The 52385-nt window shown below is 72.7% G+C and carries 42 protein-coding genes, 2 pseudogenes and 1 riboswitch (1 of these 45 cut by a window edge); of the genes and pseudogenes, 20 read left to right on the top strand and 24 right to left on the bottom strand.

All coding sequences use genetic code 11. From position 1 onward, the window contains the following. Positions 1–123 precede the first annotated feature (123 nt). The 3 genes from G9H71_RS12345 to G9H71_RS12335 form a co-directional block, all read right to left on the bottom strand. On the bottom strand, positions 124–291 hold the full coding sequence (locus G9H71_RS12345; RefSeq protein WP_166282220.1) for a hypothetical protein: 168 nt from the start codon (positions 289–291) through the stop codon (positions 124–126). 569 nt (positions 292–860) lie between these two features. Further along, entirely contained in the window at positions 861–1793 is a 933-nt protein-coding gene (locus G9H71_RS25530) for a cold-shock protein (protein ID WP_166282217.1), read from the bottom strand. A 78-nt stretch (positions 1794–1871) separates the two neighbouring features. Continuing rightward, on the bottom strand, positions 1872–2864 hold the full coding sequence (locus tag G9H71_RS12335) for an aldo/keto reductase (protein ID WP_166282236.1): 993 nt from the start codon (positions 2862–2864) through the stop codon (positions 1872–1874). A 145-nt stretch (positions 2865–3009) separates the two neighbouring features. On the opposite strand from G9H71_RS12335, the gene G9H71_RS12330 reads away from it, so the two are divergent. Beyond that, entirely contained in the window at positions 3010–4785 is a 1776-nt protein-coding gene (locus G9H71_RS12330; protein WP_166282215.1) for a bifunctional metallophosphatase/5'-nucleotidase, read from the top strand. A gap of 165 nt (positions 4786–4950) precedes the next feature. Here G9H71_RS12330 and G9H71_RS12325 read toward each other — a convergent pair whose 3' ends face one another. Beyond that, positions 4951–5595 carry a TetR/AcrR family transcriptional regulator gene (locus G9H71_RS12325; RefSeq protein ID WP_166282213.1) on the bottom strand — a complete coding sequence of 215 codons (645 nt, stop codon included), beginning with the start codon at positions 5593–5595 and terminating at the stop codon, positions 4951–4953. A 142-nt stretch (positions 5596–5737) separates the two neighbouring features. Here G9H71_RS12325 and G9H71_RS12320 point away from each other — a divergent pair, with 142 nt between their 5' ends. The 4 genes and pseudogenes from G9H71_RS12320 (at position 5738) to G9H71_RS12305 (ending at position 8650) form a co-directional block, all read left to right on the top strand. Further along, positions 5738–6517: a glucose 1-dehydrogenase gene (locus tag G9H71_RS12320; protein WP_166282211.1), complete on the top strand. Its 780-nt coding sequence runs from the start codon at positions 5738–5740 to the stop codon at positions 6515–6517. After that, positions 6514–6990, top strand: coding sequence for a nitroreductase/quinone reductase family protein (locus G9H71_RS12315; protein WP_166282209.1), 477 nt, complete (start codon positions 6514–6516; stop codon positions 6988–6990). The genes G9H71_RS12320 and G9H71_RS12315 overlap by 4 nt, the downstream gene beginning before the upstream one ends. A 510-nt stretch (positions 6991–7500) precedes the next feature. Beyond that, positions 7501–8367 (top strand): annotated as a pseudogene (locus tag G9H71_RS12310) (glycoside hydrolase family 16 protein); the annotation flags it as partial. Positions 8368–8485: 118 nt separating this feature from the next. Further along, the gene (locus tag G9H71_RS12305) at positions 8486–8650 is read left to right on the top strand and encodes a hypothetical protein (RefSeq protein ID WP_166282207.1); all 165 of its coding nucleotides are present in this window, start codon (positions 8486–8488) and stop codon (positions 8648–8650) included. Positions 8651–8908: 258 nt separating this feature from the next. On the opposite strand, the gene G9H71_RS12300 is transcribed toward G9H71_RS12305, so the two are convergent. Beyond that, entirely contained in the window at positions 8909–12100 is a 3192-nt protein-coding gene (locus G9H71_RS12300) for a glucan 1,4-alpha-glucosidase (RefSeq protein ID WP_166282205.1), read from the bottom strand. A gap of 189 nt (positions 12101–12289) precedes the next feature. Then, positions 12290–13225: a hypothetical protein gene (locus G9H71_RS12295; protein WP_166282203.1), complete on the bottom strand. Its 936-nt coding sequence runs from the start codon at positions 13223–13225 to the stop codon at positions 12290–12292. Positions 13226–13455: 230 nt separating this feature from the next. Between G9H71_RS12295 and nhaA the strand changes: the two genes are divergently transcribed. Further along, positions 13456–14766, top strand: a complete 1311-nt coding sequence (gene nhaA, locus G9H71_RS12290) for a Na+/H+ antiporter NhaA (protein WP_166282201.1) — start codon at positions 13456–13458, stop codon at positions 14764–14766. Between the two features lie 61 nt (positions 14767–14827). Here the strand turns inward: nhaA and G9H71_RS12285 are convergent, their stop codons facing one another. Further along, the gene (locus G9H71_RS12285; protein WP_166282200.1) at positions 14828–15403 is read right to left on the bottom strand and encodes a dihydrofolate reductase family protein; all 576 of its coding nucleotides are present in this window, start codon (positions 15401–15403) and stop codon (positions 14828–14830) included. A 70-nt stretch (positions 15404–15473) separates the two neighbouring features. On the opposite strand from G9H71_RS12285, the gene G9H71_RS12280 reads away from it, so the two are divergent. From G9H71_RS12280 to trxA, 3 genes are read left to right on the top strand one after another with little or no spacing between them, the layout of a single operon-like run. Beyond that, entirely contained in the window at positions 15474–18125 is a 2652-nt protein-coding gene (locus tag G9H71_RS12280; RefSeq protein WP_166282198.1) for an MGH1-like glycoside hydrolase domain-containing protein, read from the top strand. Next, positions 18122–18472: a glycogen debranching enzyme N-terminal domain-containing protein gene (locus G9H71_RS12275; RefSeq protein ID WP_166282055.1), complete on the top strand. Its 351-nt coding sequence runs from the start codon at positions 18122–18124 to the stop codon at positions 18470–18472. The genes G9H71_RS12280 and G9H71_RS12275 overlap by 4 nt, the downstream gene beginning before the upstream one ends. Continuing rightward, positions 18469–18831, top strand: a complete 363-nt coding sequence (gene trxA / locus G9H71_RS12270) for a thioredoxin (RefSeq protein WP_166282196.1) — start codon at positions 18469–18471, stop codon at positions 18829–18831. Before G9H71_RS12275 ends, trxA begins: the two co-directional genes overlap by 4 nt. A gap of 141 nt (positions 18832–18972) precedes the next feature. On the opposite strand, the gene G9H71_RS12265 is transcribed toward trxA, so the two are convergent. The 4 genes from G9H71_RS12265 to G9H71_RS12250 form a co-directional block, all read right to left on the bottom strand. Continuing rightward, a complete protein-coding gene (locus G9H71_RS12265; RefSeq protein ID WP_166282194.1) occupies positions 18973–20310 on the bottom strand; it encodes a sugar phosphate isomerase/epimerase family protein in 1338 nt (445 codons plus the stop codon). 149 nt (positions 20311–20459) lie between these two features. Next, complete coding sequence (locus G9H71_RS12260; RefSeq protein ID WP_331272944.1) at positions 20460–23750, bottom strand: PQQ-dependent sugar dehydrogenase; 3291 nt, start codon at positions 23748–23750, stop codon at positions 20460–20462. Between the two features lie 475 nt (positions 23751–24225). After that, positions 24226–25197, bottom strand: coding sequence for a LysR family transcriptional regulator (locus G9H71_RS12255; RefSeq protein WP_166282190.1), 972 nt, complete (start codon positions 25195–25197; stop codon positions 24226–24228). Between the two features lie 287 nt (positions 25198–25484). After that, positions 25485–26639: a PP2C family protein-serine/threonine phosphatase gene (locus tag G9H71_RS12250; protein ID WP_166282188.1), complete on the bottom strand. Its 1155-nt coding sequence runs from the start codon at positions 26637–26639 to the stop codon at positions 25485–25487. A 158-nt stretch (positions 26640–26797) separates the two neighbouring features. On the opposite strand from G9H71_RS12250, the gene G9H71_RS12245 reads away from it, so the two are divergent. Next, positions 26798–27691: an ABC transporter ATP-binding protein gene (locus G9H71_RS12245; protein ID WP_166282186.1), complete on the top strand. Its 894-nt coding sequence runs from the start codon at positions 26798–26800 to the stop codon at positions 27689–27691. Next, positions 27688–28902, top strand: a complete 1215-nt coding sequence (locus G9H71_RS12240) for an ABC transporter permease (RefSeq protein WP_166282184.1) — start codon at positions 27688–27690, stop codon at positions 28900–28902. The genes G9H71_RS12245 and G9H71_RS12240 overlap by 4 nt, the downstream gene beginning before the upstream one ends. A 67-nt stretch (positions 28903–28969) precedes the next feature. On the opposite strand, the gene G9H71_RS12235 is transcribed toward G9H71_RS12240, so the two are convergent. Next, positions 28970–29956: a YihY/virulence factor BrkB family protein gene (locus G9H71_RS12235; protein ID WP_166282182.1), complete on the bottom strand. Its 987-nt coding sequence runs from the start codon at positions 29954–29956 to the stop codon at positions 28970–28972. Between the two features lie 331 nt (positions 29957–30287). Here G9H71_RS12235 and G9H71_RS12230 point away from each other — a divergent pair, with 331 nt between their 5' ends. Further along, entirely contained in the window at positions 30288–31424 is a 1137-nt protein-coding gene (locus G9H71_RS12230; protein WP_166282180.1) for a cysteine--tRNA ligase, read from the top strand. A 22-nt stretch (positions 31425–31446) separates the two neighbouring features. Here G9H71_RS12230 and G9H71_RS25095 read toward each other — a convergent pair whose 3' ends face one another. Then, positions 31447–32235, bottom strand: coding sequence for a MerR family transcriptional regulator (locus G9H71_RS25095; RefSeq protein ID WP_331272941.1), 789 nt, complete (start codon positions 32233–32235; stop codon positions 31447–31449). Positions 32236–32341: 106 nt separating this feature from the next. Between G9H71_RS25095 and G9H71_RS12220 the strand changes: the two genes are divergently transcribed. After that, complete coding sequence (locus tag G9H71_RS12220) at positions 32342–33019, top strand: MOSC domain-containing protein (RefSeq protein WP_166282178.1); 678 nt, start codon at positions 32342–32344, stop codon at positions 33017–33019. A gap of 83 nt (positions 33020–33102) precedes the next feature. Here the strand turns inward: G9H71_RS12220 and G9H71_RS12215 are convergent, their stop codons facing one another. Together G9H71_RS12215 and G9H71_RS12210 are read right to left on the bottom strand one after the other, a co-directional pair. Further along, the gene (locus G9H71_RS12215; protein ID WP_166282176.1) at positions 33103–33459 is read right to left on the bottom strand and encodes an STAS domain-containing protein; all 357 of its coding nucleotides are present in this window, start codon (positions 33457–33459) and stop codon (positions 33103–33105) included. A 174-nt stretch (positions 33460–33633) separates the two neighbouring features. After that, a complete protein-coding gene (locus G9H71_RS12210; RefSeq protein ID WP_166282174.1) occupies positions 33634–34437 on the bottom strand; it encodes a siderophore-interacting protein in 804 nt (267 codons plus the stop codon). A gap of 146 nt (positions 34438–34583) precedes the next feature. Between G9H71_RS12210 and G9H71_RS12205 the strand changes: the two genes are divergently transcribed. Continuing rightward, positions 34584–36092, top strand: coding sequence for an amino acid permease (locus G9H71_RS12205; RefSeq protein WP_166282172.1), 1509 nt, complete (start codon positions 34584–34586; stop codon positions 36090–36092). A 181-nt stretch (positions 36093–36273) separates the two neighbouring features. Here the strand turns inward: G9H71_RS12205 and G9H71_RS12200 are convergent, their stop codons facing one another. After that, the gene (locus tag G9H71_RS12200) at positions 36274–37239 is read right to left on the bottom strand and encodes an FKBP-type peptidyl-prolyl cis-trans isomerase (protein WP_166282170.1); all 966 of its coding nucleotides are present in this window, start codon (positions 37237–37239) and stop codon (positions 36274–36276) included. A 299-nt stretch (positions 37240–37538) separates the two neighbouring features. On the opposite strand from G9H71_RS12200, the gene G9H71_RS12195 reads away from it, so the two are divergent. Further along, complete coding sequence (locus G9H71_RS12195) at positions 37539–37844, top strand: hypothetical protein (protein WP_166282168.1); 306 nt, start codon at positions 37539–37541, stop codon at positions 37842–37844. Further along, on the top strand, positions 37844–39487 hold the full coding sequence (locus tag G9H71_RS12190; RefSeq protein ID WP_166282166.1) for an amidase: 1644 nt from the start codon (positions 37844–37846) through the stop codon (positions 39485–39487). The genes G9H71_RS12195 and G9H71_RS12190 overlap by 1 nt, the downstream gene beginning before the upstream one ends. 546 nt (positions 39488–40033) lie before the next feature. Here the strand turns inward: G9H71_RS12190 and G9H71_RS12185 are convergent. From G9H71_RS12185 to G9H71_RS12155, 7 genes and pseudogenes are all read right to left on the bottom strand, one after another. Further along, a complete protein-coding gene (locus tag G9H71_RS12185) occupies positions 40034–41236 on the bottom strand; it encodes a metalloprotease (protein ID WP_166282164.1) in 1203 nt (400 codons plus the stop codon). 195 nt (positions 41237–41431) lie between these two features. Further along, positions 41432–42355, bottom strand: a pseudogene (locus tag G9H71_RS12180) (acyl-ACP desaturase); the annotation flags it as partial. Between the two features lie 125 nt (positions 42356–42480). After that, the gene (locus G9H71_RS12175; protein ID WP_166282161.1) at positions 42481–42942 is read right to left on the bottom strand and encodes a PPOX class F420-dependent oxidoreductase; all 462 of its coding nucleotides are present in this window, start codon (positions 42940–42942) and stop codon (positions 42481–42483) included. Positions 42943–43103: 161 nt separating this feature from the next. Continuing rightward, positions 43104–43844, bottom strand: coding sequence for a hypothetical protein (locus G9H71_RS12170; protein ID WP_166282159.1), 741 nt, complete (start codon positions 43842–43844; stop codon positions 43104–43106). Next, positions 43841–45145, bottom strand: a complete 1305-nt coding sequence (locus G9H71_RS12165; protein WP_166282157.1) for a hypothetical protein — start codon at positions 45143–45145, stop codon at positions 43841–43843. Before G9H71_RS12165 ends, G9H71_RS12170 begins: the two co-directional genes overlap by 4 nt. Next, positions 45142–45435, bottom strand: a complete 294-nt coding sequence (locus G9H71_RS12160; RefSeq protein WP_166282155.1) for a WXG100 family type VII secretion target — start codon at positions 45433–45435, stop codon at positions 45142–45144. The genes G9H71_RS12165 and G9H71_RS12160 overlap by 4 nt, the downstream gene beginning before the upstream one ends. Before the next feature lie 116 nt (positions 45436–45551). Then, positions 45552–46604: a Gfo/Idh/MocA family oxidoreductase gene (locus G9H71_RS12155; RefSeq protein WP_331272940.1), complete on the bottom strand. Its 1053-nt coding sequence runs from the start codon at positions 46602–46604 to the stop codon at positions 45552–45554. A gap of 309 nt (positions 46605–46913) precedes the next feature. Here G9H71_RS12155 and G9H71_RS12150 point away from each other — a divergent pair, with 309 nt between their 5' ends. Further along, a complete protein-coding gene (locus tag G9H71_RS12150) occupies positions 46914–47339 on the top strand; it encodes a hypothetical protein (protein ID WP_166282151.1) in 426 nt (141 codons plus the stop codon). An 85-nt stretch (positions 47340–47424) separates the two neighbouring features. Here G9H71_RS12150 and G9H71_RS12145 read toward each other — a convergent pair whose 3' ends face one another. Then, positions 47425–47964 carry a C40 family peptidase gene (locus G9H71_RS12145; protein WP_166282149.1) on the bottom strand — a complete coding sequence of 180 codons (540 nt, stop codon included), beginning with the start codon at positions 47962–47964 and terminating at the stop codon, positions 47425–47427. Between the two features lie 56 nt (positions 47965–48020). After that, a riboswitch (cyclic di-AMP (ydaO/yuaA leader) is annotated at positions 48021–48189 on the bottom strand. A gap of 163 nt (positions 48190–48352) precedes the next feature. On the opposite strand from G9H71_RS12145, the gene G9H71_RS12140 reads away from it, so the two are divergent. From G9H71_RS12140 to typA, 3 genes are all read left to right on the top strand, one after another. Further along, a complete protein-coding gene (locus G9H71_RS12140) occupies positions 48353–49066 on the top strand; it encodes a response regulator transcription factor (protein ID WP_166282147.1) in 714 nt (237 codons plus the stop codon). Further along, positions 49063–50613: a sensor histidine kinase gene (locus G9H71_RS12135; RefSeq protein ID WP_166282145.1), complete on the top strand. Its 1551-nt coding sequence runs from the start codon at positions 49063–49065 to the stop codon at positions 50611–50613. Before G9H71_RS12140 ends, G9H71_RS12135 begins: the two co-directional genes overlap by 4 nt. A gap of 105 nt (positions 50614–50718) precedes the next feature. Continuing rightward, positions 50719–52385, top strand: the 5' portion of a protein-coding gene (gene typA / locus G9H71_RS12130) for a translational GTPase TypA (protein WP_166282143.1). The gene runs 217 nt beyond the window's last position; only the first 1667 of its 1884 coding nucleotides appear in the window; its start codon is at positions 50719–50721; its stop codon lies beyond the right edge, outside the window.

The raw sequence follows: 52385 nt of genomic DNA, 5'->3' as shown, positions 1-52385 counted from the left end.
ACAGCGACCTGACCCGTCAACGCAGATGGGGTCCACGTCACTCTCGGATCCCGTGCTGCACTTCAGCAACTGGTCCGGGTTCGCTGGTAGCCATTGATTTCGCACTGACGTGCCGCTCCGGTGCTACTGCGACTGGCGGCGCCACTCGACCACCAGGCCCACGACCGCGCCGACGAGACCAAGCAACGGCCCGACCAGGCGCGGAACCAGGACGTCCGCGTAGTTCCCCGTCAGCGTGGCGACGAGGCCAAGGACCATCGCGCCGACGAACCACCGCTGCCACAGCCGCATGAGCGGCCCCTGCCCAAGATCGGGATTGTCATCGCTCTTGCCGCGGGCCGGGCGCGACGGCGGGTTGGTGGCCGAGTCATGGCGCCGGCGAGGTTGGCCTCTCGTGAGGAAGATTGTTCAGGTCGCACCCTTGGAGGGCGCCGAAGCGAGGACGTACGCCCCGGGGACCGGAGCCAACTGGTGGCTGGAGCTCAAGCAGCCGCTACGGCGAACTCACCATTCTCGGAGTCTCGCAGTCGCCGTCCGCCGAGAAGTCCGCGTCGGAGCGTGCAGACAGACCGGTGGCGCAGGCGACCGGGCAGTCGTTCGCACCGCACCGGGCATGATCCTGGAAATGGTCTTCCGACGTCGCCCGCAGCAGTTGTCCGACAGGGCCGAGCGGGAGTTGATGCTGCAAGGCTGCGAGGCCCGCATTCACCTGCTAGACGCGATCGCACACCATCTGCGCCACCGTACGAGCTTGTCGAAGAAGCCCGTGGTCACGACGACGTCCCACCCGCCCAAGATCCTCGGCCGCGAGGAGTCAGACCATCGTCAGTCGGAGTCTCGTTCCGCCCGTGCTCCCGACCTCAGACCCGCTCCACCCGGTCGGCCTGCGGGCCGCGGTCGCTCTGGCGGATCTTGTAGCGGACGCGTTCGCCCTCGGTCAGCGGCTCGGCGCCGCCCAGGACCGACACGTGCACGAAGAGGTCGGGGCCACCCGCATCGGGCGTGATGAAGCCGAAGCCGCGGTCCCCGTCGTAGCGAGCGACGACGCCTTCTCCGGCCCGCGCGGGGGCGTCCGCGGCGCCCCGGTTGCCGCGTCCCGCAGGCGCCGACGGCTTCGGCGCCTCGTCGGCCCCGCGCACGAGGCGCACGTCGCGGGCCTGCAGGCCCTTGTCGCCCTGCACCACCTCGTACGCCACGCGGTCGCCCTCGGTCAGCCAGGTCAGCCCCTCCTCGAGGGAGCGGACGTGGACGAAGACGTCCGCGCTCCCTGCGTCCGGCGTGATGAACCCGAAGCCCTTGTCCTCGTCGAACCAGGACACGGTCCCGTCGGCGCCGTCGCCGGGCGCGGCGCGGCCGGCATCGGCACCAAGCGGGACCACGTGCGCCGCCTGCGGCCCGCGCTCGCCCTCGGTGATCAGGAAGGCCACCCGTTGGCCGGCGGCGACCACGCCGCCGGTGACGATCGCGGAGCTGTGGACGAAGACCTCGGAGCCGCCGCCGTCCGGCGTGGCGAAGCCGTAGCCCTTGCCCGGCTCGTACCAGGCGACGGTGCCGAGGACACCCAGCCCCGGGCCGTCGGCGACATCGCCGGTGACCCTGACGCGCAGGGCCTGCGGGCCGCGCTCGTTCGTGCCGACCTCGAACTCGACGGCCTGGCCCTCGCGGAGCAGCCGCTCGCCACCGTCGCCGACGATCTCGGAGGCGTGCACGAACACGTCCGCGCTGCCGTCCTCGGGCGCGAGGAACCCGAACCCCCGCTCGGGGTCGAACCAGCGGACGGTGCCCTGTTGCACGGGAGGCTCCAAGTCGGGAGAGCGGCTACTGCCTCCAGTGTCGCTCAGGCCCCGGACGGCGACCCAGCGCCCGAGCGATCACGCGGGCAGCGGGCTGTCGCCGTACGCGTAGTCGGCCTGCGGGTAGCGCCCGCCCGCCGCGGCCCCGGGCGGCGCGATCTCGCCCAGCCGCCGCAGGTCGTCGGCCGTGAGCTGGACGGCGACCGCTCCCGCGTTCTCCTCGAGGTACGCCCGCCGCTTGGTGCCGGGGATGGGCACGACGTCCTCGCCCTGGGCGAGCACCCACGCGAGGGCGAGCTGGCCCGCGGTGCAGCCCTTCTCGGCCGCGAGGGCGCGGACCTCGTCGACGAGGCGCAGGTTGCGGTCGAAGTTCTCGCCCTGGAAGCGGGGGTGGTTGGCCCGGAAGTCGTCCGGCCCGAAGTCGGCGGGTGTCTTGATCGCGCCGGTGAGGAAGCCGCGTCCGAGCGGGCTGAACGGGACGATGCCGATGCCGAGCCGGCGCGCGGTGGCGAGCACGTCGTCCTCGAGGTCGCGGGTCCACAGCGACCACTCGCTCTGCAGGGCACTGATCGGGTGGACCGCCGCCGCCCGCTCGAGGCTGGAGGAGCTGGCCTCGGAGAGCCCGAGGTAGCGCACCTTCCCGGCCTGCACGAGCTCGGCCATCGCCCCGACGGTCTCCTCGATCGGGACCGCCGGGTCGACCCGGTGCTGGTAGTAGAGGTCGATCACCTCGACCCCGAGACGGCGCAGGCTCGCGTCGCAGCTCGCCCTGACGTACTCCGGCCGGCCGTTGACCTTCATCGACCCGTCGTCGCGGCTCAGGGAGAACTTCGTGGCGAGCACGACCTCGTCGCGACGCCCCTGCAGGAAGCGCCCCACGAGCTCCTCGTTGTGGCCGTCGCCGTAGACGTCGGCGGTGTCGAAGAACGTCACGCCGAGCTCGAGCGCGCGGGCGAGCGTGGCGAGCGACTCCGCCTCGTCGGCGGCGCCGTACGACTGGGACATGCCCATGCAGCCGAGGCCGAGCGCGGAGACGCGCAGCCCTGCCGAGCCGAGCACGCGGGTGCCGATCGAGGAGCCAGCCACGACAGGGCCTTTCCGTCGAGGAATTCGCGAACGAGCGCCGATGCTACGTCTCTCACGGGGCATGCCTCCCGGCCGCCGCCCGGAGCTACAGTGCCGCGGTTCACCCCCCTCGAGAATTGCGGAGGACCCCATGCGGCGACGCCTTCTGCCGGCGGTTGTCGTGGCTACCGCCGCGGCCGCCCTCGCGGCGCCGACCGGCCTGACCGGGCCGGCCTCGGCCGCCGCGCCCCCCTCGCTGACCGTCACGGTCATGGGCACGTCGGACCTGCACGGCAACGTCTACAACTGGGACTACTTCAGCGACAAGGAGTACGACGACTCGGCGCACAACGACGTCGGGCTCGCGAAGATCTCTTCGCTCGTCAACCAGGTGCGCACCTCCCGCGGGCGCGACAGGACGCTGCTGTTCGACTCGGGCGACACCATCCAGGGCACGCCGCTGGCGTACTACTACGCCAAGGTCGAGCCGATCACGAAGACGGGTGCGATCCACCCGATGGCCGCGGCGATGAACGCCATCGGATACGACGCGGTGACCCTCGGGAACCACGAATACAACTACGGCATCAAGCTGCTCGACAAGTGGCAGCGCCAGCTGACGGCCCGGGTGCTCGCCGCCAACGCGATCGACGACCGGACGGGCAAGCCGGCGTACGAGCCGTGGGTGATGAAGAAGATCCTCGTCCCCGGTCAGAAGCCAGTGAAGATCGGCGTGCTCGGGCTCACGAACCCCGGTGTCGCCATCTGGGACAAGGACAACGTCAAGGGCAAGCAGCACTTCGACGACCTCGTCGCCACCGCGAAGAAGTACGTTCCCGAGATGAAGGCCGAGGGCGCGGACATCGTCGTCGTCACGGCCCACGCCGGCGACAGCGGCTTCTCGTCCTACGGCGACGACCTGCCTGTGGAGAACGCGTCCGCCCTGGTGGCCCAGCAGGTGCCCGACGTCGACGCCGTGCTCTTCGGGCACGCGCACAACGACGTTCCGCAGCGCTTCGTCAAGAACCTCGTCACCGGGGAGCAGGTCCTCACCGCGGAGCCGTCGCGCTTCGGCCAGCGGCTGACGGTCATGGACTTCGACGTCCAGCGGGTGGGCGGCGAGTGGCAGGTGACGGCGAAGCGCTCCACGAACCTCAACAGCAACACGGTCCCCGCCGACCCGAAGATCCTCGACATCATCGCCCCGCAGCACGCGAAGACGGTGGGCTACGTCAACCAGGTGGTCGCGAAGTCCGCGGTCGAGCTGTCCGGCGCGCGCGGCCCGTTCGAGGACACCCCGATCGTCGACCTGATCCAGCAGGTGCAGACGGAGGCGGTCGACACGGCGCTCGCCGGCACCGAGTACGCCGACCTCCCGGTGCTGTCGGTCGCGGCGCCGTTCACGCGGACCGCGCTCTTCCCCGCGGGTGACCTGCGGATCAAGGACGTCGCCGGGCTCTACGTCTATGACAACACCCTGCAGGCTGTGCTGATGACGGGCGCTCAGGTGAAGGACTACCTCGAGTTCTCGGCACGCTACTTCAGCACTCTGCCGGTCGGCGCGCCCGTCGTCGAGTCGCAGCTGACCAATGCGAACGGCACGCCGGACTACCTCTACGACATGATCTCCGGCCTCGACTACGACATCGACGTCTCCAGGCCGGTCGGCTCGCGGGTCGTCGGGCTGCGCCACCCGGACGGGACGCCCGTCGCCGGGAGCGAGCGGTTCGCGGTCGCCGTCAACAACTACCGGCGCTCCGGCGGCGGCAACTTCCCGCACGTGTCGACAGCGCCGGTGATCTACGACCAGCAGCGCGACATCCGGCAGATGATCGTCGACTGGGTGACCTCCAAGGGCGTCATCGACCCGGCGGGCTTCTCCGACGTCAACTGGCGGCTCGTACGCGAGGGCGTGCCCGTCTTCTGAGGAACGCTTCCCCGCGGCTGACGAACAACCGACGGCCCGGCTCCGGTGGGAGCCGGGCCGTCGGCGTTCCCGCGGGGCCCAGATCCTCCGAGACGACCGTGTATCCATGGGCTCTCGGGCCGTCGCCTCCCCTCGTGCGACGGTGGGGCCTGCTCGCGCTCGGACTCAGTCGTCGACCGACGGCCCCGGCCCGGCCGCGGCGTATCGCGCAGCCATGGTGCGGACGGCCTCGTCGACCACCTGAGCGACGCGCTCGGCGCTCACTTCCCAGCCCGGCACCAGGAGCGTCGGCCAGAAGACGTAGTTGGAGATCATGCCCAGGAACTGGGTGGCGGCGAGGTCCACGTCGTCGACCCGCACCGTCCCCGCCTCGTGCTCGGCCAGCAGGTAGCCGCGTACGGACTCGAAGTAGGGCAGCTTCCCGTGCGAGAACTGCGCATTGGCGAGCTCGGGGAATCGCGGCAGCTCGGCGATGACGATCCGGAACAGGTCGGTCATCTGGGCGCGGCCCAACAGCTCGGCGTAGCGGCGGCCGATGATGCCGAGACCGGCAGCGATGTCGCCTGCTGGCGGAAGCTCCTCCTCGTCGGCGGTCGACCAGGACTCGCTGACCATGGCGTCGAACAGGGCCGCCTTGCTCGGGAACTGCTTGAACAGGGTCGCGCGCGAAACGCCCGACCGCTCTGCCACCCGCGCCAGCGAGGTCCGGTCGTAGCCCAACTCGAGGAACAGTGCCGTCGCAGCCGCCAGGATCAGCGCGCGCTTCTCCTGGGCGATGCGCTGGTGATACGTCGGGACGACCCTGCTCATGCGCCCAGCCTACGAGGTGAGTGGCTTGACTCACCATCGCCGGTGGCTTAGCGTCAGGCAGTGGTGAGTCGTTCGGCTCACTACTGGCCGTCGCCGAGCACCGATGACCCGGCCAGTCCTTGTCGCACCGAAGGAATCTCTGATGGGCCGCTTCGACGACCAGACCGTGCTCGTGACCGGCGGGACCGGTGGCCAGGGATCGAGCCACGTACGCGCCTTCCACGCGGAGGGAGCGAACGTGCTGATCGCCGACATCGACGCCGAGCGCGGTGTCGAGCTCGCCGACGAGCTCGGGGGCCGCGCCCGCTTCACCCACCTCGACGTCACCGACGAGAGCTCGTGGTCCGCCGCCGTGCTGGCCGCCGAGCGCGCCTTCGGCGCGCTGAACGTGCTCGTCAACAACGCGGGCGTCCAGAACCCGCCGGCGCCGATCGAGCAGACGGACCGGGCCACGTGGTCGCGCATCCTCGACATCAACCTCACCGGGACCTTCCTCGGCATCAAGGCCGCGGTCCCCGCCCTGCGCAGGGCGACAGGCGGGGCCATCGTCAACATCGCCTCGACCATGAGCCTGGGCGGCACGGCGCACTACGCGCCGTACGTCGCCAGCAAGTGGGCCGTGCGAGGCCTGACGCGGACGGCAGCGCTCGAGCTCGGCCGGGACCGCATCCGGGTGAACACCATCCACCCCGGTGTGATCGCGACCCCCTTCATCCACGAGCCAGCAGCCGGCGCCACCGCGGCGATCGCCGACTTCTTCTCCCCCGAGCCGTTCGCCATCCCCCGGCTCGGAGTGCCGGCCGACGTCACCGGGCTACTCCTGTTCCTCACCTCGTCAGAGGCGTCGTTCATCACCGGGTCGGAGTACGTCATCGACGGCGGGCTCCTCCTCGGGCCGGCCCTTCGGACCGAGGCCGCATGAGCAGTCCTGGAACGACCGGGCGGGACGACTCCGTAGGGGACGGGTCCTTGTCGCACCTGCCCGATCACATTCGGCGAGCCATCCAGATCACCCCCGCGGCGGGCACGCGGGAACGGATCATCGACATCACGACACGGGGGCGCCGCACCGGCCGGGCACGCCGCATCGAGATCTTCTTCTACCGAGCGGCGGGCAGCACCTACCTGTGCAGCGGCGCCGGCGGGGGTGCTACCGACTGGCACGCGAACCTTCTCGCCGATCCCACGTTCACTTTCCACCTCAAGAACGGGGTCCGTGCGGATCTGCCGGCACGGGCCACGCCGGTCACCGACCCCGCCGAACGGCAGGCCGTGCTGGCGGAGATCGTGGCGGATCTCAACCAGCCCCACGACCCCGGCACCATCCGACCGACCCGGCTCGAGGACTGGGCCCACAGCCGCTTGATGCGGATCAGCTTCCGCCCGGGGCCGTGATCGCGGGCCCCGAGACCGATGCCCCGCTGCCAGGGGCGGAGGTTTGACGGCTGGCTCGCCGGAGGCGGAGGCTGCTGCCTGTCGGGGGACGAATTCGGATCAACGGCTCCCGATCGACCGCCAACGTCGTCGGGAGGCCCCATGCCCCTGTCCCTGCACCTGTCTCTGCCCCTGCCCCTGTCGCGCCCCGGAAGCCGGAGGCGCCTGCGGTCCGCCGGCCTCGCCCTGCTGGCCGGCACCGCGCTCGCCGCCGCCACCGTCGTCGGCCCACCCGCCACGGCTGCCGGGCCGGTCAGCCTGAGCCCCACCACCGTCACCCTCACGCAGAACCGGTCCATGTCGGCGGCGCTCGCCACGGCGTACGCGCCGGGGACGCAGCGCGCGGACCTGTCGGCCGTCATCGACTGGGGCGACGGCACGACCTCCCCCGGGTTCCTCGCCGGCCCGCGCGAGGCCTGGGGGATCTTCGGCACCCATTCCTACGCCACGAGCGGGGTCTTCCGCGCGACCGTGCGGCTGTCGGGGCCGGACGGCAGCTCCGCGGTGACGACCACAGCGGTCACCGTCCGCGCGGCGAGCGGCCCCGCGTTCACCACGGTCTGGGCCGACGACTTCAACGGCCCCGCCGGCCAGCTGCCGTCTGCCGAGAACTGGATCTTCGACATCGGCACGCAATACCCCGGTGGCCCGCCGCAATGGGGCACGGGCGAGATCGAGACCATGACCGACGACCCGGCGAACGTCAGCACCGACGGCCAGGGCAACCTGCGCATCACGCCGATCCGGGGTGCGGGCGGCCAGTGGACGTCGGCGCGCATCGAGACCCGGCGCAGCGACTTCGAGCCGCCGGCCGGAGGGGTCCTGCGCTTCGAGGGCAGGATCCGGCTGCCCGACGTCACCGGGCCGGCCGCGCAGGGCATCTGGCCGGCTTTCTGGTCGCTCGGCGCGCCCTTCCGCGGGACGCTGGACTGGCCGCGCGTCGGGGAGATCGACATCCTCGAGAACGTGAACGGTGCCAACCAGGTCTGGGGCACGCTGCACTGCGGGACGGCACCGGGTGGCCCGTGCAACGAGTTCAACGGCCTGAGCGGGACCCGGCCCATGGGCCAGCCGAGCCTGCAGTCCGCCTTCCACACCTACGCGCTCGAGTGGGACCGCAGCTCGGCCCTGGAGGAGCTGCGGTGGTACGTCGACGGCATCCAGTACTTCAGCATCCGTCAGGACCAGCTTCCGGCGCAGACGTGGCAGAACGCGTTCAGCCACGGCTACTTCCTCATCCTGAACGTGGCTATCGGCGGAGGATGGCCGGGGCTGCCCACCGCGGCGACCGCCTCCGGCATTCCCATGATCGTCGACTACGTGGCGGTCTACACCCGACCGGGATCTTGACGGCGAGCGCCCACGAGATGCGGAATGTCGCGAGAAGGTCTTGACAGGAGTGCCCGCTACGTCGATTTTCAGTAGGGCCAAGTATCGCCGACGGAGGGGGAAGCACATGGTCAACGATGTCGCCGGGACACAGTCCGGCCGACGCCCGTACGTCGCACCGGAGCTCGCGATGGTGGGCACACTGGAGAAGCTCACGGCGGCCTCGAACGCCGGCGCGCGGACGGACGTTCCGCTCAACACGCCGGTTCCGCCGTTCTCGATCTTCTCCTAGCAACAGCAAGTCCGGCTCGGCCGGAAGACAGCGCCAACCGACATCCCGTTCCGGGATGCAACAGGGCAAGGCCCGGTTTCCGTCACGCGGCGGAAGCCGGGCCTTTCTCTGCTTTTCCACGGCTCGTCCTCTCCGACGCGCCTGCCACAGCCCGCCTTTTCGGCCGCGAGCCGGCCGAGCAGGACGCACCAAGGGCGCGCGGCCCGAGCCGAACACGCGGAAGGCGCGGCCCGAGCGGGCCGCGCCTTCCGTGTCCGGTCAGCCGAGGGGAACGTAGGGGAGCGTCGCCGGCGTCCCCGCGGACCACGCCAGCGCGGCCGCCTGGCTCACCCCCGCAGGAGTGAGGATGTCCAGCACGTTGGGGTCACGCGTGTCCGTGTCCTTCGCCGCGTTGGAGTCGGTCCACTCGCCCGCACCTCCGCCGAAGCGGTGGTCGTGGATCCACGACATGCCCGTCCCTGCCGTGGCCTGCCAGTAGGCCAGCGAGTAGACGGGCCGGATGTTGCCCGCCCCCTCCCCGGCGTCCGCCCGGCTCATCATGTCGACGGCGTACGAGGCCGAAGCGAGGTCCATCGAACCGAACGCCGACTTCGGGATGGACACCGCGATCTGCCGCGTGACGGGCAGCGCCTGCAGCGAGCCGGTCGCGAGGACGTTGCCCGCGGCGTTCTGCACGGTCGGGGTCTGGAACCCCTCCCCTGTCACGACGAAGTCGTACGGCGCGCTCAGCTGGGCGTTCGTGCCGACCAGAGCCGGGACGGCCCCGGTGCCCGACCCGGTGCGGACGTAGAAGTTCATCCGCTGGACCGAGATCGAGTTGCCGCCCCACGGGTTGCGGACGTCCCCGCGGATCGTGGTGACGAAGTTGTAGTTCGTGCCGTCGTCGTAGACGCCGAACCGCGTGATGTCGAACGCCCCCGGGTTGTAGGCGCCGTCGGCCGGATAGACGTACGTCCCCGGCCCGTTGTCGTCGCCGCTCGGGTCGTCGACCGTGCCGATGCGGGTGCCAAAGTTGTTCGACGTGACGTTGCGCGTCACGATCGAGGTGCCGCCGTCGCCGGAGACGGCGACGACCGTGATGGCGTTGGCGCCGCGCACGATCGGGACGGCGTACGAGAACGAGCCGTTGACGACCGGCACGGCCGTGGTGGTCGTGCCGACGTTGACGTAGACCGCGCTGCCGGTGGTCGTGCCCGTGACGGTGACCGTCGCCTGGTCCGTGACCGCGCTCTCCGTCGGCGACGTGAGCGCGAGTGCCGGGCCGGCGGGCAGCGACCCGCGGGCGTAGCGGTTCGCGACCACCGACGGCGTCTCGACCGGGCGGCCGGCGTCGATGGACAGCGCGAGCCGGATGTACTGCGCCATCGACCAGGCGAGCGGCGTGGCCGAGCCGGTGCCCTCGCCGAACTCGAAGCCGTACGACGTCGCCTCGGGGCGGTCCCAGACCTGCTCCGGGATCAGGTAGCCCTCGTTGCCGGCGGCCGCCATCGTGCGCAGGTAGGAGTCCGCGGAGCGGCCGGCGGCCAGCTCGTACTCGCCACGCTCGCCGGACAGCAGCGGCCACAGCCGGCCGACGCCCTCACCGGTGTAGGGCGAGCCGTCCACCTCCTCGCCGTAGCCGTCGTGGTTGTAGCGGTACCACATCGGCCCGTGCGGCGTGCTGACGCGGATCGTGGAGTCGACCTCGGGCAGCGAGGACGTGACGTAGGGGTCGTTCCACGGCTTCACGCCGAGCCGGACGAGGTCCAGGAAGCCGGCGTCCACGATCTCGCGCTCGTCCCACGTCCCGCCGCCGTTGTTGATCGACAGCTGCGCCCCGTCGTTCGGGTTGCCGTTGTCGTCGATGCGCTCGTAGTACCTGCCGTCACCCAGCGGGCCGGTCGTCGTGTAGGTCCACGACTCGACCTTGCGCTGCCACTCGTCCGCGACCGCGGTGTAGAGCACGGCCGAGGTGGTGTCGCCGTTCGTGCGCGCGATGTCGGCGGCGGCGACGAGTCCCGCGATCTCGGCCGCGATGGTGCTCGGGGAGTAGCCGCCCTCCTCCTCCCACCGCTCCTGCGGGGTGGACGGCCCGCGGCCGACGAGGAAGTCCGCAGCGCGCTTCACGTGTCCCCACGAGTCGGCGTCGGTGCGGCCGAGCTGCCAGGCCAGCACGATCGGGAAGGCGACCTCGTCGAGCTGCAGGCTCCCCCAGTAGGGCGTGCCGTCGAGCAGGGTGTTCTGCGGGAACGAGCCGTCCGGCTTCTGCTGCACGTCGAACAGGTAGTCCAGCGAACGGTTGGCGGCGGCGACGTCGCCGGCGGCGAGCTGTGCCGTGGCCACTTGGTAGAGGTCGCGGGCCCAGACGAGGTGGTAGCCGCCGACCCCGGCCTCGTTGGCGTTCTGCGCCTCGCCCCACGGCACGGTCAGCGACGCGATGTTGGCGCCGCGGTAGGTCTTGTCCTCGTGCGCCTTGAGCTGCATGGCCGCCACGCGGTACTGCGTGTAGAGCTCGTAGTCCCTGCGCACGCTCTTCGGCGCCTTCGCCAGCGAGTCGAGGTAGTCGTGCCAGCCGTCGGAGTACGCCCGGCGGATGTCCCAGAAGCCCGTCGCCTGGCTGGCCCGGGCGGTGGCGACCGCCTCGGCCGAGGTGGCGCCGAACCCGAGCGCCAGAGCCGCGGACGAGGTACGCGCCGTGCCGCCCAGCTGCAGGCGGGCGACCTGCACGACGTTGCCGTCCGGGGCGTCGGTGTAGGAGTCGTCGAGGTCGAAGTCGGCACGCAGGTCGTTCCAGCCGTCGCTGGCCGTGCCGACGTAGCCGTTGGACGTGGCGAGGAACGGCTTGTCCGCGACCAGCGCGCTGGCGATCTTGTCCGCACCGCTGGTGTCCTCGGCCAGGAGCGCGCCGCTCGCCGTCCAGGCCCGGTCATGGCGGCCGGAGTTCGCGAGCGCCGGGTCGAAGCGGGCGTAGACCTGGTAGCTGCCGCCGTCGAGGGACCGGAACTCGACGTTGACCATCACCGTCGAGCGGGCCGGGTCGGTCACGTAGGTCTTCGTGATCGAGTAGCGGCCGTCCTTGTCGGTGTTGACCTGCCGGTAGACCAGCCCGCGGTCGTCGGCGAGCTCGGTCGTGTGGTCGGTCGCGTCGACCTCGCTCTCGGCGAAGGTCCTTCCGTCCGACACGATCAGCTCGAGCGCGCGGGAGTCCGCGACGTCGACCCGCGGGTAGTAGACCTCGGACAGGACGCCGTCGGACAGCGTGTACCAGACCTTGGACTGCAGGGTGGTGGACGTGCCGACGCCGGTCTTGGCGCCCGTCGTCCACGTGGCGTCCGCGCCCGGTGCCCCGGGGGCGGTCCCGGTCGCCGCCGACGCCGGGGCGGCGTACGCGGCGAGCAGCGCGGAGGACGCGACCAGCCCGGCGGTGGCCACGGCTGCGATCGGCGCCCGCGAAGGATGCTTCTTGGTCATCTCGGCCCTTGGGAGACGGAGGGATGGGCTCCGGCATGGTGCGCGTCGGAGCGCCTTCGGACAAGGCCGAACCGCTGCCCACGGTCAGCCCGATGCCAAGCCGTGACATCCGTGTCAGGTTGCAGCGAAAGCTTCGTCGGTCGCGACGATTTCGGCGGGGGTCGATGACCTTGTGTGCAGCAGGACACGTCATGGCGTGCTGCAGCGCACACAACGTCGGAGCTTGCCGGCCCACCCTCGAGCGGTCAGCACCGCGGCGAGCTGGACCGCAGACGCGCACAGTCGTACGGTCACGTCCGCGTAGCCGTAGCGCAGGCTGAGCCGGCCGGACACCGCGACCAGGTTGTCGCGTGCCTTGTCCCGCCACCGGTCGCGTGGCGCGTCGTGTCCTAGCCTGCCGTCGAGCTCCACGCACACGCCGTAGTCCTCGTACTCCACGTCCCGGTAGACCCGCTGGCCCGCGACGCGCTCCACCGACTGCAGCCGGCCACGAGGCAGCCCGTGCGCGCGCTCGACGTCCCGCACGTAGCGCAGCTCGAGGAGCGACTGGGCGCCGCGGGCGACGTCCACCAGGACCGCGACGAGGTCGCGCCGCCACCGGAAGGCCTTCCGCGCCTCGACGGCCGTCCGAAGCCGTGCGGGCGTCGTGAGCCGACGTTGGACGGCGGCCGCGACGAGAGCCAGCGCGGAGTCGAGGTCCGGCGCGGCCGCGACGAGGTCGATGACGGTGTGCTCGAGCCTGGTCCGCCGCGGGGCGGCAGCAGGGTGCGCCGCGAGGTCGAGCAGGCGGGAGCGGTGGACGCGTACTCCCTCGAGCCGCACCGCTCTGCGCCCCGCCGGGACCGTCAGGTGCACGAGCGCTGGGGGTGCGTCGAGCAAGCCCCACAGCCAGCCGGCGGTGCCGTGGCTGAGAGCCGCGCCCCGCCCCGCTGCGAGGAGCGCAGCCCAAGCCGTGCCCTCCGGGCCCAACGGCCCTTGGTCGATGCAGAAGACGTCTCGGTGCACAGCTCGCCAGCGCCGGGACCGGACACGCCACGCCAGCGCCGAACGGGTCAGCTCGGCGAGGGCCTGGTCGCGATGCACCACGCGTCCCTGCAGCAGTGCGGTCTCGTCGAGGTCGGGCATCTGCCGAGCCTGCGGGCCGCACCGACCGGGCAGGGCGTCCGAGCCGGCATCTGTGGACGGTCCGGCCCCTGTGGACAACCGCTGCTCGCACGTTGTGTGCCCCCCAGCACGTCCTGACGTGCCCCCACGCACACGAGGTGGCCCGCGAGCGCCGACTAAGCTGGACCACGGTGTGCCGGGAAGTCTGGTCGGCGACGTCTTCGTCGTCCCCGCACACCTGAGGAGCCCCCGTGGCCCAGCCGACCTCGCCCCGCCGTCTGCTCGGCCGCGGCTCCTGGCCCGAGGCGTCGCGCATCGCCGAGATCCTGCGCAAGGAGACCATCGGCGGCGCCCTGCTCCTCGCCGGCGCCGTGCTCGCCATGGCGTGGGCCAACTCGCCCTGGTCGGGCGCCTACGAGGACTTGCGTGACACGAAGGTCGGGCCGGGCGCGCTGCACCTGGACCTGACGCTCGCGACGTGGGCGGCCGACGGGCTGCTCGCGGTCTTCTTCTTCGTCGCCGGGCTCGAGCTCAAGCGCGAGTTCGTCGCGGGCGACCTGCGCGACCCGCGCCGGGCGGCGGTGCCGGTCGCGGCGGCGTGCGGCGGCGTCCTCGTCCCGGCCCTGGTCTACACGGCGATCGCGGCCGGGGCCGGCGACGGTGCGGCCAAGGGGTGGGCCATCCCCACGGCCACCGACATCGCGTTCGCGCTCGCCGTGCTCGCAGTCATCGGCCGGCACCTGCCGTCGGCACTGCGTACGTTCCTGCTCACGCTCGCCGTCGTCGACGACCTGCTCGCGATCACCATCATCGCGCTCTTCTACACCTCCGACCTCGAGATCGGCCCGCTGCTGCTGGCCCTCGTCCCGCTCGGCGCGTTCACCGTGCTCGTGCAGTGCCGGGTGCGCTCCTGGTGGCTGCTGCTGCCGCTGGCGGTCGTGACGTGGGCGCTCGTCCACGAGTCCGGCGTGCACGCGACCGTGGCCGGGGTGCTGCTCGGCTTCGCGGTTCCCGTCATCCGCAGCGACCGTGCGGGTGGGCCCGACGCAGGGCCGGGGCTGGCCGAGCACTTCGAGCACCGGTTCCGCCCGCTGTCCGCAGGCGTGGCCGTCCCGGTGTTCGCGTTCTTCGCGGCCGGGGTCTCGGTCGGCGGCCTGTCCGGGCTCGGCGACTCGCTCTCCGACCGGGTGGCACTGGGCATCGTGGCCGCCCTGGTCGTGGGCAAGACGGTCGGCATCACGCTCGCGACCTGGTTGGTCGCCCGCTTCACCCGCGCCGACCTCGACTCCGACCTCAACTGGCTGGACGTGCTGGGCCTCGCGATCCTCGGCGGGATCGGCTTCACCGTGTCGCTGCTGATCGGCGAACTCGCGTTCGGGCTCGGCAGCGAGCGTGACGACCACGTCAAGGTCGCGGTCCTCACCGGCTCGTTGCTCGCGGCGGCGATCGCGGCCGTCTTGCTCGGCCTGCGCAGCCGGGCCCACCGCTCGATCTGCGCCGCGGAGGAGGTCGACGCGGACGCCGACGGCGTGCCGGACGTCTACCAGTCGGCCGACCGGTGACGGGCGAGCCGGAGCGGCACGGCGCGCACGTCTACCAGTCGGCCGACCGCAACGAGGCGGCTCAGCGACGCGGGACGTACGTCACCACGCAAGCGCCGTCGCTGAAGCGCCGCTCGTCCTTCACCGTCAGCCGCAGCGGCCGGAAGGCGCCCGCCAGCAGCGGGACGCCGTCCCCGGCGAGCAGCGGGTAGTGCTTGACCACGATGCGGTCCACCTCGTCGAGCACCTCGGCCGCGAGCCGGCCGCCGCCCGCGAGCAGGATGTCCAGCCCGTCCTCGGCCTTCACCCGGCGGACGAGGTCGAGCGGCCGGTCGCGGACGACGGTCACCGCCGGGTCGGCCGGCGCGGGGAGCGTGGAGGAGACGACGTACTGGCGCAGGTGGGCGTACGGGCTCACGATCCCCTCGCGGAGCGCGGGCTCGTAGGTCCGGCGGCCCATGACCACGGTGTCGAAGCGCCGGACCGGGCCCTCGACGCCGAGCGCGGCCCGCGCTCCCGACGGCAGGGTGTCCGCGAGCTCGGTGCGCAGGTGGTCGGTGACGTCCGCGGCCAGCGGGAAGAAGAAGTCGATCTCGTCGTCGGGCCCCGCCACCCGACCGTCGAGCGTCGTGCCGACGACGTAGACGAGCTCGCGCATCCGTCCTCCGATCCGAGTCGGTCGACGACGACCGTAGCGCCGGCCGCCCAGCCGGCCCTACGGTCCGACCATGACGGGAGCCGAGCGGGAGCGGGTCGCGGGCATCGGACGGCCGGACGAGGGCGTGGCTCAGGCCAGCCCCTGGTACCTCTGGGGGCCCTACCTCTCCGAGCGCGCGTGGGGGACGGTTCGCGAGGACTACAGCGCGGGCGGCGAGGCGTGGGGCTACCTCCCGCACGACCACGCCCGCTCACGCGCGTACCGCTGGAACGAGGACGGCCTGGCCGGGATCTGCGACGCCGAGCAGCGGCTCTGCCTGGCGCTGGCGCTGTGGAACGGGCGCGACCCGATCCTCAAGGAGCGCATCTTCGGGCTGACCGGGCCGGAGGGCAACCACGGCGAGGACGCGAAGGAGTACTGGTGGTACGTCGACGCGGTCCCCAGCTCGGCGTGGCTGTCCTGGCGCTACCACTACCCCCAGCGCGAGTTCCCCTACGGGCGTCTCGTCGAGGAGGCGGCACGCCGTCGTGGTGACGGAGGGGCGGCCGAGTTCGAGCTGCTCGACACCGGGGTCTTCGACGGGGACCGCTACTGGGTCGTCGACGTCGACTACGCCAAGGCGGACGTCGACGACGTGCTCATGCGCGTACGCGTCACGAACGCCGGCCCCGATGCTGACGTCCTGCACGTGCTGCCGACCCTGTGGTTCCGCAACACCTGGGCGTGGGAGCCCGGCTCGCCGCAGCCGCGGGCCCGGGCGGACGGCGACGGCCTCGTGGCGAGCCACCCCACCCTCGGGACGTACCGGCTCGACGCCGCGTCGGGGCCGGAGGGCGCACCGACCCCGCTCTTCTGCGACAACGAGACGAACACCGAACGGCTCTTCGGGACACCCGGCCCCGCCCATCCCAAGGACGGGATCGGCGACCACCTCGTCCACGGCGCGCCCACGGTCAACCCGGACCGCTCGGGGACCAAGGCCGCGCTGCACTACCGGGTGCCCGTGGCCGCCGGGGAGACGGTCGAGCTGCGCCTCCGGCTGCACGCCGGAGCGGCCGAGACCGGCTGGGCGGGCGCCGTGTTCGACACGACGATGGCCGAGCGCAAGGGCGAGGCCGACGAGTTCTACGCCGGCCTCACGCCGCCGGACGCGGGAGCCGAGGAGGCCCGCGTCATGCGGCAGGCCTTCACCGGGATGCTCTGGGGCAAGCAGTTCTACCCGTACGACGTGGCGCGCTGGCTGGACGGCGACCCCGGCCAGCCGCCTCCCCCGGCGCCGCGGCGCGGCGGGCGCAACGCGAAGTGGCGGCACCTGCGGTCGAACGACATCCTGTCCATGCCCGACCCGTGGGAGTACCCCTGGTTCGCGGCGTGGGACCTCGCCTTCCACACCGTCGTGCTGGCCCACCTCGACCCCGCGTTCGCGAAGTACCAGCTCGAGCTGATGACCCGCGAATGGCTGCAGCACCCCAACGGCGCGCTGCCCGCCTACGAATGGGCGTTCGACGACGTCAACCCGCCGGTGCACGCGTGGGCGGTGATGAAGGTCTACCGCCTGGACGGAAGCAGAGATCGGGGATTCCTGCAGCGGGTGTTCCACAAGCTGCTGCTGGACTTCGCCTGGTGGGTCAACCGGCAGGACCCCGACGGCAACAGCGCTTTCCACGGTGGCTTCCTCGGGCTGGACAACGTGGGCCCGCTCGACCGCTCGCACCTGCCGAAGGACGTCTCCCTCGAGCAGGCGGACGGCACCGCGTGGATGGCGTTCTACTGCCTGTCGATGCTGCACATAGCCCTCGAGCTCGCCGAGCAGGACCCGGCGTACGAAGACCTCACCACGACGTTCCTCGAGCACTTCGCCTCGATCTCCGAGGCACTCGAGGAGCAGGGGCTCTGGGACCCCGACGACGCCTTCTTCTACGACGTCCTGATCACCCCGACCGGGCGGCGCGTGCCGTTGAAGGTGCGCTCGATGGTCGGCGTGCTGCCCCTGCTGGCCGCGACCGTGGTCGATCGCGACCGGGTCGAGCGCAACGGGTTCGCCCGACGACTGCCCGGCCTGCTCGCCCGCGCCGAGGAGGCCGACGCGCGCCATCTCGGGGCGGTCGTCCCCGGGGACGGCGAGGAGCGTGTGCTGCTCTCGCTCGTGTCGCCCGACGTGCTGCGCCGCTTCCTCGCCGAGCTGCTGGACGAGGAGTCCTTCCTGTCGCCCCACGGCATCCGCTCGCTCTCGCGACGACACCTCGACGCCCCGTTCCGCATCGACGTCGACGGCATCTCCGCGAGGGTCGGCTACGAGCCCGCCGAGTCGCGCAGCGGGATGTTCGGCGGCAACTCCAACTGGCGCGGGCCGGTGTGGATGCCGGTGAACTACCTCGTCGTCGAGGCGCTCGCGCGGCTCGGGTCGTACTTCGGCGACCGGCTCACCGTCGAGTGCCCCACGGGCTCGGGGAGCCTGCTCCGCCTCGACGACGTGGCCGCAGAGCTGCGCCGCCGGCTGGTGTCGCTGTTCCTGCCCGGTCCCGACGGGCGGCGGCCGACGTACGGCGGGGTCGAGCGCTTCCAGCAGGACCCGCGATGGCACGGGCAGACGCTCTTCTTCGAGTACTTCCACGGAGACGACGGCGCCGGCCTGGGCGCCTCGCACCAGACGGGCTGGACCGGCCTCGTGGCCGACCTGATCACCGGGCGGAGGCTGGGCGGGGAGGGCGAGTCCTGGTGACCGTGACCCGCCTCGGGCCGCAGGCCTGCGGCACCCTGTCCGAGTCCGGCGCGCGCGAGTGGCTCGTCACCGACGGCCTCGGCGGGTACGCCATCGGCACCGTCGCCGGGCTGCGCACCCTGTCCGAGTGGGGCGTCGGGTCGGTGTCCGAGACGGCCGAGGGCACCGCGCCGCACGCCGCAACGGGCTGCCCGGCCCAGGCCTGGTCCGTGGCCGAGCTGCTGCTCGTCCGTCGGCTGCTGGCCGGCCCCCGGGACACGCGCCGGAATGCCGCGCCGGAGGGTGCCGTTGTGCGTGTGTCAGCGGCACCCGCACCGAACAGTTCCGAGCACCTGGAGACGGCATGAGCACGGTCGACCTGACCGCCCAGACCTTCGAGTCCACCGTGAGCGAGTCCGACATCGTGCTCGTCGACTTCTGGGCGAGCTGGTGCGGGCCGTGCCGCTCGTTCGCGCCGGTCTATGAGAAGGCGTCGGACAAGCACACCGACATCGTGTTCGGCAAGATCGACACCGAGGCCGAGCAGGCGCTCGCCGGTGCCGCGCAGATCACGTCCATCCCGACGCTCATGGCGTTCCGCGAGGGCGTCCTGGTCTACCGGCAGCCCGGCGCGCTCCCCGCTTCCGCCCTCGAGCAGGTCATCGACGCGGTGCGCGCCCTCGACATGGACGACGTGCGCAAGCAGCTCGCCGCGCAGCAGGCCTGACGCTTCTCCTCACCCTGCGACCGCGATCCTTCCGGGCGGGCGACTGGGAGCTCCCGCAACCGCGTGGATGCACAAGGGCCCCGGCGCGTCCGCGCCGGGGCCCTTGCGACGTTCGACCGCCGAGGGGCGGCGGCGACGACGTCAGAGGACGCCGTTCTCCTTGTCCTCGGAGGTCTGCAGCCAGCCGAGGATGACGTTGGCGTTGCTCACGAGCAGGTCCTTCGCCGCGTCGTCGCCCTTGACCTGGTTGTTGGCCTTGGCGATGAACTGGCCGAGGTAGCCGATCGCCGACTCCTCGTGGCCACCCTCGTAGCGCTTGATGGCGTTGCCGACGCGGCCCTGCAGGTCGGCGCCGACGGCGGCCTTCACGCGGCCCGCGGTGACCAGGCGGCCGACGAGCGCGTACAGCTCGTCCAGCCAGGTCAGGGTGCGGACGTAGTACATGCCGTCGTAGGAGCGGGCGGCCGCGCCGAGCGAGCCGCCGGGGACGCCGGCGTTGGTGGCGCTGTCCTGCTCGTAGACGCCCGTCGCCGCGGCGCGGGCACCGACCTTGGCGAAGAAGGCGCGGAACGGGACGATGCCGGTGCCGAACTCGACCGGGACCAGGTCACCGAGGATGGTGTTGGCCGTGAGCGCCGTAGGAACGGCGTCCTTGGTGTGGAAGAGCTTGTAGCGGTTCGGGTTGGCCACGACGTAGTCGGCCGGGTCGAACCCACCGAGGTAGGACGCCTCGTGGCGGCCGGGGACGCCCGGAGCCGGGAAGGTGCGCGCCCCCTTGAAGGCCCACGCGATGTCCATCTCCATGAACGCGCCGGTGCTGTCGTCCAGGCGCGAGGTGAAGACGTCGTAGCGGCGGACGGTCGGCTGGTCCGTCGTGAAGCGGAACTCGTTCTGGTGGTTGTGGTGGTAGATGCCCTTGAGGCCCATGGCCTTGGCCTCGACCGCCGCGGCATTGAGCATGTCGGCCGCGCGCTGCACCTCGGCGACGGTGTTCGACGTCGCGTACGGCAAGCCGTCGCTGGCGCGGATGCCGCCCCAGAAGTCGTTCGCCGTGCCGACGAACGGCATGCCGAGGTCGAGCGCGGTCTGGAAGGAGGCCTTGCGCTGGTTCGGGTCCGTCAGGGCCTGCGCGCTGATGTGCGAGCCGATCGCCTTGAGGCCGTTGTCGTCGAGCGCCTTCTTGATCTCGGCGGTCGTGATCTGGCGGCCCAGGATGTTCGTGCTCTGCGTGTAGCCCGCGAACTCGACCTCCTTGTAGCCGATGCGCGCCAGCTCCTCGAACACCACCGCGAAGCCGAGGGAGGAGATCTTGTCGCGGACGGTGAAGAGCTGCAGGCCCAGGTTCTCGAGCGGGACGTCCGGGGCGGCGACGTCGAGGGCGGCGTTGGCGGGCGCGATGCCGAGCAGCGGGGAGGCCGCGACACCGACGGCGGAGGCCCCTGCCAGGCCGAGGAAGTTGCGGCGGTTGAGCTTGCTCATTGCGTATCTCCTCATTCCACCCGGGCCAGGCGGGTCCGGGATGCGGGTCGAGCGGGGGCCGGCCCGACGGCGGCGATGCCGTCGGGCCGGCCGGTACTGCGGGGTGCCTACCGGCGAAGATGCTCACCGGCGGTTGTGCGTAGGAAGGACTAGCCCTCGAGGGACGCGATGAGCGCCCGGGCGTCGCGGACGAGGATGTCGTGCGCCGCCTTCTGCTTGACCTGGCTGTCGGCCTTGGCGATGAACTGGTTCAGGTAGCTGACCGCCGAGGAGGTCTGGCCACGCTCGACGCGGGTCTGCGCGCCCTCGAGCCGGTCGCGCAGGCTGGCCGCCGCGCTCGCCGAGATCGTCTTCGCAGCGAGGTAACGCCCGATCAGAGCGTCGATGCTGTCGAAGGAGACCGTCGTGCTGAACGTTAGCGTCTCGACCTTGGTGTTGCCGGCGACGTCCTTGACGGTGAACACGATCGTGTGAGCACCGACGGACAGGGTCGACAGGTCGATCGGCTGGGCGGCGCCGTAGCTCTTGCCGTCCACCGAGATGGAGGTCGCCGACAGGAAGCCGGAGCCGCCGGTGTTGTCCGTGCCCGCGGGCGCGAGGTAGGCCGAGTTGAGGATCGAGCCGTCCACCACGCCGGGCAGCGAGCCGGCAGGAGCGGTGCGGTCGATGCGGACCGTCACGTTGCCCACAGTGGAGACGTTGCCGCCCGTGTCGGTCGCGCGGTAGCAGACGACCGTCGTTCCCTCGGTGCTGACCGTCACGTTGCCGTTGGTCGGCGTGTTGGTCCACGTCGCACCCGCGGTGTTGCACTGGTTGGCGTTGGTGACGGTGCGGTACTGGCGCGACGCGACGACGCCGTTGTCCGTGGCCGCGATGCTCACGGTGACGTTGCCCGAGGTGTACCAGCCGTTGGTGCCGTTGGCCGCCGGGGACAGGGTCGCGGAGACGGTCGGGGCCACGGTGTCGGCGACGCCGTTGCCGAGGAACTCGACCTGGTCGAAGACCACGCCACCGGTGGAGGTGACGAACAGCTTGCCCGAGCCGGTCGGCAGGGAGGTGCCGGTCAGCGCGAGGTTGACCGTCTGCCAGTCCGTGCCGGTGAAGGCAGCTGTGGCGAACGGAGCGGCGTCGGCCGAGCCCCAGCGGAAGGAGAGCGTGCCGGTGCCCGAGGCCTTGACCTGCGCGCCGGTGACGCCGGAGAAGTTCACCGGGTCCCAGGCGAGGTAGTCGCCGGCGTCGAACGAGGTGACCTTGTTGAGACCGCCGGCGGCCTCGTCGTAGACGACCTCGACGCCGGACTGCGCGTCGAACCACTCGGCCTGCTGGAGCTTGTCGTTGAGGATGACCTCGGCCTCACCCGACGCCGCGGGGACGCCGTTGGCGCCGGCGTCGGTGTAGGTGACGAGCATGATGCCGAAGATGTTCTCGGTGACGCCGTGCTGCGGGGCGTCGACCGGGGTGGCCCACGCACCGGAGCAGCCGGTCGCGGTGGACAGCGGGTGGGCGTGGGTGTTGTGGCCCAGGCCGTAGGTCAGGGCGACCCGCGAGCACACCGTGCTGGTGCCCTCCTCGGGGTCGTTCGTGGTGACGGCCCACGGGACGGCCTGGCCCCACTTGAAGAAGCCACCGGACGGTGTGGAGATCGAGACGGTCGGGGCCTGGTTGCCCACCGAGATGCGCTTGGACACCAGGGCGGACTTGCCGGACGTGTCCGTGACGCGCAGACGGGCCGTGTAGGCGCCGAGGTCGGTGTAGGTGTAGGACGCCGTCACGCCGGTGGCGTCGAAGACACCGTCGTTGTTGAAGTCCCACTCGTACGTGAGGGCGCTGCCCTCGGGGTCGACCGAGCCGGCCCCGTTGAACGCGACCGTGAGCGGGGCGGAGCTGCTGGAGCTCGGCTGCGTCGTGAACGCGGCGGTCGGCGTCTTGTTGCCCGGCGCCCAGTCGATGCGGAAGATCGCAGCCTCGGGGTTCTGCCGGAAGTAGCCGTTGCCGTAGTCGATGACGTACATGGAGCCGTCAGGGCCGAACTCGAAGTCCATCGTGCCGTCCCACTTGGGGACGTTGCTCGAGGTGGCGCGGCCGTTGGGCAGGAAGTCCTCGAGCTTGGTGACCGGGCCGTTCGGGTACGTCACGGTGAAGGCAGCCATGTAGTCCTGCTGGAACTCGGCCATGAAGGCCTTGTTGTCCCAGTAGGCCGGGAACTTCGTCGGCGACGGGTTGGCCGCGTCGAAGTGGTAGATCGGGCCACCCATCGGCGACTGGGCGGTGCCCGTGCCGAAGTCCGTGAGCCCCGCCCACTCCGCAGGCTGGTCCGTGTTGCGGTCGCCGTAGTACAGCGTCGCCGGCGTGGCCGGCGGCAGCGTCGCGACACCCGTGTTCCACGGCGAGTTGTTGACCGCTCCGGCGGCGCAGTCGAACCAGGCACCGGAGGTGTTCGTCGCGTAGTTGTACTCGTTGTAGTTGAACTGGTTGCCCGTGCAGTACGGCCAACCGCCGTTCATCGGCTTGTCGAGGCCGGTGATCTGCCACTCGACGTAGCCCATCGGGCCGCGGTTCGCCAGCGGCGCGCCCGCGTCGGGGCCGTAGTCACCCCACGACAGCGAGTTGGTCGCCGGGTCGACCTCCATGCGGAAGGGGTTGCGCAGGCCGGTGACGAACACCTCGGGGCGGGTCTTCGGCGTGCCCGGCGCCCACAGGTTGCCGGACGGGATCGAGTAGCTGCCGTCGTCCTGGACCTTGATGCGCAGGATCTTGCCGCGCAGGTCGTTGGAGTTGCCGGCGCCGCGGCGGGAGTCGTTGCCCGGGTTGCCGTTGACCAGCGCGACGTTCGGCGCCATGCCGGCTGCGCCAGGGGCACTGGCCGGCGTGTTGTCACCAGTGGAGAGGTAGAGGTTGCCGGCGGCGTCGAAGTCCACGTCGCCCGCGAGGTGGCAGCACTGGCCGCGCTGGACCTCGACCTTGATGATGACCTGCTCGGTGGTCAGGTCGAGCGCCTGCGTGGCGTCGTTCCACTTGAAGCGCGACAGCTGGTTGTAGCCCAGCCACTGCTGCCAGTACGACTCGGTCTGGCCCGCCGGGAGCGTGGTCGGCGCGCTGCCCGTCGGCGTCGTCGCCGGGTAGGGCTGGCCGTTCTGGGCCGTCCCGCTCATCGTGCGGGGCGAGTAGTAGAGGTAGACCCACTTGTTGGTGGCGAAGCTCGGGTCCAGCGTGACGGTCTGCAGGCCGTCCTCGGAGTTGTTGTAGACGTCGAGCTTGTTGACGATCTTCGTCACGCCGGTCGACGGGTCCGTCAGCCGCAGGTCACCGTTGCGCGCGGTGTGCAGGATGCGCTTGTCGGACATGACGGCCAGGTCGATCGGCTCGCCGGTGTCCTTGGTGATCGTGATCTTCTCGTAGTTGTTCCAGTCCAACGGATCCGGGTCCGCGGCCGACGCCACGGGTGCCACCGTTGCCACCAGAGCGGCTGCCGGAAGGGCAACCGCCAGGGGCACGGAGAGCAGACGAAGCCGACTTCGCTTCATTGCGTGGGAACTCCTCGCTGCTGGTGGGACTGATCTGCCTGCCACGGCGCGTGCTGCGCGCGGGAGGGGCGGGACGGCTACCGGGAACCGCTGGCGACGGCCTCGGTGCCTCGCGGGGAAGCGCACGAGCTGGACGGTGCAGCACTGGTGCGAGCCGAGCACCCGTAGGCACCGACACCGCGGGAAGCACCCGAAGTGAGGGGATTCGCCCGTTGCCCGGGGACAGCGCCGTCCATGAAACGGGAACGTAATGAGGCGCCAAGGTGGCGTCAAGCGAAAGTATCGAGAGAATCAATCGTTACGGCGTCGTGACCAAGCACAACTTGTCTCTACTAAAGCCTTGCTTCCGCGTGTAGCAGCAAAAGTACGCGCAATGCCCAGGAGTGCCCGGTCAGGCCTGCGCGGGGACGGCCCCGGACGAGTCGGCGACCGCTGCGTGCAACTGCCGGCAGAGCGCTTGCACGACGGGCCCGGGGTCCTGCCGCGTCACGACGACGACGGGGTAGGTGAGGCGCTCGCCCTCCACGAGCACCGGTGCCCACTGCCCGTCCCCTGCGGGTAGGGCCCGGCAGGACGACGAGACGTCCGACCCGAGGACGACCGTGCCGGCTCCTTGGCGTGCGAACGCGACCAGGCTGGCAGGGTCGGCGCACTCGAGGGCGACCACCGGCTTCTCGTCATACCTTTCAGTGAAGGCCGATTCCAGAACTTGCCTTCCGCGCACGCTCGGCGGCGGCAGCAGGAGAGGCGAGTCGCGCAGGTCGGCGAGATCGACGCCCCGGGCCTGCCCCGCGACCGGGGCCAGGGCTTCGACGTGTGCCGTGAAGAGCAGCTCGGAGCGGAGCGTGGGATGCCGGTCGGCGAGCCCGCCGGGCGCCCCGACGACGAGGTCGTAGACCCCCTCCTCGAGGCTGCGCAGCGCCCGCTCCTCCGCGCGCGCCCCGCCGTTGTCACCGTCCTCGAGCAGTCGGAGCTCCACGTGCTCGCCGCCTTCCACGGCCCGCCACGCGGGCGCGACGAAGAAAGCGTGCTGCGGCGCGAAGGCGAGCACGTGCTGCGTGCTGCCCAACCGGGCCAGCGCCTCGGCCTGAGCGAGGATCGTGCCGGCCGCAGCGTAGACCCGGCGGCCGTGCACCGTGGGGACGACGAGCCGCCCGTCACTCCCGCCCCTGGTGAGCAGCGACGAGCCGCCGGTCACCTCGGTCAGCTCGGCGAGGTTCTGCCGGACGGCCACCTCGCTGAGGGTGAGCTCCTGGGCCGCGGCCCGGATCGACTGCCGGTCCACGACCGTGACGTAGACCCGCAGCCGGTTCGGCGTCAGGCGCGACACGTCCGAGGGCCCGGTCGAGCCGGTCGGGGTCACCGGCGGCACCCCTTCGCCTGCTGTCTCGCCGTCACCGGCCGCTGCGGCCGGTCGGTGCCGGCCCGCGTGCAGGCCGGCGCTCGCGGATGCGGGACGGGAGCTCCCCGTGCCGCTTCCGCATCTCGCTGTCCTTTCTGCCCGGCCCTGTCCGAAAACGCCCGTGCACGTCCCTGCTCGTTCGGACGACGGGAGCTCGGTGCGCCAGCGCAGGCTAAGCCGGGCTTGCGGAGGCGTCAATTAGCCCGAAGGGTGGCGTTGAAGTCGGCCGTGTTAAGCCAGGACGTGTCCTAAAGACCGTGCGCCGGCCACCTGCCGCCCGGGGCGGCAGCCGGCTGCGAACGACCACGCGCGCCGGCAGCCCGGTGGCCCGGCGCGCAGCGCTCCACCAGCAGGACCGCCGTGTCGTCCCCTCGCGCGCCGCCGCTGTGGGCGTCGACCGCGTCGAGCAACAGGTCCAGCACGGCCTCGCGCGAGGCCGAGGCGCCGATCTCGCGCACCGCCCGCTCGAGCTCGAAGAACCTGCCCTCGGCGTCTCGCGCCTCGACGATGCCGTCGGTGAAGAGGAGCAGGCGTTCGCCGTGGGCCAGTGACAGGTCCTCCGCGACGGGGACGTCGGCCAGGCCCAGGGGCGGCTGCGGCGTCCGGGGCTCGACTGCGCTCACCTCGCCGTCGGGCGCCAGCCGCAGCGGGGCCGGGTGGCCGCAGTTCACGATGCGCCCACGCCCTTCACCGTCGAGCTCCAGCAGGACCGCCGTGACGAAGTCCTCGATCGCCATGGACCGTGCGGTGCTGTCACTGACGGTGCGAGCGACGGCGGCGAGGTCCGGGCCGGCGGTGAACACGGCCTCGCGGAAGCTCCCGAGCACCGCGCTGGCGAGGCGTACGGCGTCGAGCCCCTTGCCGCGGACGTCCCCCACGATGACCCGCACGCCGTACGGCGTGGCCTGCACGTCGTAGAAGTCCCCGCCCACGCGCGCGGACGCGGTCGCGGAGCGGTAGCGCGCGGCGAACCGGAGCGCGCCGGAGCGCTCGGGGGGCGGGCGCAGGATCGCGGCCTGGGCCGCCTCGGCGATGTCGGTGATCTCGCGCAACTGCCGGTCGCCGCGCTGGCGCACGGTGGCGGCCAGGACCGCGGTGAACGTGCCCGCGACGGCGAAGCCGAGCCGGCCCGCCTGCCCGGTGCTGCTGACGGTCCGCGCGACCTCGTAGAACAGCTGGCTCGAGCCCATCGTCACGATCCCGACGGCCAGGACGTCGACCGGCGCCGCGAAGATCGCGGTGACGAACGGCGCGACGGTGAGGACGCCGAGGTACTGCAGCCCCGTCCCCTGCAGGACGTCGGCCGCGATGACGGTCACGATGGCCGCGAGCCCGGCGGCGATCCCCAGCAGCCGGCGGCGCGGCGGCGCGGCGACGTGATGCCCGGGAGCGCGGCCGGTCATCACCCTTGCCGCTCGTCGGGCGAGTTCCAGCGGTGCCTCCGGGGCCGAGGGACGACGCTCCCATTATGCGGGGTCACAGCCCGTCACTGCCGGCGAAGACCATCGCGAGCGGGAGGGCTGGTTGGCGCTCCGGCCCTGCCGACGGGCAGGGTGGGCGCATGCTGGAGATCCTCGAGCTACGCAAACGCTATGGAGACAAGACGGCGCTGGACGGGCTGTCGTTCGCCGTCCGGCCGGGAGAGGTGTTCGGCTTCGTCGGGCAGAACGGCGCGGGCAAGACCACCACGATGCGGATCGTGCTGGGCGTGCTCGCGGCCGACGCCGGCGAGGTGCGGTGGCAGGGGCGCCCGATGGACGCCGCCGCGCGCCGGCGCACGGGCTACATGCCCGAGGAGCGCGGGCTCTATCCGAAGATGCGCGTCCGCGACCAGCTGGTCTACCTCGCCCGGCTGCACGGGCTGCCGGCCGACCGCGCCGAGGCGTCCACCGACGCGCTGCTGGAGCAGCTCGGCATCGCGGACCGCGGCGCGGACAAGGTAGAGGCACTGTCGCTGGGCAACCAGCAGCGGGTCCAGCTGGCCGCGGCGCTCGTGCACGAGCCGGACCTGCTCGTCCTCGACGAGCCGTTCAGCGGGCTCGACCCCGTCGGCGTGGACGTGCTGGCGGCCGCCCTGCGCGCCCGCGTCGACACGGGCGTACCGGTGGTCTTCTCCAGCCACCAGCTCGAGCTGGTCGAGCGGCTGTGCGACAGCGTCGGCATCATCAAGGACGGTCGCATGGTGGCCGCGGGCGGCGTGGACGAGCTGCGCTCGCGCGGCGGGGTGCGCCGGCTCCGGGTGGCCGTGGACGCGCCCGCGGGGTGGGCCGACGGGCTCCCCGGCGTACGCGTCGCGACCGGCGCGGCTCCCGACGGCGCCGTCGTGCTCGAGCTGGCCCCCGACGTCGACGACCAGGCCGTGCTCGACGCGGCACGGCGTGCGGGCCGGGTGCGGGAGTTCCGTCCGGTCGCCCGCAGCCTGGTCGACCTCTTCCGCGAGGCGGTGGCGGCATGAGCGCCCCGGCTCCGACCCGTCCGCAGGCCCCCGAGCTGTCGTCGGGCGCCGCCGTCCGGCTCGTGGCGCGCCGTGAGTTCGTCGAGCGCGGGCGCGACCGCTCGTTCCTGGTCTCGACAGCGGTGACCCTGCTGATCCTGCTCGCCGTCACCGTGATCTCCCAGCTCGCGGGAGGCGACGACGACAGCTACGACGTGGGCCTGTCCGGCGCGGCGACCGCGGCCGCCCCCGGCCTGCAGGCCCAGGCCGAGGCGCTCGACGTCGAGATCGACGTGCGGGACGTCAGCCCGGACGAGGCCCGGACGCTCGTCCGCGACGGCGACCTCGACGCGGCCCTGCTCGCGCCCGGCTCGGCGGTCGTCAAGGAGGAGCTGGAGGGGACCCTGCGCGCCGTGCTCGAGCAGGCGTCCGCGGCGCTGGTCGGGGAGGAGCGCCTGCGCGAGCGCGGGCTCGACCCCGCGCAGGTGCGCGCCGCGCTCGACGTCGAGCCCCTGCAGATCGAGGCCCTGGACCCGCCCGACGAGGACGCCGACCGGCGCCAGGGCATCGCCTTCGTCGGCACGCTGCTGCTCTACGGGCAGGTGTTCGGCTACGGCTTCTGGGTCGCGCTCGGAGTCGTGGAGGAGAAGTCCAGCCGCGTCGTGGAGGTGCTCCTCGCCACCGTGTCCCCGCGCGCCCTGCTCACCGGGAAGATCCTCGGCATCGGCCTGCTCGGGCTCGCCCAGCTGCTCGCCCTGGCCGTCGTCGGGGTGACGGTCGCCGTCGCGACCGGGGCCGTCGATCTCGGCTCGGAGGTCGTCACCCCGCTCGCGCTCGTGCTCGGCTGGTTCCTGCTGGGGTACGCGTTCTACGCCACCGCCTTCGCCGCCGCGGCCGCGCGGGTCAGCCGGCAGGAGGACCTGCAGAACGTCACGACGCCGATGACGCTCGTCATCCTCGGCAGCTTCTTCGCCGCGATCTGGGCCAGCAGCAGCCCGGACGAGCCGCTGGCCCGGGTGCTGGCGATCGTGCCGCCGTTCTCGGTCCTGGTGAACCCGCCGCGCACGGCGGCCGGGGACGTGGCCGCGTGGGAGATCGTGCTCGCGGTGGCGCTCATGGTGGGGGCCATCGTGGCGCTCGCGACCTTCGCCGCGCGGCTCTACGAGGGGGCGGTGCTGCGGACGGGCGCCGCGCTGTCCTGGCGCGAGGCGTGGCGGGGCCGGCACCGCTGAGCGACCGGGGGGACGCAGCAGCGGCCGGCGCCGTCGGGCGCCGGCCGCTGCGTACGAGCAGGGGGTCTCAGCGGGCGACGGTGTCGGCGGCCTGCGCGCGCCGCTCGCCCATCGGCTTCTCCGGGCCCTGCGTGGTGTCCTTCGCGGTCTGGCGCTCGGTCTCGGCGTTGATCTCCGCGCCGAAAAGCACGATGAACGAGGTCAGCATGAGCCAGAGCAGCAGGATGACGACGCCGGCGAGCGCGCCGTACGTCTTGCCGTAGCTGCCGAAGTTGCTGACGTAGAGCGAGAACGCGACCGAGCCCACGATCCACAGCACGCCCGCGACGACGGCGCCGAGGCTCGCCCACGAGAACTTCGGGTTGTCGCGGTCCGGGGCGTACCGGTAGCAGACCGCCAGGGCGATCATGACGGCGACGACGAGGCCGACCCACCGTCCGACCTGGATCGCAACGGTGGCGATCGAACCGAGGCCGAGCGAGTCGAGCACGGCGGGGGCGACGGCGATGAGCGCCACCGCGACGACGATGAAGAGGATCGCGCCGAGGGTCAGGGCGAGGGCCAGCGCCTTCTGCTTGACGAAGCCGCGGGTCTCCTTCTCGTCGTACGCGATGTTGATCGCCTTGATCAGGTTGCCCATGCCGCCGCTGGCCGACCACAGGGCGGCCAGCACGCTGATGACGAGGCCGATGGAGAGGGCGCCGCTGCTGCCGTTGGCGATGCTCGTCATCTGATTGGTCAGCAGGGTCTTGGTCTCCTCGGGCATCCCGCTGGAGAGGTCGTTGACCTGCTGGGTCACCTGCTGCGGGTCCGCGACGAGGCCGTAGATCGTGACCGCCGCGATCGCGGCCGGGAAGATCGCCAGGAAGGCGTAGAACGCGACGCCCGCCGCCATGAGCGAGACGTTGTCCTCCTTGGTCTCCGCCCAGGCGCGCTTGACGATCTGCTTCCAGCCGGCGGCGGGGATCTCGGTGGGCTTCTCGGCGTCCTGCCCGGGCTGCCCAGGGTCGTGGTGGACCTCGAGCCGGTCCCGGTGCGTCGTCTGCTGAGCCATGGCCGCTTCCCTGTCTCTCGTGGTGGCCGGCGAGGAAGCTCCGGCTCGACGGTTCCCGGCGACGTCTCCGTCGCCGGCGCGCTGGTCTCGGCGCCGTGCGGGCCCGCCCCGGACGGGGCGCGGTGGGAGCTAGCTGAGCCGGGAGCACCGGGGCGTGGGGCGCATCCGGTGCTCCCGCTCTAGACAATGCGGCTACCCGGAGCGGGGCCCCGCACAAACGCGACACAACCGTTTGTTTGGCGTCACCCTCCGCTACCGCCGGCCCGGTCGCCCCGGCGGGGACGGGCACCGGCCGCGGCACCCGCCCGGCGGGGCGGGCGGAGATGGCACGATGCGTGACGTGACCCGGCTGACCGACTTCCCCCCGCCCCCGCTCCGCCTCGGCGGCGAGCCGCTGCCCACCGTCGGCCGCGTCCGGGTCTACGTCTGCGGGATCACGCCCTACGCCGTGACCCACCTGGGCCACGCCTCGACGTTCCTCTGGTCCGACCTCGCCGCCCGGGTCCTGCGCGCGACCGGCTCGGCGGTCGAGCTGACCCGCAACGTCACCGACGTCGACGAGTCGCTGCTCGCCGAGGCCCGGCGCCGGCACGAGCCGTACGACCAGCTGGCGACCCGGCAGCGCTTCGCGTTCGACCGCACGATGGAGGCGCTGCGCGTCCGCCTGCCCGACCGCGAGCCGACGGCCCGGCAGGCCGTCGCGCAGGTGATCCAGCTCGTGCAGGCGCTGCTGCTGCGCGGCGCCGCCTACGAGCGCAACGGCACGGTCTACGCCCGGGCCACCGCGGCGGCCGCGCGCGCCGGGGTCGACCCGGACGAGGCGCTTCGGCTCGCGGCCGAGTACGGCGACGAGCCCGACGACCCCGCCAAGGAGTCCCCGCTCGACGTCGTGGTGTGGAAGGGCGCGACCGACGACGCCGACGTCAGCTGGCCGAGCCGCTGGGGCCCTGGCCGGCCGGGCTGGCACGCGCAGTGCACCGCGATGGTGCTGTCGTCGTACGGCTCCGGGGTGGACCTGCACGCCGGCGGCGCGGACCTGCGCTTCCCGCACCACGCCGTGGAGGCCCTGCTCGGCGAGGCGGCCACCGGAGTCGCGCCCTTCTCCCGGGCCTGGCTGCGGCCGGGCGTCGTGTCCTACGCCGGCGCCAAGATGGCCAAGTCGACCGGCAACCTCGTCCTCGTCGAGGACCTGCTCGAGTCCGCCTCCCCCGCGGCGATCCGGCTGCTCTGCCTCGACCGTCCGTGGCGGCAGCCGTGGGAGTACGAGCCCGCCGCCCTGCAGGGGGCCGCGGAGCGCGTCGAGGCGTTGTACGCCGCGGCCAGCCACCCGGGCGGCTCGATGACGGCGGTGCAGGAGGTCGATGCCGCCCTGCTCGACGACCTCGACGTCGAGCGCGCCATCGACACCGCGGTGGAGGCGGGTGGCGCGGCGGCCCGCCGGGTCATCGACGTGTGCCAGCTGCACTGACCTGCGCACGGGCCCGGCGTCGTCAGCTCTTCGCGGCCGGTCCCTCAGCACGCCGGGCGTTGGCCGCGACGGCGGCGTGCACGTACTCCGCGAGCCCGGGCCTGATGCTGTCGTAGTGTTCGGTGAACCTGGGATCACTGATGTACATCTCACCCAACGCGCAGTGCATGTCGGGGCTGCAGTCGTAGAACCACCGGGAGATGTGGCTGCGGTGCGCCTCGGCCGCGTCCATCGCCACCGTGCTGTCCGCGGGCAGCCCCGCGGCGAGGGCGTCGACGTAGGCCTGCTCGACCGCCGCCGCCTCCTCCTTCATCCGCAGCCAGTCGTCCTTGGTGTACGCCGACGTGCGGCGCTGCGACTCCTGGTACGCGTCGGTCTCGCCCCAGCGCTCCTCCGCCTCCTGCGCGTGCCGGGTCGGGTCGTCGTCGCCGAAGACCTCGAGCAGCTCGTGCGGGCCCAGCCGGATCCCCATCTGATGTGCCTCCATCGTCCGTTCGATCGTCCGTGTGACGGCCCGGAGCGCCTCGATGCGCCCCAGGAGGAGCCGGTGCTGGCGGCGCAGCACCCCCAGGCGTCCGCCCGGCTCGTCGAGCAGCGCCGGGATCTCGCGCAGCGGCACGCCGAGCGCGCGATAGGCGAGGACGCCCTGCAGACGGGCCACGTCGTCCTGGTCGTAGACCCGGTAGCCCGCGGCGCTGCGCCCGCTCGGGCGCAGCAGCCCGACCGCGTCGTAGTGGTGCAGCGTCCGGACCGTGACGCCCGCGAGGCGGGCGGCCTCGCCGACCGAGAGGCCCACGGGCTCCTCGCCCACCGTCCACCTCCGCGTCGTCCCGCCCTCGTCACCGTGCCCTGCTCGCCGGCGACGCTAGGCCCTGACGCCGCGGAAGGGTCAAGGCGAGCGCCCTAGAGTTCCGGGCATGGGACGCGTCACCTCGGTCAACGTCGGCCGGCCCCGCCCGGTCGGCGCCCGGGGCCGGATGTCCGGGATCGACAAGCGGCCCGTCGACGGCCCCGTGCACGTGTCCGCGCCCGCGGGGAAGGGCGGCGGCCTGGCCGAGGACGCGGTCTGCGACGCCAGGCACCACGGCGGCCCCGACCAGGCCGTCTACGCCTACGCCCGCGAGGACCTCGACACCTGGGAGCGGCAGCTGGGCCGGGCGCTGACGTCGGGCGGGTTCGGCGAGAACCTCACCACCGAGGGCGTCGACGTGACTGGCGCCGAGGTCGGCGAGCTCTGGCGGGTCGGCCCGAGCCTGCTGCTGCAGGTGACGCAGCCGCGTGTGCCGTGCCGTACGTTCGCGGGCTGGCTGGGCGAGCGCGGGTGGATGCGCACCTTCACGGCCGCAGCAGTCCCGGGGGCGTACCTGCGCGTGCTCGAGCCCGGCGAGGTGCGCCGCGGCGACGGGCTGCGGGTCGAGCACCGCCCCGGGCACGGGGTCACGATGCAGGTGGCCTTCCGCGCGCTGCTGACCGAGCCGGCGCTGCTGCCGCGCCTGCTGGACGCTCCGGAGCTGCCCACGCAGACCCGCGGCCTCGTGCTCCGCCGGCTCGCGCCGACGACCCCGTCGGGGCCGGGTCCCACGCTGCTGCCGTGATCAGCTGGACCGGCGCCGAACGGTTCGAGTTCGCCGCCCAGGTGCGTGTGCGGTCTTCGACTCGCACCGGCACCGGGCCGTCGTCACGAGCCGGCGTCGGGGGTTCCCGCCCGGAGCGCGGCAGCGATCGTGGCGTGCGCCGGCAGCACGCGGCCGAGCCCGGTGGTGCGCAGCATCCGGCTGACGTCCCGCGTCGGCCGCGCCAGCCGCAACTGGCCCGTCCGCTCGCAGAGCCGCTGACGCGCGTCGACCAGTGCCCGGCACCCGGCCGAGTCGACGAACGACACGTCGGCGAGGTCGAGGACCACCACGTGGTGGCGCTTGGCGATCTGGTCGAGCACGAACATCCGCAGCTGCACGGCGGACGCGGCGTCGAGCTCACCGGCGAGCTTCACGACGGTGGCGCCGCCGGTCCGGCGTGAGGACAACGTCAGGCTCATCGCGGTGCCCCCTCAGCGGCCGTTGCGCAGCATGGATGCGACGAATGCGCCTCTTTGCGCCGCTGGCGTGAGCGTAGCTGGCCTGCGCGAAAGGGTCATCCGCGTGGCCTTCGCCGCCTGCTCGTCGGCCGCCGGGCCTGCTGCGCGCCGTCGCGGGGGCCGCGAGCCGGTCGGTCAGTCGTGGTGGTTCGCGACGCCGCGCTTCCAGTAGCCGGTCGCCCGCATCCACTCCTTGCGCGCGCCCCGCTCGGCCAGCAGGTGCTCCCGGACCGCACGCACGGTCCCCGCCTCGCCGGCGACGTACGCGAAGAAGTCCCCGGGCGGCAGGGCGAGGGCACGGACGGCGTCCAGCAGCCCGGTCCCGGCGCCCGGCTCCGCCCCGCTCCGGTGCACCCAGGTCAACGACACCACGGGCCCCACCGGCAGCGGCTGCTCCTCCTCCGGGCCGGCGACCTCGACCACGGCGACGATGCGCTCGTCCGGCCCGGCCTCCGCGATCCGGCGGCCGATCGCCGGCAGCGCGCTCTCGTCGCCGACGAGGAGGTACCATTCGAAGCTCCGGGAGACGAGCAGCGAGCCACGCGGGCCGCCGAGCCCCACCCGGTCGCCCGGTCGCGCGGACGCGGCCCAGGTGGCGGCCGGGCCGTCGCCGTGCAGGACGACGTCGATGTCGAGCTCGCCCGCCACGGGGTCGTGGCGGCGCGGCGTGTAGTCGCGGGCCGGCGGGCGCTCGACGCCTTCGGGCCAGACGACGCCGTTCGGGCCCGGCAGCGGCAGGACGAGGGGGCGGCCGTCGACCGGGAAGAAGAGCTTGACGTGGTCGTCGGGGGCGGAGGAGCGGAAGCCCTCGAGCTGCGGCCCGCCGAGCGTGACGCGGACGACGCCCGGCGTCACCCGCTCGGTGCGCAGCACCTCGAGCAGGCGGACCTGCACCGGCATCGGGCCGACCCGTCGTACCCGCTCATCCGCCAGCGTCATGTCCGCCTCCCACTGCCGCCTGGTTAGGCAAGCCTTACCTAGAGCGTACGTCCTCCCGTCCCGCGCAGGTGGCGCCCTGCGCGGCGGATAGCCGGCGCCGGCGTGGGCAGACCGGCGGTCGGCGAGCGTCGAGAGCGGAGGCGTGCATGGCGGTCACGGACGGGCGGGGGCGGTCGCGGCGCGGCGGCCGGGCGGGCTCGGTGCTGCGTACCAAGCCGATCGAGGACGTGCTCGCGCAGACAGCCGGCGAAGGTGACGAGCAGTCGCGCGGCCGGCTGCGCAAGAGCCTCGGGCCGTGGGACCTCATGGGGTTCGGCATCGGGATCGTGATCGGGACCGGCATCTTCACGCTGACCGGGGTCCAGGCCCGGGAGAACGCCGGCCCCGCCATCACGATCTCGTTCGCGCTCGCCGGGGTGGTGAGCATGCTGGCCGCGCTCTGCTACGCCGAGCTCTCCTCCAGCGTCCCGACGGCCGGAAGCGCCTACACGTACTCCTACGCGACCATGGGCGAGATCTTCGCGTGGATCGTGGGCTGGGACCTCGTCCTGGAGTTCGCGCTCGGGGCCGCGACGGTCGCGCGCGGCTGGTCGGACTACCTCGCCCGGCTGCTCGACCTTCCCACCGGCCTCTTCACCGAAGAGGCACCCGTGAACGTCGGTGCCGTGGCGATCACGCTCGTCCTCGGCGCGGTGGCGTACCTCGGCATCCGCGAGTCCGCCCGCGTGACCAACACGCTCGTCGTGGTCAAGGTCGCGATCTGCGTCTTCGTCGTCATCGCCGGCGCGTTCTACGTCACCAAGGCAAACCTCACGCCCTTCGTGCCCCCGTCGCAGCCCCCGTCCGACGACGAGTCCGGACTGGCCCGGCCGCTCGTGCAGACGCTGTTCGGGCTCGAGCCCTCGGTCTACGGCATCGGCGGCGTGCTCGCGGCGATGGCCGTCGTGTTCTTCGCGTTCACCGGCTTCGAGGCGGTCGCGAACCTCGGCGAGGAGACACGGCGGCCGCAGCGCGACCTGCCGCTCGGCCTCTTCGGCACGCTCGGCGTCTGCGCCCTGCTCTACGTCGCGGTGTCGTTCGTGATCACCGGCATGGTGGACTACCGGGAGATCGACACCGGCGCCCCCATCGCCTCCGCCTTCGACGCCGTCGGCCTCGGCTGGGCCTCGGACCTGGTGTCGGTCGCCGCGGTCGCCGGGCTGACGACGGTCATCCTGGTCGACATCACCGCGATGGGGCGGATCACGTTCGCGATGAGCCGGGACGGGCTGCTCCCGCGCGCCGTCGCCGCCGTGCATCCGCGCTTCGGCACGCCGTACCGGATCACGGTCGTGGTGACCGTGGCCGTCGCGCTGCTGGCCGGGCTGGTGCCGCTCGAGACGCTCGCCGACCTGGTCAGCATCGGGACGCTCTTCGCTTTCGTGCTCGTCTCGATCGCCGTGCCCGTGCTGCGGGTGACCCGGCGCGACCTCGAGCGGCCGTTCCGGGTGCCGCTCTCGCCGGTGCTGCCCGTGCTGTCGGCTTTCGCCTGCCTCTACCTCATGGCCAACCTCTCGGTGGAGACGTGGCTGCGGTTCCTCGCGTGGCTCGCCCTCGGGCTCGTGGTCTACCTGGCGTACGGGCGCCGGCAGGCCCGGCTTGCGCGGGGCGTTTGACGGGTCGCGCTGGGCCGGCTGACGGGTCGCGCGGGCCCGGCTGACGCTCTCGTACGGGCCGGCTGGCGGCTTCGCGTAACGCGCAACGACGTCGGGCTCCGCCAGCACACCACCGGGAAGTGGCGGCTGACGGAGCCCGTGGGTCGTTCCGGGCGGGGCGAGGAAGCCCCACCGGCAGGAGCTACTTGGCGGCGTCCTTGGCGGTCGGCGCCTGCGCGACGACGTCGACCACCGCGACGACGCCGGGCGAGGCCTGCTGGCCGGTCGACTGGTTCGCCTTGGTCTCGGGGATCTGGAGCAGGACGCGGCTGCCGACCGGCACCCCGACGAGCTCGTCGAACGGGCCGGGCTGGCCCTCGACCGCGACCGGGATGGCCTGCGGAGTGGCCTCCCACGTCGAGCCGAGCGACTTGCCGGTGGCGTCCACTGCGACGTACTGGGCGATGACCTGGCCGGACTTCACGGCCTCGCCGGTGCCCTTCGCGAGCACGGCCGTCGACTCCTTGGCCGGCGACTTGTAGCCCTTGGGCACGGTGACCTTCGGCGCTGCGCCGAGCTCGCCGCCGACGGTGATGCCGTTCGACGGCTCGTCACCGGCGGTCGCGTCCTTCTGGGCGCCCGCCGTCTTGGAGTAGGACCCCACGACGTCGACGACGAACACGAGCGTGTCGGTGCCCTTGATCCCGGCCTGCTCGTTGCCCTGCGCGCCGTAGCCCTTGTCCGGCGGGAGGCTCATGAGGACGCGGCTGCCGGCCTTGACCCCCACGAGCGTCTCGTCCCAGCCGGTGACGACCTGGCCGACGCCGATCGGGAACGCAGCCACCTGGCCGCGGTCGTAGGAGTTGTCGAAGACCTTGCCGCCCCAGATCTGACCCAGGTAGTCGGCGACGAGCAGGTCCCCGCTCTGCACCTCCGGGCCGTCACCCTCGTCGAGGATCTCCTTCTGCAGGGCCTTGGGGGCCGCCCCGTTGAAGGTGAGGGTCGGCTTCTCTCCGTAGGCGCCCTCGACCGACGGCAGGCCGCCCTCGGCCGCGGAGGCGGACGACGACGCGGACGCGTCCGGGCTGTCGCCGCCGTCGTCGCCGCAGCCGGCGAGCAGCAGGGACGCGGACAGGGCGAGCACGGGCAGCACTGCCAGACGGCGCACAGCAACCTCAAGATCGTTGACAACCGGGAGCGCGGCCGGCGCGAGCGGGCCGTAGAGGCCTGCTGCGCGGTGCCGCAACACCACCCTACGCGCCAAAGCTGAGCAGTCCCGGAGAAACCGTAGTCGCCCCATCTGCCCATCCCCGTGACGAGCTGGTCACGGATGCGGAACGCTGCCGAAACCAGGACGGGCGACGGTGCGGGGGCAGGCACCGCCGACGGCCCCTCGGGGCCGCCGCCGGAGCCGCGCGCCCCCCGACGCTCTCGAGCGAAGCACGGCTGAGACGAAAGGCGACCCCGTTGGCAATCGTTCCGCCCACCGACGCGGAGCTCGACACGTTGATCAAGGCCCGGCTGGCCCTGATCGGCATCGACCTCTCGCAGCTGCACCCCACCCAGACCGACCCGGTCACCGGGTCCCCCTCGCAGGCGTCGATCCTCTCCTCGCTGCGCAGCTTCCTGCGCGGGACCGTGCCGCCCATCTCCAACTGGCTGCCTGCCTCCGGCGTCACCGGGGCCGACTCGGACCGGGTCGTCCAGCAGGCCGCTCCCCCGGCCGAATACCCCTCGATCCTCAAGGCGTGGACCGGACAGGTGACCGACTGATGCGCGACGAGAACGGCTACCTCGACAAGGGCCTCGCCCGGCGTACGTTCCTGGCCCGCTCGCTCGCCGTGACCGCCGCGGCGTCGGCGGGGCAGCTCGCGTGGGGCCCGACGGCGGCCGAGGCCGCCACCTCGGTGAAGTACCGGACGCCGAGGTCCGCGCCGCTGGCGACGTTCCGCGCCGACGCGTGGGTCGCCCCGCGGCCCGAGGCGCTCGCCGACCCGACCGAGCTCACCATCGCCGAGGCGGCGTACCAGATCAAGAACGGCAAGCTCACGCCCGTCGGGCTGGTCGAGGCCTACCTCGCCCGCATCAACGCGTTCGAGTCGGTCTACAAGGCCTTCAACACGCTGCGCACCGACCATGTGCTCGCCGAGGCCCGCGCCCTGACCGGCGGCGCGAGCGCGAAGACGCCGCTCTACGGCATCCCGCTCGCGATCAAGGACAACTACTTCACCAAGGGCACGCTGACCACGGCGAACTCCTACATCTTCGCCGACTTCGTGCCGCCGTTCGACGCCACGGCCGTGGCCCGGCTCAAGCTCGCCGGCGGCCTCGTGCTCGGCAAGATGCAGATGGGCCCGCTCGCGACCACCCGCGCGACCACGCCGAACGGCACGGTCACCACGGTCAACGCGTGGACGCCCAACGACCCGTCGTACGACCCGGCCGGCTCCTCGACCGGCTCGGCCACTGCGACGGCCGGCCGGCTCGCGACCTCCTCGATCGGCACGCAGACCGGCGGCTCGATCATCGGGCCGTCCCAGCAGCAGGGCCTCACCGGCCTCAAGCCGACGATGGGCCGCATCTCGCTCTACGGCATCGTCCCCCTCACCTACACCCGCGACCACCCCGGCCCGCTCGCCCGGGACGCCAAGGACGCGGCGATCATGCTCACCGCGATGGCCGGCGAGGACCCCAACGACTTCCGTACGCAGGGGCTGCCCGATCCGCCCGACTACATCCGCGCGGCCACGCCGGTCGTGACCGGGGGCAAGCCGGCCATCCGGTCGCGGACGAAGATCGGCGTCATCCCGAACTACGTCAGCGGTGCGGACGCGGCCCTGCGCGGGCAGTTCCTCGACACGCTCAGCTCGATCCACAAGGTCGACCTGGTCGAGGTTCCGCTGCCGGCGGAGTGGAGCCTGCTGACGGACACGTTCAACGCCGTCCGGCTGCCCGAGCGGTCCGAGCCGTTCAAGCAGTTCCTCAAGAAGGACCTCAAGCAGTTCGGCGTCTCGCTCGGCAGCTGGATGCAGGGGCTGTTCCTGTCCGGCGACGAGTGGATCACCGGGCAGCGCGCGAAGTACGAGCTGCTCGAGCGCGTCATGGACACGTTCTTCGACAAGTGCGACGTCGTGCTGCAGACGAGCGTCGTGCCGTTCGACATCCTCGGCCTGCCGGAGATCACGTTCCCGATCGGCTTCGTCAACCGCAACGGCCTGCCCACGCCGCGCGGCTGCATCCTCGGCGGCAGCCCCTACGCCGAGGACCGGCTCCTCGAGGTCGCCGCGGCGTACCAGCAGGTGACCGACTTCCACCTGCGCCGCCCGGCCAACCCGGTCAGCTCGCCGGTGGCCCGCGCCGCGGTCGCCGCGCCGCTGCGCCTGACCCCGGAGCAGGCGACGGCGCTCAGCGAGTGAGCCGGTTCGCCTGAGCACCACGAAGGCCTCGCCTCCCTTCCGGGGGGCGGGGCCTTCGGCGTAGCGGGTGGCCGTGGCCCCAGCGGGCGCTCCGGCGGGTCGGGGTTGCCGGGCGTCACGCCCGGCGCTCGGCACCCGGCCCTGTTCTGGGTGAATGGCACATTCATCCCGCGAGGCCGTTGTACCGACGCGGCCTTCACCCGGCCGCCGCTTTGGCAGAATGCCGCATTCATCCGGCCCGGCCCGCGTGAATGCTCCATCCGTACGACCCCCGCTCGCGTGAATGCGCCATGCGTGCGGCCCCGGCTCGCGTGAATGCGGCATTCGGCCAATAGGTTCGCCACGATGTCACATTCATGCAGCACCGGTTCGGCTGAATGCGGCATTCTGCCAACCACGGCGAGCGGCGGCCGCGCCGGGCGCAACGTCGCAGCGGCGAAGCGTCGCAGCCGCGGAGCATCGCGCCGGCGAAGCGTCGCAGCCGCGGAGCGTCGCGCCGGCGGAGGCTCGCAGTGGGGCGGAGCGTGGTGCTTGGGGTACGCCGGGTCAGGCCGGGCGCACGGCCGCGGCGCCAACGCCCTGCCGCCAGCCGGGCCACGGGGCGAGCGCCCGCACGGGGGCGAGCACGGGGTCGACGTCGAGCGCCGCCAGGTCGTCCCAGCCCAGCGCGACGGCGTAGACGACCGCGTCGAACGCGCGGCTCGGCTCACCGGCGGCCGCCCACGCGCGGGCGGTGGCGTGGGCCAGCACGGCGCCCGGCGACCCGGCCAGGGCCGCCTGCCCGGCCCGCGCGCCCGCGGCCGCCGCACCGCTGCGTGCTGCGATCGACACCGCCCAGGCGAGGACGTCCGGCGGCACCCCGCCCTCGGCGCCCAGCCGGCCGACGCCGTCCCAGTCCCGCTGCGACGCGCGCAGCACGACCAGGCTGGACCGCGCCAGCGGGTCCGGCCGGCTTCCGGCCACACGCTCGAGCTGCGCGGCCGCCGGCACCCCGCCTCCCTCGGCGACGTCGACGAGCGCGGCCACGACCGGATCGACCCGGCCCTCCTGCATCGCCGCACGGGCGGCGTCGAGCCTGCCGGCGAGGACGGCGCGCAGCACCGCGTACGACCGGGACTGCTGCGCCTGCGGGTTGCGCCCGCTGGTGACCAGAGTGATGACGTTCATCGCGGCGAGCAGCCCGAAGACCGCGGCGGACCACGCCGCGTCCCGCTGCCAGAAGAAGAAGGCAGCGGCGCCGGCGATGACGACGGACAGCGCGGCCGCCACGCGGGTGCGCGTCTCCTCGTCGCCCGGCAGCGAGGAGACCAGGACCTGCCCGCCGTCGAACGGCAGCACCGGCAGGAGGTTCAGCACGGCCCAGCCGATGGTGACGACGAGCAGCGCGTTCAGCACGCTGCTCGCGGTCGAGTGCGGGTCCATGCCCGTCCCGAAGCGCAGCGCGAGCAGCGGCACGCCGAGGAGCAGGCCGGTGAGCGGTCCGGCGACCGCGATCCAGATGCGCTGCAGCCGGCTCTCCGGCGCCGGCGCGAAGGTCGTGAGGCCGCCGAACGCCGTCAGCTCCATCCGGACGTCGGTCGCGCCCGCCCCGCGCGCGGCCAGCGCGTGGCCGAGCTCGTGCACTGCGATCGCCGCCACGCCGCCGATCATGAAGGCGAGCAGGGCGGCGAGACCGGTCCCCTGCCCGAGCGCGAACAGCACGACGAAGATCCAGGGGCTGACGCGGAGGGGGAAGCCGAAGACGCTCATCCCCTCCATGGTGCCTGCTGCCCCGCACCGGGCGGGAGACGACGACGGCTCCCTCCCGCGAGGGGGAGGGAGCCGTTCGTCGGACAGCCGGTCTCAGGCGGTGGGCTCGACCCCGGCGGCCTCGGCCGCGTCCTTCGGCAGCTCCATTCTCACCCGCGGCGGCAGCGGGTCGGCCGGCTTGTCCTGCTGCTCCATCCGGGCGCGCAGCATCTCGCGCTTGTCCTCGAACCGGCTCGCGCTCTTGTCGGTCTTGGCCATCAGGGCCGCGAGCTCCTCGCGGGCGGCCTCACCGTCGGCGTCCAGGCCCTCGACGTCCCAGATCTTCCACGCCCGCAGCACGGGGTTGAGGACGTCGTCGTGGTGGATGCGCAGGTCGTAGATCCCCGCGAGCGCGATCTGCATCGCCTTGCGGCCGAAGTTCTCGATCGTCGACCCCGGCATCTCGAAGCCACGCACGACCTCGGTGACCGCTCGCATGGTCTGGCTGGGCGCGATCTTGAACGCGGCCTCGAGCAGGTTGCGGTAGAAGACCATGTGCAGGTTTTCGTCCGTGGAGATGCGGGCGAGCAGCTGGTCGCAGAGCGGGTCCTGGGTGAACCGGCCGGTGTTGCGGTGCGAGATGCGGGTCGCGAGCTCTTGGAAGGAGACGTAGGCGACCGAGCGCAGCAGGTCCTCCTCCTGCGCGGTCTCGTAGCCGCCGCTCATGTGCGCCATGCGCAGCCGCTCGAGCTCGATCGGGTCGACGGCGCGGGTGGCGAGCAGGTAGTCGCGCAGCGCGATGCCGTGCCGGCCCTCCTCGGCGGTCCAGCGGTGGACCCACGTGCCCCAGGCGCCGTCACGGCCGAAGACGTTCGCGATCTCGTAGTGGTAGCTCGGGAGGTTGTCCTCGGTGAGCAGGTTGACCACGAGCGAGGTCTGGCCGACCTCGGAGATGCGCGACTGGGAAGGGTCCCAGGCCTCGCCGCCGAGGACGCCGTCGAAGTCGCGGCCCTCGCTCCACGGGATGTACTCGTGGGGGAACCACTCCTTGGCGACCTTCAGGTGGCGCTCGAGGTTCTCCTCGACGACGGGCTCGAGCTCGTGCAGCAGCTCCAGCTGGGTCGGGCGGCGAGCGGACATCGCACCTCCAGGTCGGTCTTCCTACGGCTACGTTACCGTAGGTTTCTGGGGCGACAACAGGACCGAGGCCACGGCGTCCCGCGACACGGAAGCAGGGCTTCCCGCTCCGCGACGACGTACCCCGCTCAGCTGTCCGCGAGACGTGCCGGGAACCCACCGGTCGCGATCGGCCCCCACCGCTCGATGTGCACCCGGAGCAAGGACTTGCCCTGGCGCTCCATGGCGGCGCGGTAGTCGTCCCAGTCCGGGTGCTCGCCGGCCAGCGCGCGGTAGTAGTCGACGAGCGCCTCCAGCGCCTCGGGCATGTGGAGGACCTCGGCCCGGCCGTCGACCTGTACCCAGGGGCCGTTCCAGTCGTCGGACAGCACGCAGACCGACACCCGCGGGTCGCGCTCGGCGTTGCGCGTCTTGGCCCGGTCCGGATAGGTCGAGACGATGATCCGCCCCTCGCTGTCGAGCCCGCACGAGACCGGCGAGACCTGCGGCCGGCCGTCCCGCCGGGTCGTGATGACCAGGCCCTTGCGCCGCGGGCGGAGGAAGTCGAGCAACTGCTCGCGGTCGACGGTCGTGTTCGTCGCGATTGCCACGAGCGGGAGGGTACGCCGGGCGGGCCCGGCGGTGTCCGTACGCCTCGTTCCGCCCGTACGCCGCCCCGCCGACCGCCCGCCCGTTCGCCGCCGACCGCCCGCCCCGGCTCGTCACCTCCCGCCGGCTCGTCGCACACCTCCCCCCCACACCTCGGACGCCCCTACGCCCACCGCCGCTGACCCGCCCGACCCCGGCCGCTGTCGTCGAAGCGCATCGCCGGAGCCCTCGACGCGGCCCGTCCGCCCGGCGGCGCGGGCGTGCGCCGGGCCGGATAGGACCAGGTGAGGCTCTGCGCCACGGCTTCGAAGAGGTCGACGAAGGCCTCCGCCAGTGGCGGCACGGGTGTGCTGAAGGCCAGCAGCAGCAGGGCTTCGTCACTCGGGACCGGGACGAAGACGTCCAGGTTTGTCGTGCACGGCCGAGGGACGGAGGACAGGTCGACCGGCGCGGCGTCGCCGGCGAGGACGAGGTCATCACGGACCGGGAGCAGCTCGACCCGGCGCACCGCGACCGCCTCGGCCCCGCCCACCAGCAGGCGGCGCGGGACGCCGTCGCGCTGTCCCGCGACGGCTTCAACGAACTCGAGCACGTCCTCGCCCGGGGCGACCGGGACGGCCATGCGCTGCACGAGCAGCGACGCCGCGAGCGGGATCCCGCGCTCGACGCCGAGCGAGAGGTAGAGGTCGCAGGCGCCTGCGTGCGCCGCCCGCTCGACGACGCCCGTGAGCTCGCGCCGCAGCCCGCCGCGCAGGAGCGCCGCGGCGTCCTTCGGCGACCGGCGCACCTGGTGCCGGACCAGGGCCGCCACTGAGGCATGCCGGCCGTTGTCGAGCGGGATGTGCCACCACGCCGGCGGCAGGACGATGCGGTAGCCGGTCGGCCGACGGATCGCGGAGCTCACGGGGTCACCGGCCGCCGGCGCTGATCTGCGCCCGCCGCGGTCCTGACCGTGCCCCAGGCGTCCTTCCACGGGGCGGCCGATGTGGCCCACTTCTGCCGCCACCGGTCGTAGGCCTCGGTCGACACGCCGGATGCCCCGCTCCCGCCGAGCGCCCACGCGGCCGCCTTCATGCGGGCGTAGGCCTTCTCCACCTCCGAGCTCCGGTAGCTGTCGCGGAACCAGCGCGCCGCTGCGACCTGCTGGGCCGAGGCGCGGTCGAAGGTCCACAACCGCCGCCCCAGGCCCGGGCGGCTCGCCGGCTGCCCGACTCCCGCCGCGGCCACGTCGCCGGCGTGGCGCGCCCGTGCGTCGACGTCGGCGAGGATGCTCCGCGCCCGGGCGTGGGCGGCTCCCCCGGGCCGGGCGCGCTGCACCGTCCGCTCGGCCAAGGAGACCTTGGCGGCGTTGGCCGCGCGGACGCCGTCCTCGGCCCGCTCCCGGGCGACGCCCTTCGCCGCGCTGACGGAGGAGCCCCAGCCGTCGGCGAGGACGCGCGCTCCGGCGACGCCGAGGCCAGCGGTCGCGAGGTTCACGACGCCGAGGACGACGGAGAGCCCGTCACCCTCGCCCATGCCCCAGAGCAGCCCGTCGACGACGAGGCCGAGCCCGGCCAGGATCAGCAGGACGGCCGCCGGGACCGCCGCCAGAGTCGTCACCGCGACGAGCGCGAGCGCCAGGCCGGCCAGTGCCGCGACCTCTGAAGCGACCTTCATCCATGCCACCACGACGGGGTGCGCCCCGGCGAAGCGCTGGAGCCACGAGTCGCGCAGCCCGTCGTCGTGCATGGCCTGCTCGATCGCGTGCGCAGCCCGGCGGGCGGCCGCGTCGCGGCGGGCCACCGCGTCCTCGAGCATCCGCCGCGGCACGGCCAGGTCGGGCGCCTCGGCCGCCCCCGCCGCCGCCCCAGACGACGTCGCCGCAGCAGCCTCGACGTCCTGCGCAGCCCGCAGCGCGCGGAGCGAGTCGTCCTGGGCGGCGGACAGCTCGCGGGACCACGTCCGCAGCTCACCGGCCGCGGCCTCGTAGCGGCCGCGTAGGCGCTCCAGGTCCTCGGCGAGATCGGTGGCCGCCGACCGGAACTCCCGTCCGGCCTCCCCCTCCCACGTCTGCGGCGTGGCGAGCCGGCGCAGCCGCCTCGCCTGCTGCTCCAGCTCGGCCGCCATCGTCCCCATCCGGACCGCGGCGGACTCGACGGCGGCGGCGTCCCCCGGCACGGGGTCGACGAGCGCGAGCGGCGACCAGTCGCGCGGGCGCGCGGTCACTTGCGGCCGCCCGCGACGGCTCTCGCGAGCGCGTCGTCACAGGCGTCGTACTGCCGGGCGGACTGCGCCGCCATCTGCTCGACCGCCTCGACGGACGCACAGAGCTTGCGGCGGCGTACGCGCCACTCGGAAGCGAAGCGGTCCATCGTCGTCGCCAGCACCCCGGAGCCGAGCTCCCCGTGCAGCACCGTCATGTCGTCGGACGCCGACTCCAGCCCCGTGCGGATCCCGCGCAGCCTCGACGCCAGGTCGCGCAGCTCGTCCGTGTCGACCTTGAGGTCGCAGCCCACCGTTCCCCCTCCGTCTGTCGAGGCAAGGACGGTAGGCCGGACGCACGAAGGCCCGCTGTGGCTGTCCACAGCGGGCCTCGCGCGAAATCCGGTTCGTACGACCGGAGCGGTTTCGGTCAGAGCTGCACGACGCGCCCCTCGGCCGACGAGGCGCGCGCCGCCTCGAGCACCCGCAGCGTCGTCACGGCCTCGGCCGGGTCCACCGGCACCGGCCCCTCACCGCGCAGCGCCTTGCCCAGCAGCGCGTAGAACTCCTGGTACGCCCCAGCCTCCGTCGGCACGGCCGTGGTCGCGCCGTCGACCCCGAGCCGGCCCCAGGCCTCCTCCGGTTCGACGCCCCAGCCCTGCGCGTCGGGCCGGCCGCCGGCCTTCAGCGCGTCCTCCTGCGGGTCCATCCCGTGCTTCACATATCCGCCCTCGCTGCCGAGCACGCGGAAACGCGGGCCGAGCTGCGCGGTGAGAGCGCCGGCCCAGAGGTGGGAGCGGACGCCGGTCGCGTGCGTCAGCGCGACGAAGACGTCATCGTCCACCACCACGGTGGTGCGTCTCACGTCGACCTCGGCGTAGACCGAGGTCGCTGGCCCGAACAGGTGGAGCGCCTGGTCGATCAGGTGGCTGCCGAGGTCGTAGAGGAGCCCACCGGCCTCCTCCGGCGACCCGCTCTCGCGCCAGCCCGCCTTCGGCTCCGGGCGCCACCGCTCGAAGCGGGACTCGAAGCGGTGCACGCGCCCGAGGGCCCCGTCGGCGAGCAGCCGCCGCACGGTCAGCAGGTCCGCGTCCCAGCGACGGTTCTGGAAGACCGTCAGCAGGACAGCGCGCTCGGCCGCGAGGTCGACCAGCCGCTGCCCCTCGTCCGCCGTGACCGCGAGCGGCTTGTCCACGACCACCGGCAGGCCCGCCTCGATGGCCGCCGCCGCGAGCGGGGCGTGCGAGCGGTTGGGGGTGGCGACGACGACGGCGTCGTAGGCCTCGGGCTGCGCCCACACCTCGTCCGCCGACGCGAGCACGCGTACGCCGGGGATGTCGCCCCGGGCCTGCTCGGCCCGCTCGGGGTTCGACGTGACGACGGCGGCGACCCGGAGCCCGGGCACCGACTCGATGACGGGAGCGTGGAAGGTCGAGCCGGCGAGGCCGTAGCCCAGCACGACGACGCGGAGGTTCTCAGTCACCCCGTCATCCTCCCCCTGCGACGGGCCCGGCCCGCGCCGGGGTTGCGCGGGCTCGTGCGCCGTGCCGGGCCCACTTCCTCCGGGATGTGCGCGGTCGTGCCGGGGGCGGCCGGCGCGAGGTGGTGTCGAAGGCAAGGAAGTGGCGGTTCCACGCCTGCGGTGTATCTCCGGGCGGACGTCCCGCTCTGGAGAGTCAGACGCATACGGGGCGGCGCCGGACGGAGCCGCGCCTCGCGTCACGCGCAGACGAAGCGCCCCCGACGCCGCCATCCGCGGCACCCTCACCTATCTCGAAGGGGATCCACAGCCATGCTCGGAAACACCCTCCGCAAGACCGCGTCGCTCGCCGCTGCCGCCGCCGTCGCGACCGGTGGCCTCGTCGCCCTCTCGTCCCCCGCGGAGGCGGCCACCACGTACAAGATCAAGATCTACAACCTGTGGTGCGAGTCGACCGAGGACTGGACCGGCGCGGACGAGCCCTACATCACGGTCAACGGCAGCAAGGTGTGGAGCGGCAGCCTGAACGACCGACAGGGCGTGACCATCAACGTGACGAAGTCCTCGAGCAACACGACCCGGGTCAAGCTCTACGACGCGGACGCCGGCTTCTTCGACAACGACGACTTCCTCGGCGAGTTCGCGGTCAACCTCGACCACGCGGGCCAGGGCCTGCAGGAGGCGCACTTCGCCGCATGGACAGCGGACTACACGATGTACTACGAGGTCGTTCGCTGAAGCTGAAGGTGCACATCACACTTCAGCGAAACTGAGAACGCACGATGCCCCCGCACGCCATGGAGTGCGGGGGCATCGTGTCCTGTCAGAGCACGCGGCCGGCGGCCCAGCTCGACGCGGTGATGCGGGTCAGCGCGACGCCCTGCCCCGGCTGACGCGCGTGCCAGATGCGGCCGTGGCCGGCGTAGACCGCGACGTGGTAGACGCGCGAGCCGTGCTTGAAGAAAACGAGGTCGCCCGGCTTCATCGCCGACTTGTTGATCTTCTTGGACGACGCGTACTGCGCGGCTGAGGTGCGCGGGAGCGACTTGCCGGCGCGCTTCATGACGAAGCCGACGTAGCCCGAGCAGTCGAAGGCGCGCGGGCCGGTGGCGCCGTAGCGGTACGGACGGCCGCGCAGCTTGGCGGCGGTCGACAGGACCGTCTTCACCCTCGCGGCGCGCAGGGCGGCTGCGCGCGCGGCGGGGGCCTTGGCCGAGCGGGTGACCGGCTTCGCCGCCGGAGAGGCGTCGGCCGAGGTGGTGGCGGCAGCCGACGCGGGCGCGGCCGGCGCGACGAGGAGCGCACCGAGCAGCGCCAGCAGCAACGCGGCGGAGCGGAGCGAGAAGCGGGCAGCGGAGGACACGGCAGCGCGGCACGCAAGAGCGCGCGCGCCGCCGGTGGCGGCGTACGACAAGAGAAAGAGCCCTTCCAGCACGCCTGCGAAGTGAGCTGTCGGGTTCGGGACCGGAAGTGCCCCGGCCGCTGCTGCGGCTTCACCCCGAGCCGGCACTGGTGGTGCTGTCCGGCGATCTCGCGAAGGAGTGGGTCCCCCGCTCCTGCCCCACGTGGGAGTCGACGTCTGCGCACCGGCGGGGCAGGACTCGGCGTTGCCGGCGCGTGGACGGCCTTGCGACCGTCAATCTCTGCCTCGTCACGGTATGCGACGCACCTGAGCCGGGGCCTAGTCTCGGTGCTGTGCGTCCTGTCACCCTCTCAGCGCATCCTCAGCCGAGCCTGCTACTTCTAGACCGATGAAGGTGCTGGTCGTCGAGGACGAGCCCGCGGTGCGCGACGCGCTCGCGCGCAGCCTGCGGTTCGAGGGCTATGACGTGGAGACCGCCGGTGACGGCGCCGCGGCGCTCGAGCTGCTCGAGTCCTCCCCCGCCGACGCCGTCGTGCTCGACGTGATGATGCCGCGCATGGACGGCCTCGAGGCCTGCCGCCGGCTGCGCGCGGCCGGGGACACGACGCCCGTGCTGATGCTCACGGCACGCGACGGCGTGGGCGACCGGGTCGCCGGGCTCGACGCGGGGGCCGACGACTACCTGCTCAAGCCCTTCGCGCTCGAGGAGCTGCTCGCCCGGGTCCGCGCGCTGCTGCGCCGGGCGCGCCTGTCGGCCCCCGACGACGCCCGGCACGAGGACGACGTCCTGCGGTTCGGCGACCTGTCCATGGACCCGGTCTCCTACGAGGTACGCCGCGGCGCGCGCCTGCTCGAGCTGACCCGGACCGAGTTCTCGCTCCTCGAGGTCTTCCTGCGCCACCCGCGCCAGGTGCTCACCCGCACGGTCCTCCTCGAGCGGGTCTGGGGCTACGACTTCGGCACCACCTCCAACAGCCTCGAGGTCTACGTGGGCTACCTGCGTCGCAAGCTCGAGGCCGACGGTGAGCCGCGCGTCCTACAGACCGTGCGCGGCGTGGGCTACGCCCTGCGCGACCCGAGCCCCGGGGCGAGCTCGGGGTGACGGGGCGGTCGCTCGGCCGGCGGGGCCTGGCGGCGCTCCTGCCCCCGCGCCTGCGCAGCCGGGCCGCGCGATGGCGCCATCCCGGGCTGCGCGCCCGCCTCGCCGGCATCGTCGCCCTCGTGGTCGCCGGCGCCGTGCTGCTGGTCTCGACCGTGGCATGGCTCACGGTGCGGGCCGAGCTGCGCAGCGAGACCGACGAGACGCTGCGCGAGCAGGTCGAGTCCGAGGCGCGCTTCGCCGCGGTCGTCGGCGGCAACCGCCCGCCGGGCCGCAGCTTCGGCCGGGGCGGCGGGCCGCCTCCTGGCGCGTTCAACCAGGCGGCCGCGCAGAACATCCAGTACATCGACGCCGCGGGACGGCGCGCGGCCTTCCAGCGCAACGGGAGCCTGACGCTGCCCGTCACCGCTGCGGACATCGAGGTGGCCCGGACGGGCGAGGGCATGGTGCTGCGCGACGCCACGGTCGACGGCTCGCACGTCCGGATCATCACGGCGCCCGCGACGCTGCGGACCGGCCGCGGCGCGGTGCAGGTCGCCCGCTCGCTGGACGAGGTCTACGGCACCCTGCGCTCGCTCGCCCTGCTCCTCGGGCTCTTCTCGCTGCTCGGCATCGCCGCCGCCGCCTTCGCCGGCCGCGCCGTGGCCTCCGCCGGGCTGGGCCCGGTGCGGCGCGTCACGGCGGCCGCCGAGCACGTCGCCGCGACCCGGGACCTGCGCGCGGCGATCCCCGTCAGCGGGGACGACGAGGTCGCCCGGCTCGCCCGCAGCGTCAACGCCATGCTCGCGGCGCTCGAGAGCGCGCGGCTGCAGCAGCGGCGGCTGGTGGAGGACGCCGGGCACGAGCTGCGTACGCCGTTGACGAGCCTGCGCGCCAACGTCGAGCTGCTCGCCCGGGCCGAGGAGCGCGGGCCGCAGGCCCTTCCGGCGGCGGACCGCAAGGCGATGCTCGCCGACCTGGGCGAGCAGGCGGTCGAGCTGACGACGCTCGTGAACGAGCTGGTCGCGCTCGCGCGCGAGGACGCCGGGCAGGAGGCACCCCGGCACCTGCGTCTCGACGAGCTCGTCGGGCGCTGCGTGGCGCGGGCGAAGCGGCACGCGCCCGACGCGACGATCTCGGTCGAGGCCGAGCCCCTGCTGGTCCAGGGCCGGCAGACCGGCCTCATCCGCGCGGTCAACAACCTGATCGACAACGCGGTCAAGTTCAGCGCCCCGGCCCCCGCGGTGCTGCAGGTCTGCGTCCGACGGGCGGAGACGGACCCGCGGCTGGCCGAGGTCGCGGTGGCGGACCGCGGCCGCGGCATCGACCCGGCCGACCGCGAACGCGTCTTCGAGCGGTTCTACCGGGCGACCGAGGCCCGCGCCGTGCCGGGCAGCGGCCTCGGCCTCGCCATCGTGGCCCAGGTCGCGGCCGAGCACGGCGGCTCGGCGAGCCTCGAGCCGCGCATCGGGGGCGGTACGGTCGCCCGGCTGCGGCTGCGCCTGCCCGAGCCGGCCTCCGGCGCCGGCCCGGCCGGCCCCGGCGGGGCCGAGGTCCTCGACCTCGCCTGACGGGGCCCGGGTGCGGCCGGCCGCTACGCCCCGGCCGGTAGAGGCGCAGAGCGGCAGCCGTCGCGATTTTCCGCAGGCGCGCGACGCGCCGTAGACTGACAAGTCGTGCCCAGTGCGACCGCCAACCTCGCCCGCCGCGACGACCTCCGGAACGTCGCGATCATCGCCCACGTCGACCACGGGAAGACGACGCTCGTCGACGCCATGCTCCGGCAGTCGGGCGCCTTCTCCGCTCACGCCGAGGCCACCGACCGGGTCATGGACTCGATGGACCTCGAGCGCGAGAAGGGCATCACGATCCTGGCCAAGAACACCGCCGTGAAGCACACGGTCAACGGCCAGGAGCTCACGATCAACATCATCGACACCCCCGGCCACGCCGACTTCGGCGGTGAGGTCGAGCGCGGCCTGTCGATGGTCGACGCCGTCGTGCTGCTCGTCGACGCGTCCGAGGGGCCGCTCCCCCAGACCCGCTTCGTGCTCCGCAAGGCCCTGCAGAAGCGCATGCCGGTCGTGCTCGTCATCAACAAGGTCGACCGCCCCGACGCCCGCATCGGCGAGGTGGTCGACGAGACGTACGAGCTCTTCCTCGACCTCGACGCCGACGAGGACCAGATCGACTTCCCGATCGTCTACGCCTCGGCGAAGAACGGCCGCGCCTCGCTCAACCGGCCGGAGAACGGCGGGCTGCCCGACTCGGACAACCTCGAGCCGCTCTTCCAGGTGCTGCTGGACTCGGTGCCGGCGCCGGCGTACGACCCGGAGGCGCCGCTGCAGGCGCACGTCACCAACCTCGACGCGTCGCCGTTCCTCGGCCGCCTCGCGCTCTGCCGCATCTTCGCCGGCGAGATCCGCAAGGGCCAGCAGGTCGCGTGGTGCAAGCACGACGGCTCCATCGAGCGGGTCAAGGTCACCGAGCTGCTCATCACCGAGGGCCTCGAGCGCGTGTCCGGCGAGAAGGCCGGCCCCGGCGACATCATCGCCATCGCCGGCATCCCGGAGATCACGATCGGCGAGACGCTCGCCGACCCCGAGGACCCGCGCCCGCTGCCGCTCATCACGGTCGACGAGCCGGCCATCTCGATGACGATCGGCACCAACACCTCGCCGCTGGCCGGCCGCGAGCGCGGCAACAAGGTCACCGCCCGCCTCGTCAAGGACCGGCTCGACCGCGAGCTCGTCGGCAACGTGTCGATGCGCGTGCTGCCGACCGAGCGCCCGGACGCCTGGGAGGTCCAGGGCCGTGGCGAGCTCGCGCTCGCGATCCTCGTCGAGCAGATGCGCCGCGAGGGCTACGAGCTCACCGTCGGCAAGCCGCAGGTGGTCACCAAGACGATCGACGGCAAGCTCCACGAGCCGGTCGAGCGGCTGACGATCGACGCACCGGACGAGTACCTCGGCGCCATCACCCAACTGCTCGCGGTCCGCAAGGGCCGCATGGAGACGATGACCAACCACGGCACCGGCTGGATCCGCATGGAGTTCCTCGTGCCGTCGCGCGGCCTCATCGGCTTCCGCACCGAGTTCCTCACCGAGACCCGCGGCACCGGCATCGCCAACGCGGTGTTCGAGGGCTACGAGCCGTGGGCGGGCGAGCTGCGTACGCGCCCGACCGGCTCGCTCGTCGCGGACCGCGCGGGCGTTGCGACCCCGTTCGCGATGTTCAACCTGCAGGAGCGAGGCACGATGTTCGTCGAGCCGACGACCGAGGTCTACGAGGGCATGATCGTGGGTGAGAACTCCCGTGACGACGACATGGACGTCAACATCAC

It is taken from the genome of Motilibacter deserti (genome assembly GCF_011250635.1).
Taxonomy (GTDB): Bacteria; Actinomycetota; Actinomycetes; order Motilibacterales; family Motilibacteraceae; genus Motilibacter_A; species Motilibacter_A deserti.
Note: the sequence above shows the minus strand (reverse complement) of the source record. Positions and strands in the feature narration are given on the sequence as shown.

Excerpts from the sequence above, each read along its gene's own strand:
- G9H71_RS12345 (WP_166282220.1), bottom strand. The coding sequence starts at position 291 with ATGCGGCTGTGGCAGCGGTGGTTCGTCGGCGCGATGGTCCTTGGCCTC.
- G9H71_RS12330 (WP_166282215.1), top strand. The coding sequence starts at position 3,010 with ATGCGGCGACGCCTTCTGCCGGCGGTTGTCGTGGCTACCGCCGCGGCC.
- G9H71_RS12325 (WP_166282213.1), bottom strand. The coding sequence starts at position 5,595 with ATGAGCAGGGTCGTCCCGACGTATCACCAGCGCATCGCCCAGGAGAAG.
- G9H71_RS12320 (WP_166282211.1), top strand. The coding sequence starts at position 5,738 with ATGGGCCGCTTCGACGACCAGACCGTGCTCGTGACCGGCGGGACCGGT.
- G9H71_RS12315 (WP_166282209.1), top strand. The coding sequence starts at position 6,514 with ATGAGCAGTCCTGGAACGACCGGGCGGGACGACTCCGTAGGGGACGGG.
- G9H71_RS12305 (WP_166282207.1), top strand. The coding sequence starts at position 8,486 with ATGGTCAACGATGTCGCCGGGACACAGTCCGGCCGACGCCCGTACGTC.
- G9H71_RS12300 (WP_166282205.1), bottom strand. The coding sequence starts at position 12,100 with ATGACCAAGAAGCATCCTTCGCGGGCGCCGATCGCAGCCGTGGCCACC.
- G9H71_RS12295 (WP_166282203.1), bottom strand. The coding sequence starts at position 13,225 with ATGCCCGACCTCGACGAGACCGCACTGCTGCAGGGACGCGTGGTGCAT.
- G9H71_RS12285 (WP_166282200.1), bottom strand. The coding sequence starts at position 15,403 with ATGCGCGAGCTCGTCTACGTCGTCGGCACGACGCTCGACGGTCGGGTG.
- G9H71_RS12280 (WP_166282198.1), top strand. The coding sequence starts at position 15,474 with ATGACGGGAGCCGAGCGGGAGCGGGTCGCGGGCATCGGACGGCCGGAC.
- trxA (WP_166282196.1), top strand. The coding sequence starts at position 18,469 with ATGAGCACGGTCGACCTGACCGCCCAGACCTTCGAGTCCACCGTGAGC.
- G9H71_RS12265 (WP_166282194.1), bottom strand. The coding sequence starts at position 20,310 with ATGAGCAAGCTCAACCGCCGCAACTTCCTCGGCCTGGCAGGGGCCTCC.
- G9H71_RS12250 (WP_166282188.1), bottom strand. The coding sequence starts at position 26,639 with ATGACCGGCCGCGCTCCCGGGCATCACGTCGCCGCGCCGCCGCGCCGC.
- G9H71_RS12245 (WP_166282186.1), top strand. The coding sequence starts at position 26,798 with ATGCTGGAGATCCTCGAGCTACGCAAACGCTATGGAGACAAGACGGCG.
- G9H71_RS12240 (WP_166282184.1), top strand. The coding sequence starts at position 27,688 with ATGAGCGCCCCGGCTCCGACCCGTCCGCAGGCCCCCGAGCTGTCGTCG.
- G9H71_RS12235 (WP_166282182.1), bottom strand. The coding sequence starts at position 29,956 with ATGGCTCAGCAGACGACGCACCGGGACCGGCTCGAGGTCCACCACGAC.
- G9H71_RS12230 (WP_166282180.1), top strand. The coding sequence starts at position 30,288 with ATGCGTGACGTGACCCGGCTGACCGACTTCCCCCCGCCCCCGCTCCGC.
- G9H71_RS12220 (WP_166282178.1), top strand. The coding sequence starts at position 32,342 with ATGGGACGCGTCACCTCGGTCAACGTCGGCCGGCCCCGCCCGGTCGGC.
- G9H71_RS12215 (WP_166282176.1), bottom strand. The coding sequence starts at position 33,459 with ATGAGCCTGACGTTGTCCTCACGCCGGACCGGCGGCGCCACCGTCGTG.
- G9H71_RS12210 (WP_166282174.1), bottom strand. The coding sequence starts at position 34,437 with ATGACGCTGGCGGATGAGCGGGTACGACGGGTCGGCCCGATGCCGGTG.
- G9H71_RS12205 (WP_166282172.1), top strand. The coding sequence starts at position 34,584 with ATGGCGGTCACGGACGGGCGGGGGCGGTCGCGGCGCGGCGGCCGGGCG.
- G9H71_RS12190 (WP_166282166.1), top strand. The coding sequence starts at position 37,844 with ATGCGCGACGAGAACGGCTACCTCGACAAGGGCCTCGCCCGGCGTACG.
- G9H71_RS12185 (WP_166282164.1), bottom strand. The coding sequence starts at position 41,236 with ATGAGCGTCTTCGGCTTCCCCCTCCGCGTCAGCCCCTGGATCTTCGTC.
- G9H71_RS12150 (WP_166282151.1), top strand. The coding sequence starts at position 46,914 with ATGCTCGGAAACACCCTCCGCAAGACCGCGTCGCTCGCCGCTGCCGCC.
- G9H71_RS12140 (WP_166282147.1), top strand. The coding sequence starts at position 48,353 with ATGAAGGTGCTGGTCGTCGAGGACGAGCCCGCGGTGCGCGACGCGCTC.